Annotated in this window: 57 protein-coding genes, 1 other RNA gene and 1 pseudogene (2 of these 59 running past the window's edge); 50 read left to right on the top strand and 9 right to left on the bottom strand. The window is 44.4% G+C overall.

The features are described from left to right. The 4 genes in view from P343_RS20530 to yajC are tightly spaced (at most 21 nt apart) and all read left to right on the top strand, a layout consistent with a single transcriptional unit that may run on beyond the window. Nucleotides 1-2, top strand: partial view of a DUF2905 domain-containing protein gene (locus P343_RS20530; protein ID WP_023508568.1) — a 2-nt sliver only. It extends 199 nt beyond the left edge of the window; a 2-nt sliver of its 201-nt coding sequence is all that appears in the window; its start codon lies beyond the left edge, outside the window; its stop codon straddles the left edge of the window (only 2 of its three bases are visible, at nucleotides 1-2). Between the two features lie 18 nt (nucleotides 3-20). After that, nucleotides 21-1,067, top strand: a complete 1,047-nt coding sequence (queA, locus tag P343_RS20525; protein WP_023508567.1) for a tRNA preQ1(34) S-adenosylmethionine ribosyltransferase-isomerase QueA — start codon at nucleotides 21-23, stop codon at nucleotides 1,065-1,067. Beyond that, entirely contained in the window at nucleotides 1,064-2,209 is a 1,146-nt protein-coding gene (gene tgt, locus P343_RS20520; protein WP_023508566.1) for a tRNA guanosine(34) transglycosylase Tgt, read from the top strand. Before queA ends, tgt begins: the two co-directional genes overlap by 4 nt. 21 nt (nucleotides 2,210-2,230) lie before the next feature. Continuing rightward, a complete protein-coding gene (gene yajC, locus P343_RS20515; protein WP_023508565.1) occupies nucleotides 2,231-2,530 on the top strand; it encodes a preprotein translocase subunit YajC in 300 nt (99 codons plus the stop codon). A gap of 116 nt (nucleotides 2,531-2,646) precedes the next feature. Here yajC and P343_RS20510 read toward each other — a convergent pair whose 3' ends face one another. Beyond that, nucleotides 2,647-3,024, bottom strand: a complete 378-nt coding sequence (locus P343_RS20510; protein WP_023508564.1) for a TIGR04086 family membrane protein — start codon at nucleotides 3,022-3,024, stop codon at nucleotides 2,647-2,649. 220 nt (nucleotides 3,025-3,244) lie between these two features. On the opposite strand from P343_RS20510, the gene P343_RS20505 reads away from it, so the two are divergent. Beyond that, entirely contained in the window at nucleotides 3,245-3,781 is a 537-nt protein-coding gene (locus P343_RS20505; protein ID WP_023508563.1) for a YetF domain-containing protein, read from the top strand. Here the strand turns inward: P343_RS20505 and spoVB are convergent. Then, a complete protein-coding gene (gene spoVB, locus P343_RS20500) occupies nucleotides 3,778-5,331 on the bottom strand; it encodes a stage V sporulation protein B (RefSeq protein WP_023508562.1) in 1,554 nt (517 codons plus the stop codon). The genes P343_RS20505 and spoVB overlap by 4 nt on opposite strands. Before the next feature lie 219 nt (nucleotides 5,332-5,550). On the opposite strand from spoVB, the gene P343_RS20495 reads away from it, so the two are divergent. The 10 genes and pseudogenes from P343_RS20495 (at nucleotide 5,551) to ssrS (ending at nucleotide 18,591) form a co-directional block, all read left to right on the top strand. Next, a complete protein-coding gene (locus P343_RS20495; protein WP_023508561.1) occupies nucleotides 5,551-5,838 on the top strand; it encodes a post-transcriptional regulator in 288 nt (95 codons plus the stop codon). Between the two features lie 72 nt (nucleotides 5,839-5,910). Continuing rightward, nucleotides 5,911-8,152 (top strand): annotated as a pseudogene (gene secD / locus P343_RS20490) (protein translocase subunit SecD). Nucleotides 8,153-8,337: 185 nt separating this feature from the next. After that, complete coding sequence (locus P343_RS20485) at nucleotides 8,338-8,685, top strand: LapA family protein (RefSeq protein ID WP_023508560.1); 348 nt, start codon at nucleotides 8,338-8,340, stop codon at nucleotides 8,683-8,685. Between the two features lie 48 nt (nucleotides 8,686-8,733). Further along, nucleotides 8,734-11,067, top strand: coding sequence for a single-stranded-DNA-specific exonuclease RecJ (gene recJ / locus P343_RS20480; RefSeq protein WP_023508559.1), 2,334 nt, complete (start codon nucleotides 8,734-8,736; stop codon nucleotides 11,065-11,067). A gap of 74 nt (nucleotides 11,068-11,141) precedes the next feature. Further along, entirely contained in the window at nucleotides 11,142-11,654 is a 513-nt protein-coding gene (locus P343_RS20475) for an adenine phosphoribosyltransferase (RefSeq protein ID WP_023508558.1), read from the top strand. A gap of 291 nt (nucleotides 11,655-11,945) precedes the next feature. Next, nucleotides 11,946-14,123 (top strand): RelA/SpoT family protein, encoded by a 2,178-nt coding sequence (locus P343_RS20470; RefSeq protein WP_023508557.1) that lies wholly within the window; start codon nucleotides 11,946-11,948, stop codon nucleotides 14,121-14,123. A gap of 16 nt (nucleotides 14,124-14,139) precedes the next feature. Next, nucleotides 14,140-14,586, top strand: coding sequence for a D-aminoacyl-tRNA deacylase (gene dtd / locus P343_RS20465; protein WP_023508556.1), 447 nt, complete (start codon nucleotides 14,140-14,142; stop codon nucleotides 14,584-14,586). Nucleotides 14,587-15,270: 684 nt separating this feature from the next. Continuing rightward, complete coding sequence (hisS, locus tag P343_RS20460) at nucleotides 15,271-16,554, top strand: histidine--tRNA ligase (protein WP_023508555.1); 1,284 nt, start codon at nucleotides 15,271-15,273, stop codon at nucleotides 16,552-16,554. 2 nt (nucleotides 16,555-16,556) lie between these two features. Then, entirely contained in the window at nucleotides 16,557-18,329 is a 1,773-nt protein-coding gene (gene aspS / locus P343_RS20455; protein ID WP_023508554.1) for an aspartate--tRNA ligase, read from the top strand. A 76-nt stretch (nucleotides 18,330-18,405) separates the two neighbouring features. Beyond that, nucleotides 18,406-18,591: non-coding RNA, 6S RNA (gene ssrS, locus P343_RS36570), on the top strand. Between the two features lie 797 nt (nucleotides 18,592-19,388). Here the strand turns inward: ssrS and P343_RS20450 are convergent. The 3 genes from P343_RS20450 to P343_RS20440 form a co-directional block, all read right to left on the bottom strand. Continuing rightward, nucleotides 19,389-20,171: a prepilin peptidase gene (locus P343_RS20450; RefSeq protein ID WP_023508553.1), complete on the bottom strand. Its 783-nt coding sequence runs from the start codon at nucleotides 20,169-20,171 to the stop codon at nucleotides 19,389-19,391. A 376-nt stretch (nucleotides 20,172-20,547) separates the two neighbouring features. Next, nucleotides 20,548-21,243, bottom strand: a complete 696-nt coding sequence (locus tag P343_RS20445; RefSeq protein ID WP_023508552.1) for an RsfA family transcriptional regulator — start codon at nucleotides 21,241-21,243, stop codon at nucleotides 20,548-20,550. Nucleotides 21,244-21,371: 128 nt separating this feature from the next. Next, nucleotides 21,372-22,718: a replication-associated recombination protein A gene (locus P343_RS20440; protein WP_023508551.1), complete on the bottom strand. Its 1,347-nt coding sequence runs from the start codon at nucleotides 22,716-22,718 to the stop codon at nucleotides 21,372-21,374. Nucleotides 22,719-23,000: 282 nt separating this feature from the next. Here P343_RS20440 and cymR point away from each other — a divergent pair, with 282 nt between their 5' ends. From cymR to P343_RS37020, 23 genes are all read left to right on the top strand, one after another. Further along, nucleotides 23,001-23,423: a cysteine metabolism transcriptional regulator CymR gene (cymR, locus tag P343_RS20435; protein WP_023508550.1), complete on the top strand. Its 423-nt coding sequence runs from the start codon at nucleotides 23,001-23,003 to the stop codon at nucleotides 23,421-23,423. A 225-nt stretch (nucleotides 23,424-23,648) separates the two neighbouring features. Beyond that, a complete protein-coding gene (locus P343_RS20430; RefSeq protein WP_023508549.1) occupies nucleotides 23,649-24,815 on the top strand; it encodes a cysteine desulfurase family protein in 1,167 nt (388 codons plus the stop codon). Continuing rightward, nucleotides 24,812-25,948, top strand: coding sequence for a tRNA 2-thiouridine(34) synthase MnmA (mnmA, locus tag P343_RS20425; protein WP_023508548.1), 1,137 nt, complete (start codon nucleotides 24,812-24,814; stop codon nucleotides 25,946-25,948). Before P343_RS20430 ends, mnmA begins: the two co-directional genes overlap by 4 nt. A gap of 141 nt (nucleotides 25,949-26,089) precedes the next feature. Beyond that, nucleotides 26,090-26,746 (top strand): tetratricopeptide repeat protein, encoded by a 657-nt coding sequence (locus P343_RS20420; protein WP_023508547.1) that lies wholly within the window; start codon nucleotides 26,090-26,092, stop codon nucleotides 26,744-26,746. Nucleotides 26,747-26,791: 45 nt separating this feature from the next. Beyond that, nucleotides 26,792-29,128, top strand: a complete 2,337-nt coding sequence (gene recD2, locus P343_RS20415) for an SF1B family DNA helicase RecD2 (RefSeq protein WP_023508546.1) — start codon at nucleotides 26,792-26,794, stop codon at nucleotides 29,126-29,128. Between the two features lie 260 nt (nucleotides 29,129-29,388). Continuing rightward, nucleotides 29,389-29,586 (top strand): hypothetical protein, encoded by a 198-nt coding sequence (locus P343_RS20410; RefSeq protein ID WP_023508545.1) that lies wholly within the window; start codon nucleotides 29,389-29,391, stop codon nucleotides 29,584-29,586. A 174-nt stretch (nucleotides 29,587-29,760) separates the two neighbouring features. Next, entirely contained in the window at nucleotides 29,761-30,822 is a 1,062-nt protein-coding gene (locus P343_RS20405; RefSeq protein WP_023508544.1) for an AI-2E family transporter, read from the top strand. Nucleotides 30,823-31,166: 344 nt separating this feature from the next. Beyond that, nucleotides 31,167-33,809 (top strand): alanine--tRNA ligase, encoded by a 2,643-nt coding sequence (gene alaS / locus P343_RS20400; RefSeq protein ID WP_023508543.1) that lies wholly within the window; start codon nucleotides 31,167-31,169, stop codon nucleotides 33,807-33,809. 37 nt (nucleotides 33,810-33,846) lie between these two features. Then, nucleotides 33,847-34,113, top strand: a complete 267-nt coding sequence (locus P343_RS20395) for an IreB family regulatory phosphoprotein (protein ID WP_023508542.1) — start codon at nucleotides 33,847-33,849, stop codon at nucleotides 34,111-34,113. Continuing rightward, nucleotides 34,110-34,547 (top strand): Holliday junction resolvase RuvX, encoded by a 438-nt coding sequence (ruvX, locus tag P343_RS20390; RefSeq protein WP_023508541.1) that lies wholly within the window; start codon nucleotides 34,110-34,112, stop codon nucleotides 34,545-34,547. The genes P343_RS20395 and ruvX overlap by 4 nt, the downstream gene beginning before the upstream one ends. Next, nucleotides 34,540-34,860, top strand: coding sequence for a DUF1292 domain-containing protein (locus P343_RS20385; protein WP_023508540.1), 321 nt, complete (start codon nucleotides 34,540-34,542; stop codon nucleotides 34,858-34,860). The genes ruvX and P343_RS20385 overlap by 8 nt, the downstream gene beginning before the upstream one ends. Before the next feature lie 139 nt (nucleotides 34,861-34,999). Beyond that, a complete protein-coding gene (gene mltG, locus P343_RS20380; RefSeq protein WP_023508539.1) occupies nucleotides 35,000-36,088 on the top strand; it encodes an endolytic transglycosylase MltG in 1,089 nt (362 codons plus the stop codon). A 17-nt stretch (nucleotides 36,089-36,105) separates the two neighbouring features. Continuing rightward, nucleotides 36,106-36,810, top strand: coding sequence for an O-methyltransferase (locus P343_RS20375; protein ID WP_023508538.1), 705 nt, complete (start codon nucleotides 36,106-36,108; stop codon nucleotides 36,808-36,810). Between the two features lies 1 nt (nucleotide 36,811). After that, on the top strand, nucleotides 36,812-37,456 hold the full coding sequence (udk, locus tag P343_RS20370; RefSeq protein WP_023508537.1) for a uridine kinase: 645 nt from the start codon (nucleotides 36,812-36,814) through the stop codon (nucleotides 37,454-37,456). Nucleotides 37,457-37,520: 64 nt separating this feature from the next. Next, a complete protein-coding gene (gene greA / locus P343_RS20365) occupies nucleotides 37,521-37,991 on the top strand; it encodes a transcription elongation factor GreA (RefSeq protein WP_023508536.1) in 471 nt (156 codons plus the stop codon). Nucleotides 37,992-38,349: 358 nt separating this feature from the next. Then, nucleotides 38,350-38,910, top strand: coding sequence for a YrrS family protein (locus P343_RS20360; RefSeq protein ID WP_023508534.1), 561 nt, complete (start codon nucleotides 38,350-38,352; stop codon nucleotides 38,908-38,910). Between the two features lie 319 nt (nucleotides 38,911-39,229). Continuing rightward, the gene (locus P343_RS20355) at nucleotides 39,230-39,868 is read left to right on the top strand and encodes a class I SAM-dependent methyltransferase (RefSeq protein ID WP_023508533.1); all 639 of its coding nucleotides are present in this window, start codon (nucleotides 39,230-39,232) and stop codon (nucleotides 39,866-39,868) included. A 26-nt stretch (nucleotides 39,869-39,894) separates the two neighbouring features. After that, entirely contained in the window at nucleotides 39,895-40,593 is a 699-nt protein-coding gene (gene mtnN, locus P343_RS20350; protein WP_023508532.1) for a 5'-methylthioadenosine/S-adenosylhomocysteine nucleosidase, read from the top strand. After that, nucleotides 40,594-41,064 carry an S-ribosylhomocysteine lyase gene (locus tag P343_RS20345; RefSeq protein ID WP_023508531.1) on the top strand — a complete coding sequence of 157 codons (471 nt, stop codon included), beginning with the start codon at nucleotides 40,594-40,596 and terminating at the stop codon, nucleotides 41,062-41,064. 38 nt (nucleotides 41,065-41,102) lie between these two features. Beyond that, on the top strand, nucleotides 41,103-42,017 hold the full coding sequence (locus P343_RS20340) for a PLP-dependent cysteine synthase family protein (protein WP_023508530.1): 915 nt from the start codon (nucleotides 41,103-41,105) through the stop codon (nucleotides 42,015-42,017). Between the two features lie 41 nt (nucleotides 42,018-42,058). Beyond that, nucleotides 42,059-43,192, top strand: a complete 1,134-nt coding sequence (locus P343_RS20335) for a bifunctional cystathionine gamma-lyase/homocysteine desulfhydrase (protein ID WP_023508529.1) — start codon at nucleotides 42,059-42,061, stop codon at nucleotides 43,190-43,192. A 105-nt stretch (nucleotides 43,193-43,297) separates the two neighbouring features. Then, nucleotides 43,298-43,525 (top strand): YrhC family protein, encoded by a 228-nt coding sequence (locus tag P343_RS37715; protein ID WP_084297690.1) that lies wholly within the window; start codon nucleotides 43,298-43,300, stop codon nucleotides 43,523-43,525. 223 nt (nucleotides 43,526-43,748) lie between these two features. Next, nucleotides 43,749-43,901, top strand: coding sequence for a hypothetical protein (locus P343_RS37020; RefSeq protein WP_023508527.1), 153 nt, complete (start codon nucleotides 43,749-43,751; stop codon nucleotides 43,899-43,901). A gap of 120 nt (nucleotides 43,902-44,021) precedes the next feature. Here P343_RS37020 and P343_RS20325 read toward each other — a convergent pair whose 3' ends face one another. The 3 genes from P343_RS20325 to sda form a co-directional block, all read right to left on the bottom strand. Continuing rightward, entirely contained in the window at nucleotides 44,022-44,354 is a 333-nt protein-coding gene (locus tag P343_RS20325) for an acylphosphatase (RefSeq protein ID WP_023508525.1), read from the bottom strand. A 98-nt stretch (nucleotides 44,355-44,452) separates the two neighbouring features. Next, nucleotides 44,453-45,154: an RNA polymerase sporulation sigma factor SigK gene (gene sigK / locus P343_RS20320; protein WP_023508524.1), complete on the bottom strand. Its 702-nt coding sequence runs from the start codon at nucleotides 45,152-45,154 to the stop codon at nucleotides 44,453-44,455. A gap of 134 nt (nucleotides 45,155-45,288) precedes the next feature. Then, a complete protein-coding gene (gene sda, locus P343_RS36565; RefSeq protein WP_084297689.1) occupies nucleotides 45,289-45,429 on the bottom strand; it encodes a sporulation histidine kinase inhibitor Sda in 141 nt (46 codons plus the stop codon). Nucleotides 45,430-46,037: 608 nt separating this feature from the next. Between sda and P343_RS20315 the strand changes: the two genes are divergently transcribed. The 8 genes from P343_RS20315 (at nucleotide 46,038) to P343_RS20280 (ending at nucleotide 51,990) form a co-directional block, all read left to right on the top strand. Then, nucleotides 46,038-46,553 (top strand): YqeG family HAD IIIA-type phosphatase, encoded by a 516-nt coding sequence (locus P343_RS20315; RefSeq protein ID WP_023508523.1) that lies wholly within the window; start codon nucleotides 46,038-46,040, stop codon nucleotides 46,551-46,553. A gap of 3 nt (nucleotides 46,554-46,556) precedes the next feature. After that, a complete protein-coding gene (gene yqeH, locus P343_RS20310) occupies nucleotides 46,557-47,654 on the top strand; it encodes a ribosome biogenesis GTPase YqeH (protein ID WP_023508522.1) in 1,098 nt (365 codons plus the stop codon). Nucleotides 47,655-47,659: 5 nt separating this feature from the next. Further along, nucleotides 47,660-48,496, top strand: a complete 837-nt coding sequence (gene aroE / locus P343_RS20305; protein WP_023508521.1) for a shikimate dehydrogenase — start codon at nucleotides 47,660-47,662, stop codon at nucleotides 48,494-48,496. Between the two features lie 27 nt (nucleotides 48,497-48,523). Beyond that, nucleotides 48,524-48,820, top strand: coding sequence for a ribosome assembly RNA-binding protein YhbY (gene yhbY, locus P343_RS20300; RefSeq protein ID WP_023508520.1), 297 nt, complete (start codon nucleotides 48,524-48,526; stop codon nucleotides 48,818-48,820). Nucleotides 48,821-48,831: 11 nt separating this feature from the next. Next, nucleotides 48,832-49,413: a nicotinate-nucleotide adenylyltransferase gene (locus P343_RS20295; RefSeq protein ID WP_023508519.1), complete on the top strand. Its 582-nt coding sequence runs from the start codon at nucleotides 48,832-48,834 to the stop codon at nucleotides 49,411-49,413. Continuing rightward, the gene (gene yqeK, locus P343_RS20290) at nucleotides 49,403-49,975 is read left to right on the top strand and encodes a bis(5'-nucleosyl)-tetraphosphatase (symmetrical) YqeK (protein WP_023508518.1); all 573 of its coding nucleotides are present in this window, start codon (nucleotides 49,403-49,405) and stop codon (nucleotides 49,973-49,975) included. The genes P343_RS20295 and yqeK overlap by 11 nt, the downstream gene beginning before the upstream one ends. A 22-nt stretch (nucleotides 49,976-49,997) precedes the next feature. Further along, a complete protein-coding gene (rsfS, locus tag P343_RS20285) occupies nucleotides 49,998-50,351 on the top strand; it encodes a ribosome silencing factor (RefSeq protein WP_023508517.1) in 354 nt (117 codons plus the stop codon). Nucleotides 50,352-51,021: 670 nt separating this feature from the next. Beyond that, nucleotides 51,022-51,990, top strand: coding sequence for a DMT family transporter (locus tag P343_RS20280; RefSeq protein WP_023508515.1), 969 nt, complete (start codon nucleotides 51,022-51,024; stop codon nucleotides 51,988-51,990). Nucleotides 51,991-52,233: 243 nt separating this feature from the next. On the opposite strand, the gene comER is transcribed toward P343_RS20280, so the two are convergent. Continuing rightward, nucleotides 52,234-53,046 (bottom strand): late competence protein ComER, encoded by an 813-nt coding sequence (gene comER, locus P343_RS20275; RefSeq protein WP_422784798.1) that lies wholly within the window; start codon nucleotides 53,044-53,046, stop codon nucleotides 52,234-52,236. 122 nt (nucleotides 53,047-53,168) lie between these two features. On the opposite strand from comER, the gene P343_RS20270 reads away from it, so the two are divergent. From P343_RS20270 to holA, 4 genes are all read left to right on the top strand, one after another. Then, nucleotides 53,169-53,828 (top strand): helix-hairpin-helix domain-containing protein, encoded by a 660-nt coding sequence (locus P343_RS20270; RefSeq protein ID WP_023508513.1) that lies wholly within the window; start codon nucleotides 53,169-53,171, stop codon nucleotides 53,826-53,828. A 90-nt stretch (nucleotides 53,829-53,918) separates the two neighbouring features. Further along, entirely contained in the window at nucleotides 53,919-54,386 is a 468-nt protein-coding gene (locus tag P343_RS20265; RefSeq protein WP_023508512.1) for a ComE operon protein 2, read from the top strand. A gap of 160 nt (nucleotides 54,387-54,546) precedes the next feature. Beyond that, the gene (locus P343_RS20260; RefSeq protein ID WP_236620304.1) at nucleotides 54,547-56,778 is read left to right on the top strand and encodes a DNA internalization-related competence protein ComEC/Rec2; all 2,232 of its coding nucleotides are present in this window, start codon (nucleotides 54,547-54,549) and stop codon (nucleotides 56,776-56,778) included. Between the two features lie 275 nt (nucleotides 56,779-57,053). Further along, nucleotides 57,054-57,671, top strand: partial view of a DNA polymerase III subunit delta gene (gene holA, locus P343_RS20255; RefSeq protein ID WP_023508510.1) — the 5' portion only. It continues 411 nt past the right edge of the window; the window shows 618 of its 1,029 coding nt (coding positions 1-618); it begins with the start codon at nucleotides 57,054-57,056; its stop codon lies off the right edge, out of view.

The following is a 57,671-nucleotide window of genomic DNA, read 5'->3' as shown; positions in this document are numbered from 1 at the left end:
GAACGGAAGAGAGTGCTGAAATGGATGTAACAGATTTTGATTATGAATTACCTGAAGAATTGATTGCACAGACGCCACTGAAAGACCGAGCTGCGTCGCGTCTTATGGTTTTGAACCCAAACAAAGAGCGGATTGCGCACCATACGTTTAGTGAGATTATCGATTATTTAAATTCAGGAGACTGCCTTGTGTTGAATGATACGAAGGTGTTGCCTGCGCGTTTAATCGGCCACAAAGAAGAAACTGGGGCGAAGATTGAACTCTTGCTTTTGAAACAAAAAGAAGGAGATTCATGGGAATGTCTGGCAAAGCCGGCAAAACGCGTACATGAAGGCGCACGCATATCTTTTGGCGACGGTATGCTTGAAGCGGTCTGCACACAGGAACTTGATGAAGGGCGGAGAATGGTAACCTTTAACTATAAAGGTATCTTTTATGAAGTACTGGATGCACTGGGGAAAATGCCGCTGCCTCCTTATATCAAAGAACAACTGGATGATCCTGATTTGTATCAGACAGTGTACGCCAAGCATCGAGGCTCCGCTGCAGCACCGACGGCGGGTCTTCACTTTACAAAAGAGCTGCTCGCTGAAATCGAGAACAAAGGTGTGCATATTGTTTTTATCACGTTGCACGTTGGCTTAGGGACGTTCAGACCAGTGAAGGTGGACAAGATCGAGGAACACACGATGCATTCCGAATTCTATCAGATGTCCGCTCAGGCCGCCGATCAGCTGACCCAAGCCCGTAAAAATGGAAAACGAATTATCGCTTGCGGAACTACCGTTATTCGTACTTTGGAAACCATTACTGCAAAATTTGACGGCGCGTTTGAAGAAACTTCGGGCTGGACAGACATTTTTATTTATCCGGGATTTCGTTACCGCGCTATTGACGGAATGATCACGAACTTCCATCTACCGAAGTCCACGCTGATCATGCTGGTGAGCGCATTCGCAGGACACGACTTTATTTTGAACGCTTACCGTGAAGCTGTTAAGCAAAGATACCGATTCTTCAGTTTCGGTGACGCTATGTTTATTGAGGAAGGAATTAATCATTCATGAGCAATGCTGCAGTTACTTACGAATTAATCAAGACCGATAAACAAACAGGCGCGCGCCTTGGAAAACTCCATACTCCACACGGCACATTTGACACACCGATGTTCATGCCGGTCGGCACACAGGCGACCGTAAAGACAATGAGTCCGGAAGAACTGAAAGAAATGGGCGCCGGGGTGATCTTGAGCAATACGTACCATCTCTGGCTCAGACCTGGTGAAGAAATTGTTGAAGAAGCAGGTGGACTCCATAAATTTATGAATTGGGACCAGGGGATTTTAACGGATTCCGGCGGATTCCAGGTATTCAGCTTAAGCAAACTGCGTGACATTTCTGAAGAAGGTGTTCATTTCCGTAACCACTTGAATGGGGCAAAGTTGTTCCTAACTCCTGAAAAATCAATCGCGATTCAGAATGCACTTGGTTCTGACATCATGATGGCCTTTGACGAATGTCCGCCTTTCGATTCTTCCTTTGATTACATGAAAACATCCGTGGAGCGGACAAGTCGCTGGGCCGAACGCTGTCTTGCTGCGAATAGCCATCCGGATAGACAGGCGTTGTTCGGTATCGTGCAGGGCGGCGGATTTAAAGAGCTTCGTGAGCAATCAGCAAGAGACCTCACTTCACTTGATTTTCCTGGTTACGCGATCGGCGGGTTATCAGTCGGTGAGCCGAAGGATAAAATGAACGAGATGCTGAGCTACACAACACCGCTGCTGCCATCAGGAAAGCCTCGTTATTTGATGGGCGTTGGGTCGCCCGATTCTTTAATTGATGGAGCGATACGCGGGATTGATATGTTCGACTGCGTGCTCCCGACACGTATCGCGCGTAATGGAACATGCATGACCGAGCATGGACGGCTAGTGATTCGCAATGCGAAATATGCCCATGATTTTGGACCAATTGATGAATCATGTGACTGCAAAGTGTGCCGGACATACTCACGCGCTTACATTCGCCACCTAGTCAAGGCAAATGAAACTTTTGGATTTCGTTTAACCACTTACCATAACCTTTATTTTTTGATAAAATTAATGGAGCGTGTCCGATCTGCGATAAAAGAAGACCGGCTGCTAGAATTCAGAGAATCATTCTTTGAGTCCTATGGTTTTAACAAACCTGATGCAAAAAACTTTTGAGAATAGAAGGGAAGACTTTCATTGAATCTGACAACATTTTTACCGTTAATTGTTTTCGTGGCGATTTTTTATTTCTTGCTCATTCGCCCGCAACAAAAAAGGACGAAGGAAACTCGGGAAATGCAGTCATCGCTTTCAAAGGGTGACAAGGTGGTTACGGTCGGCGGCCTTCAGGGTACGATTGATTCGATCGATGATCAGGCCGCGGTACTTCGCTGCGGCGGTACTAAGCTGACATTCGAACGTAATGCGATTCGCGGTGTCCTGAAGAAGTCCGGTACTCCTGAAACTACAGAAGTAGCGGAAAAAAGCGAAAACTAAAGACAAAAAGGAAAACGGCCAATTTGGCCGTTTTTTTTTGTGGAAATGCAGATTACCACCGTAGTTAGCCGATTGCATTTGCATCCATCGCGCCTTAGCACACAGTGGCACCCTTTTCAATGCTTAAGTGCGAAGAGGTTAACACCAATCGCGCCACCAAGAGACGCAGCAGCGATGTTGGCCACAAAGAAAAGATACTGGTTCAGACTTGGGTGCTGATCAAGTCCGAGGTATTGGAAGAATAGACTGAACAGGCAATAAGCAAGTCCGGTGATCGCACCAATCAGCAGTCCTTTTTCCTTCATTTTAGATCCGGAAATCACGCCTCCGATAAATAAAGCGACGATGGATATGATGATAGGGAGAATTGATCCATTCGTTTCTGCGTATGATGTGAACCGCAGAAGTGAAGCGAGCAAAAAGGCGGATGCAAGCACAATGATGATTGCTGCGATCATTCCATAAGTAACGGCGCTCAGCCAATGTCGGGACATTTTATCACCTCCATTACTATTGAATTGGCTTTCACACAAATGTTTTCCAGTTTGTTGGTCTAGACAATCAAGGCTCGTGCGTAAATTCATGCGTTGCCCAAATCGTTTTATACTTCATCTTATTCGGACGAGTCCGGTTTCATGACACATGTCCCATTCATGAAATCCGCGGCTTTGTTCATAATAAACGTATGACAAAGATTTTGAGAGGAGGAGTGGTATGGAGACATCGGCGACGAGAGTAATCTTTTTGGCGTTACTTTTACTTTTTGGTTTCAGAAAGACAATGTCCGAAAAAATTGTGAATCAATCGTGTGCTGAATTTTTGCTTATAATCGCTGCTGCAGAATTATCAGTAGTCGCGGTTGTTCAGCCCGACAAACCGTTAATGCCGCTCCTAGTACCGCTACTGATACTCATTTTTGCCTTTAGATCAAGATTTTTGCTTTACCGATTTACCGCTAACTGGTCGACTCGCGACCATTTGATACAGTATCACAACGATACTGAGAAAAAATCGGAAATAACTGCTGTCCAGTATCGACCAAACAACGCTCCCCCTCGAATGGGCTTATCACTCATTGAAAACGGAAAAGTTCGCGGAGACAATCTGAAGCAGATCGGCAAAACGCAATTGTGGCTCAGGCAGGAATTACGAAAATTTGGTTATCGAAATATTCGCCAGGTGAACTATCTGACCATGGATTCGCTGGGAAATTTCTATATGGATTTAAATAAGTACATTGGCAAAAATTAGTTTAGCCATTTTCCGATCAGCGGAAGCTGACTCAGCTGTTCTTTCTGCAACAGTCCGAGGAAGGAAGCGAGCACCAGGTAGAAAGTGGTTATCAAAGTGATCAGAATAAGTGTTCTCGGAAGAAGTGAGAATGCCATGAAGCTCCTTTGAATAAGAATATGTGCAACTAAGCCGGAAAAAGCGATCAGGATCCCGGTTCGGATATAGTCTCGAATAATCAGCGAAAAGCCAATGGCTTTGAACATGACGGCAGCATGCAGCACTGTGACAAGAATGACGTTCATGCAGATGGCAAGTGCAGTTCCTTTGATCCCGAATTCAGGACGGCAAGTGAGCAGAAAAAGCATGATCGTTTTGACAATCGCCCCGATCAGTGTGTTGTACATTGCTGCTTTGGCTAGATCAAGCGCCTGGAGAACGGCATGCATTGGTGCTTGAAAATAAAAAATCATGAAAAACGGAGTCATGAGATAGAGAAACTGGGCGGATTCAGGTGACTCATAAATAATAGCCATTAAAGGCTTTGCAAAAAAATAGGTTACGACAACGGATAGGCCTCCGGTGAGCATGGCGATACGCAGTGCCTGGTTTAATCGGTAATGGATTAGGTTAAAAGATTTACGAGCATAAGCTTCGCTGACCGCCGGTACAAGCGATACATGGAGTGCATGGGTAATGAAACTCGGGAGCAAGAGCAGCGTCATCGCGTAACCGGTAAGCTGGCCATAAAGTTGTGTGGATGCCGTGATGGAATAGCCCGCAATAACCAGAGCATGAGAAACAATCATCGGTTCGAAAAAATTGCTGAGCGATGCAATCAGCCGGCTACCCATAGTAGGAAGACCAATCCGGAGCAGATCCCTAAGTGTTTCACGCGTCCCTTTTAGTGAATTTTTCTTTGTGCCTTTTAGTTTGATGCCCTCTCCACGTCTGAACACGTGAAGCATGTAAAGCAGAGAGGCACATTCTCCTGCTGATCCGGCAATCATTGCTCCGGCTGCAGCAAACGCGACACCATAAGGCATTAAGAGATTTGCCAATGTGGCAACGAGCGAAATGCGCACGATCTGCTCAACAATCCCCGAATACGCGTAAGGCTTCATGTTACGAACACCTTGAAAATAGCCGCGTAACACGGAACTCACAGCGACAATCGGAATAACTGGTGTAATGGCAAGAAGAGGATAGACGACTCGCGTATCAGCAAACAGATATTTAGCTGAAATAGGAATGATAAGAAGCATGGCTGTAGTTAGAATGATACTGATAAATCCTACAATGGTCAGCGACCATGCAAGCACTAGCTTAATCTTTCGGTAGTTGCCGAAGGTCTGAGCTTCAGCAACCAGCTTGGAGATCGCCACCGGCAATCCGAGTTCAGTCAGAGTCACAACAAGAAGCATGGCAGGGAACGCCATCATAAACAAGCCGACGCCTTCATCACCGATGACGCGCGCAAGTACCATGCCGTTAATCATGCCGAGAATTCGTGTGATTAATCCCGCAGCCATTAATATAAAAGAACCTTTTAAAAAAGATTGTCGTGTCATCGTTTGTCCGCCTTTTTACTGAATAAATATGAAATCAATCATGTACGGTTTACCGCGATTGTGCAGGTGTCTTGCCGCGGGCTTAATGGAGTATATGCATCGAACAGGGCCAAGCATGACAAGCTGTCTCTATTTTCTTCAAAGCCCAATAGTCTATTGAATTTGTGTTTCGTATTCTTTCACAAATATGCTATTATAGGCATTATGGGAGGAATCGAAATGCCGGATGAAAGAAATGATATGGAAAAGTGGCGGACGATCATAGAGCCGTTTCTGCAAAGCAAATTGAATGAATTTCAACTGCTTGGTCTTAATCACTTGAAAATGGACGAATTCTGGCAATTCGTGAAAGAGTCTCTAGAAAAAAAGAAAGAAGAAAAGCCCGAACGAATACATGAAGTGGTTGCTGCTGTCATGGCGCTGACAGTGAACGATTACATGAATAAATTGCGCGTGGATCTGTTCAAAGACAGCTCGAACACTATTGACCAGTCGATCTTCAGATAAATGCATTTCGCACCGGGAGATGCTTTCGTTGCAGACGAGAGCCGGATTAAGAGAAGGGAGCAAGCTTAGACAATGGTAAAAAAAGGACCGATATTTTCCTTTTTTGCACTTTTAATTGTGCTGGGAATCATCATTGGTTTTGCAGTAAATCCCATCATACATAATGTGAAATTGGGACTTGACTTGAAAGGTGGTTTTGAAGTTCTTTATCAGGTCAAACCGCTGAAAGCAGGCCAAAAAATCGATAGTGACACGATGAGCAACGCCGTTGCTGCGATTAACAAGCGTATTAACGTATTAGGCGTAAGCGAACCAAATATTTCGATTGAGAACGGACACCGGATTCGCGTTCAGTTACCAGGGGTCAAAAATGAAAAACGTGCCCGTCAACTGCTGTCGACAACAGCGAAGCTTGAATTTCGTGATTATAAAGACAGGTTGATGTTGGACGGATCAGATCTGAAGCCAGGGAAGGCGAAAGTGGCATTCGACCAAATGAATAAGCCAATGGTTACCTTGCAGCTGAAGGATCCGGCCAAATTTGCTAGCGTGACAAAGAAAATTGCGAGTTACTATCCCAACAATCAACTTGTGATTTGGATGGATTACAAGAAGGGTGACTCATACCAAAAAGAAGTCGGGAAAAAGAATCATAAATATATTTCCAACCCGGGCGTGGAACAGCAATTAAACACTTCGGATGTTCAGATCTCTGGAAATTTCACGATGCAGGAAGCAACCACGTTGAAGGATCTGCTGAACTCAGGTTCATTACCGGTTCGAATGAATGAAATTTACTCGACGTCTGTCGGGGCTCAATTTGGACAAGACTCCATGAAAGAAACCATTTATGCCGGAGCGCTTGCGGTAGCAGCCATTATGCTGTTCATGCTTTTCTTCTATCGCTTGGGTGGCCTCATTGCCGACCTTACACTCGTACTTTACATGGCTATTGTAATGGGCGTGTTTGTCGGGTTGCAGGCAGTTCTTACCCTGCCGGGTATTGCTGCGATGATCCTTGGTATTGGGATGGCAGTTGATGCTAACATTATCACGCTTGAACGTATTAAAGATGAATTGCGAAGCGGTAAGTCGGTGCTTTCGGCATTCAAGGCAGGAAATCATCGCGCCTTGCCGACCGTTGTCGACGCCAACTTGACCACAATTATTGCAGCTGCTGTGCTCTTTGTGCTTGGAGTGAGCGCAGTGAAAGGGTTCGCCGTAATGCTACTGATCAGCAACGTGGTCACGTTCTTGACCTCCATTTATGGCGCACGTTTGCTTCTCGGACTTCTGGTCCACAGCCGTGCTCTTAACAATCATCCATGGCTGCTTGGCGTGAAGAGGAGGGATATCCGTGGAAATGAATGAAAAAATGAATTATAAACATTACAATAAATTTTATGACCACTTCGATTTTATGAAATACAGAAATGTGTTCTTTGTCATTTCATCTGTTCTGATTCTGCTTGGCATCATCTCACTTTTTGTCTTTAAGCTGAACTTGGGTATTGATTTCTCAAGTGGGACACGTGTGGATGTACAGAGCAAACAACCGATTTCCATTACAAAGGTTGATCAGGCATTTCGAGCAATGAATTATAGTCCTGAACGCCCGGTCGTATCAGGAACGCATAAGAATATCGCTACTGTGCGTATTAACGAAGAATTGAATCAGCACCAAATCGCAGCAGTTAAGAGCAAGATCAAAGATCAGTTTGGAATCGAACCAAACGTTAGCACGGTATCACCGCAAGTCGGACGTGATCTGGCGAAGAACGGTTTGTTCGCGTTGATTCTTGCATCAATTTTTATCATCATTTATGTCTGGATACGATTTGAATTCCTTCAGGGGCTCACTGCAGTACTTGCTTTGATTCATGATGCCTTTTTCATTGTGACGGTCTTCAGCTTGTTCCATATTGAGGTCGACATTTTATTCATTTCTGCTGTTTTGACAATTGTCGGTTATTCCATTAATGACACGATCGTAACGTTTGACCGAGTACGTGAAAACATTAAGTTAAGTAGGAAAAGGTTGTCTACCATCGAGGAATTTAGTGAAATCGTCAACTTGAGTATTCGCGAGACTCTGACTCGTTCGATTAACACTGTGTTAACGGTACTGTTACCGGTTATTCTCCTGCTCATCTTCGGCAGTGAATCGATTCGTACCTTTACCATTGCCCTATTTGTCGGTTTGATTTGTGGTGTCTATTCATCGATCTGCATTGCTTGTCCTCTATGGGCTGTATTGAAGGTTCGTTATCTTGATAAGCGTAAGAAAAAGAGAACCGTTCAGACTGAGGCATAAGAGGGTGTTCAAAAAGTCCGGGAAAAATTGCTGTCGAATCTCTACGTCAACTTGTTTCTCCGCTCCTCACGTATTGTTTGCATACGCTCTGGTGCTCGAAACGGCGTTTCCTTGACCTTCTCGGCCCTTTTTGTCCTCCTTTTTGAACAGACTTTTTAAGAATATTTAAAGATGGGGGCCGTCAAATGAAAAAACAGTGGAGAATACTTCTCGTACTTATTTTCACATTAATCATTGTTCTCTTTTCAATTGCTAATGTGGAAACTGTAGGCTTCAGCTTTCTGTTTGGCGTTGTCAGGCTGCCGCTTATTCTTGTAATTATCGGATCTGTTCTGATCGGCGCTCTACTGATCGGCTCGTTCACATATTCCGCTATTTATAGGCAGCGGCGCAGGATCAAGCAACTGGAACGTGAACTCCGCAGAATGATTGAACTTCATCCGGAAGATTCGGACAAGTTAAAGGTGGAAGGTATCGATGAAGGTGCGGAGATCCGTGAAACACGGACCGCTGAACGGCGGTCGAGAAAATAAAATCCGGCCTAAGCGAGAATCCGGTCGTTGAAGGAGGCGCAAAGGCGGATGCTGGAATCGAAAAATCATTGGATTGTAAAAAAAGTTGATGAAGAAAAGGTGCAGCGGCTCTCAGAGTCGCTGCATATTTCTGTGATCACTGCGCGGCTGCTTGTTGCACGCGGCATTGAGGATGCTGTGCCTGCCGAACGCTTTTTGCATTGCAGTGAGACTGAATTCTATGATTCTACGAAAATGAAGGGCATGAACGAAGCGTCTGCTAGAATTCGAGAAGCGGTGAGCAATAATGAGCCTATTCGTGTCTTCGGTGACTATGATGCGGACGGCGTCACATCCACCGCAATTCTTGTCCGCGCATTGCGGGCTATCGGTGCCCAAGTGTCCAGCTATATTCCGAATCGGTTTAAGAATGGCTATGGACCGAACGTAGAAGCCGTTGAGCAGGCAAAAAAAGATGGTGTCCGGTTAATCATAACAGTGGATTCCGGCATTGCTGCCCGCGAACCTGCTGAACGAGCAGGTTTGCTTGGAATTGATTACATTGTTACAGACCACCATGAACCACCAGAATTATTGCCAGAAGCGTATGCTATTCTGAATCCCAAGCAAATGGATTGCTCCTACCCTTTTAAAGGTCTGTCAGGAGCAGGTGTTGCACTGAAACTCGCTCAGAAAATATGCTCCCCAGAGAACTTTGATGAAAACTGGGTGGCTTTAGCTGCAGTTGGCACCATTGCTGACCTCGTACCGTTGGTCGATGAGAATCGCTTAATCGCCACGAGAGGTTTAATAAAAATCAATGAGGGATCCTTGGCCGGCATTAACGCACTAAAAGCGAAAGCATCAGGCACCGGTCCAGTTGACAGTGATGTGATCGGTTTTCAGATGGCTCCCAGGCTCAACGCCGCAGGTCGTATGGATGATGCACAGATTGCACTAGACTTGCTTCTCTCAGACGATCCGGATGAATCAGCAATGGCTGCCGAACAGCTCGAATCGCTTAATCAGGAACGCAGGTCGATCGTGGACCGAATCGCCAAAGAGGCTGATGAGCAAGCAGCCGGTTATGTCCGTCGAGGAGATAAAGCGCTTGTTCTTACCGGAAAAAATTGGCATCAAGGCGTGATCGGTATTGCGGCTTCGAAAATTGTCGGCAAATATTATCGGCCGGTGATTATTCTGAGCGTGGATGAGGAGACAGGAGTGGCGAAGGGATCAGGACGCAGCATTGATGGGTTTGATCTTTATCAAGGACTCCAGGACAGTTCAGATCATCTCATTCAGTTTGGCGGTCATAAAATGGCAGCCGGATTGACGCTGGCAAGCTCAAATATTGATGCATTCAGAGACGCTTTTAATGCTGTCGCGGATCGATCGCTTAATGCTCAAGATCTTATACCGCGTATGGTTTGTGACGGTGTGTCATCCGTTGATGAGATTTCGGTTGAACTGATTGACGAATTGTCTCGTTTAGCGCCGTTCGGCACGGATAATCCGCGTCCAATTTTTCAAATCGAAAAAGCGCCATTGTCGAAGTTCGGCGCTGTTGGCCGTGACAGCAGCCATTTAAAACTGACGTTTAAAGGTCAGGACAAGGAGCTGGACGCAATCGGATTCGGCTTTGGAGAATGGCTAAATCTGATTTCGCCGATTGATCATGTAGCGGCCGTTGGCGAACTTACCATAAATGAATGGAATGGATTCAGAAAACCGCAATTGCTGATCAGAGATCTGCGCGTGGAAGATATTCAAGTGTATGACTGGCGATCATTAAAAGCAATTCGTGAAAAAATAGATCAAGTTGCTGAAAATTCGGTGACGCTTCTTGCTTTTCATCAGGAAACCATTGAACATTTTCAGTTTGGCGGCGCAATCACCAATTATGAGCCGGGGGTGGTCATACACGACCATGCGCTAGTTCTTCTTGATCTTCCTGATGAAGAAAGCCAGCTCGCGCGATTGATTGAAGAAAATGCCCATGTGAACCAGTTTTACTGTGTTTTTTACCACGCAAATGATCATTATTTTTCTGCTTTTCCTGCACGTGAACATTTTGTATGGTATTATGCGCTGATCCGCCAAAGACATTCATTTGACTTGAATGCGATGATAAGACAGATTGCGGGTTATAAAGGCTGGTCTGAACACTCAATTTCATTGATGACACAGGTGTTTTTTGAACTTGGTTTTGTTAAAATAGAGAAGGGCGTTTTGACAGAAATCCCGTCACCGGTTAAAGCACCCCTGACGGCATCTGAGACCTATCAGAGGGAAAAAGATCAGCGTGAGCTGGAAGCTCGTTTCTGTTACTCGCCAATTGCTGAAATTAAAGCATGGATGCTCAAGTATTTGGAGAAAGAGCCCGTATCAAGTGATGAATAAAAGAAAATAGATGATTTATAGTGAGTCATAGATAAAGATTGGAATCAATTAGTGAAACGGAGCGAAAACGAATCATGGATTATAAAAAATATATTATGTCAGTCATGGATTTCCCAACAACAGGCATTAATTTCAGAGACATTACCTCTTTACTGGAGGAGGGACCTGTCTATCAGTCTGCCATTAATGAATTAGCCGCATTCGCAAAGAGTAAAAATGCGGAAGTTGTTGTCGGACCGGAAGCACGCGGATTTGTGATCGGAGGACCGATCGCGTATTCCCTTGGTATCGGTTTTGTTCCCGTACGTAAACCTGGAAAACTTCCTCGTGAAGTAGAAACGGTTTCCTACGAAAAAGAATACGGAATTGATACCCTATGTATCCATAAAGATTCAATTAAGCCGGGACAGCGTGTCATTATAACCGATGATTTACTCGCGACAGGCGGCACCATTGAAGCGACCATTAATCTGGTAAAACAGTTGGGCGGTGTTGTTGCTGGCGTCGTATTCCTTATTGAATTGACAGGTCTTAAAGGAAGCGAAATACTTAAAGATTACGATGTGCTGTCACTGATCAAGTATTAAGTGGTTTCGTCGGAGTGCCTGAAAGCAGGGCACTCTCTTTTTCTCTAATGAACAAGACGCATTGCAGGTTTTATGGACACACGGAATGGGTAAACTGAACGGTAAACACTTTACAATAACTGCACTTTCTCTGATAATATTCATTATAGGTTCCGATTGCTTGGGTCAAAAGTAATCGAAGAATCGGTACCCGACTTTATAATTATTTATCTGAAATTACTCAATTTTATTGTTTAAAAGATTCTGATCGCAAAAGCCCGGAAAGAGGCTGCGCATACAGGTGATGATATGATGACGATGGAAGAACTTATTCAACAAGCATCTACCTATTTAGATGAAAAAGATATCGCCTTGCTTCGCGAAGCATACGAATTTGCGGACAATGCTCATAAGGGACAATTCCGCAAATCAGGCGAACCTTATATAATGCATCCGATCGAAGTAGCCGGTATTCTGGTTCAATTGAAAATGGATGTGATTACGATTGTCAGTGGATTCCTACACGACGTTGTGGAGGATACCCCAATCACACTCGAAGATATCCGGGCAAAATTCGGAGACAATGTCACCGAATTGGTTGATGGTGTGACTAAACTAAGACATTTTGAATATACGTCGAAAGAAGATCAGCAAGCGGAAAATCATCGCAAAATGTTCGTTGCGATGGCGCGCGATCTGAGATGCGTCATTGTCAAATTGGCAGACCGTCTGCACAATATGCGAACATTGAAGTTTATGAGCCAAGAGAAGCAGGTTCAAAAGGCTAATGAGACCTTGGAGATCTTCGCTCCTCTGGCGAATCGTTTGGGTATTTCTGCGATTAAATGGGAGCTTGAAGATATTTCACTCCGTTATCTGAAACCGCAGCAATATTACAAGATTGTCAACCTCATGAAGCAAAAAAGAGATGAGCGTGAAGCGTATATTGCACAGGTCGTCGAAGACCTGAGAGAATATGTTAAGTCCGTACATATTGAGGCTGAAGTATCTGGCCGGCCGAAACATATTTATAGTATCTATCGCAAAATGGTCAATCAACATAAACAATTTAATGAAATCTATGATCTGTTCGCTGTCCGGATCATCGTAAAGAGTATTAAAGATTGCTATGCCATTCTTGGTATTATTCATACGCACTGGAAGCCGATGCCGGGACGTTTTAAGGATTATATCGCGATGCCTAAGGCCAATATGTATCAATCTCTTCACACAACCGTGATCGGTCCTAAGGGTGACCCGCTTGAGGTGCAAATTCGTACTGAGGAAATGCATGATGTTGCTGAATACGGTATCGCTGCGCACTGGGCTTATAAAGAGGGCAAGGTCAAGAACATTAACAACAAGTTTGAGGACAAGCTCACCTGGTTCCGAGAAATTCTGGAATATCAGAATGAAACGGATGATGCCAAGGAATTCATGGAATCGTTGAAGATGGACCTGTTTTCCGACACGGTATTTGTGTTTACGCCGAAAGGTGATGTAATCGAGTTACCGGTTGGTTCAGTGCCGATTGACTTCGCTTACCGGATTCATACGGAAATTGGTCATAAGACAGTGGGTGCCAAGGTCAACGGGAAAATGGTGCCGCTTGATTATAAGTTGAAAACCGGTGATATTGTCGATGTGATGACATCCAAGCATTCCTACGGACCAAGCCGCGACTGGTTGAAGATTGCGCAAAGCTCTGCTTTCAAAAACAAAATCAGGCAATGGTTTAAGCGCCAGCAGCGTCAGGAAAACGTGGCAAAAGGCCGAGAAATGCTTGAGAAAGAATTGCGCAGTCAGAACTTGAGCCTTAAGGACAATTTGACTGAGGAAAAAATTAACAATGTTGCGAAGAAATTTAACTTTTCTCATGAAAATGAACTGTTCGCAGCAATCGGATACAGCGGCATTACCGCAAAACAAGTTGTCACGAGACTGACTGAGGACGACCGAAAGACTCCGGAAACCACTGAATCCGAGGAACGAATGAAGCAGCTGTCAGAGACAAAGCCAGCTCCGACTCAGCATCGTAAGACATCGCTTGGTGTCAGAGTCAAAGGGGTCGACAATTTGCTTGTTCGGCTTGCGCGCTGCTGCAACCCTGTTCCTGGTGACGCCATTGTTGGTTATATTACTCGAGGCAGAGGCGTAACAATTCATCGGGTGGACTGCCCTAATATTAAGAATGAAGAAGAGCAGCGCCTCATGAAGGTTGAATGGGAGAACAGCGAATCAAAATCAAAAGAGTATAATGTCGATATTGAAGTCACTGCCTATGATCGCAATGGCCTCTTGAACGAAGTACTCCAGTGTGTTTCCGATTCCCACACTGCGATTAACGGTATATCCGGACGGGCAGATAAAAATAAAGTGGCCACGATTCACATGACGATCGCCATCACCAACATCGATCACCTCTATCGCGTGGTAGAGAAAATCAAGCGGATCCCGGATATTTACTCGGTGCGCCGTGTGATGCAATAGAAAAGGATGAACACGAATGAGAGTTGTTTTGCAACGCGTGAAGCATGCACAGGTAGATATTGAGGGGAAAACCGTCGGCCGAATAGAGCAAGGATTGCTTTTGCTCGTCGGTATTAAGGCAGGGGATACAGAAGACGACATTCAATATGCTGCAGAAAAAATTTCAGGATTGCGCATTTTTGAAGATAATGGCGGAAAGATGAACCGTTCGGTCATTGATGCAGACGGTGCGATTCTATCCGTTTCGCAATTCACTTTGTATGGTGACACATCAAAGGGCAGAAGGCCCAGTTTTATTGAAGCGGCACGGCCTGAAATTGCAGAACCGCTGTACCAAGTGTTCAATGAGAAGCTAAGAGCGCATGGTCTCCATGTTGAAACAGGTGTCTTTGGTGCAGATATGGCAGTTTCTTTGGTGAATGATGGTCCGGTTACAATCATTGTAGAAAGCAAAAATCACTAATAGAGGATGTTCAAAAAGTCCGGGAAAAATTGCGGTCGAATCTCAGCGTCAACTTGTTTCTCCACTCCTCACGTATTTTTCACATACGCTCCGGTGCTCGAAACTGCGTTTCCTTGACCTTCTCGGCCCTTTTTGTCCTCCTTTTTGAACAGAGTCTGATAATCAAATTGTAAAAATGACGGAATAATTGGTTTCACATTTTTTCGCTAAACCTTGACAATTTCTTTGAAGATACGTAGTATAGAAGAACGAACAAAGCCAGTGATGGAGAGGTTTTCGGATAATCAGCCGAAAGAGAAGACGCGCCTTGGGCTGAAAGCGCGTCGGCATTGATTTCTGTAAACAGACACTCCGGAGGCGTTTTTCTGAACAGGCATGATTTTTGAATCAGCTATCATTAGGAAAAACCGTTTACCGGGCGTTAACCGGTTTTCAGAGTAAGCGTCTGTTAAGATGCTTTAAATGAGGGTGGCACCACGAATGTTAATTCGTCCCTTGTCTGTCGGCTCGCCGATGGACAAGGGCTTTTATTTTTTTTTCTGGAATCATTCATCATTCATGAACAGAGAGAAATTAAGGATGGACAGATGATTCGAACGTTGGAAAGTCACAAAGATTTCTGTCTTTGCGCGAGCTTCCAGTGGATTGGAATCGTCCTGAAAACAGCTGAAGGAGGAACAGAAAGTGCAAATTCAAATTCCCCGCGGAACCTATGATGTCTTGCCTGTAGATGCATTTGCATGGCAAAAGATTGAAAAGACAGCGAGAGAAGTCTGCGCGTTGTTTAATTACAAAGAAATGCGGACACCGATTTTTGAATCAACCAATTTATTTCAGCGCGGTGTTGGTGACACAACTGATATTGTACAGAAGGAAATGTATAACTTTAAAGACCGAGGCGGCCGAGACCTTACCCTGAGGCCGGAAGGCACGGCATCATTTGTCCGCGCTTATGTCGAACACAAACTGTTCGGTCTACCTAGCCAACCGCAGAAATTGTACTATATTGGACCGATGTTTCGTTATGAGCGACCACAGGCGGGAAGAATGCGTCAATTTACACAGTTTGGTGCTGAGGCACTTGGATCGGCTGATCCGTCCATTGATGCAGAAGTGATCGCCTTGGCGATGACTTTTTACCAAAAGCTTGGTTTGAAGAGCTTAAATCTTGTATTAAACAGTTTAGGTGATCCAGAAAGCCGCGCCGCACATCGTGATGCGCTGATCGCTCACTTCAAGCCGTCGATCGGCGAGTTTTGTGAGGACTGCCAGAACAGACTGGAGAAAAATCCTCTTCGCATCCTGGATTGCAAGGAAGATCACGATCACCCGCTAATGGCGACTGCACCGTCGATCATTGATTATCTGAATGAGGAATCCCGTGAGTATTTCGCTAAGGTAAAGGCGATCTTGGATGAAATGGGCATCGCGTATGAACTTGATCCGACCCTCGTTCGCGGGCTTGATTATTATAATCACACAACCTTCGAAATCATGGGCGCAAGCAAGGGCGCGATTACGACGCTTATGGGCGGCGGCCGTTACAATGGACTGGTCAGCGAGCTTGGTGGTCCGGAAACACCAGGTATCGGTTTTGCACTCAGTATTGAGAGGCTTCTGCTCGCACTTGAAGTTGAGGGTGTTCAGCTCAGTGCTGCCCCGTCGCTTGACTGCTTTATTGTCGCGATCGGTGAAAAAGCTGAAAACAAGGCACCTGTACTCCTCAATCAGCTTCGCCAGTCCGGCTTGTACGCGGACAAAGATTACATGGAGCGAAAAGTGAAGGGACAGTTCAAACAGGCTGACCGAGATCACGCCAAATTTGTTGTTGTAATTGGTGACGAAGAACTTGAAGCTCAGAAAGCAGTTGTCAAGAATATGGCGGACGGTACTCAGGAAGACGTTGCCTTTGCTTCACTGACGGATTATCTCAAGGAAAAATTAACTACTATTGATGGGGTGAAATAAAAATGTATCGCAATGCGAACTGCGGTGAATTAAATGAAACATCCGCCGGCAAAACCGTCACGCTGGCCGGCTGGGTACAAAAGAGACGGGACTTGGGCGGAGTTATCTTTATCGACCTGCGTGACCGTACGGGCATCGTCCAGATTGTATTCAATCCTCAGGTCAATCAAGAAGCATGGAACAAGGCAGATAAACTGCGCAGTGAATACTGCGTCACCGTAACAGGCGAAGTCGTTAATCGTGCTCCTGAAGCCGTCAATGAGAAGATTAAAACAGGAATGATTGAAGTGATGATCAGCGAGATCACACTGCTTAACAAGTCGAAAACACCTCCGTTTCCAATTGAAGACGGTATCGAAGCTTCCGAAGATATTCGCTTGAAATATCGCTATTTGGATCTCAGGCGCCCTGAGATGCTTGAAACATTCAAAATGCGCAATAAGATCACACATACCTTGAGATCTTTTCTTGATGAAAAAGGTTTTCTTGATATGGAAACACCAATTCTGACTAAAAGTTCACCTGAAGGTGCGCGAGACTATCTCGTGCCAAGTCGGGTCCACCCAGGAGCATTTTACGCGCTTCCTCAGTCTCCTCAATTGTTCAAGCAGCTGTTGATGGCTTCGGGTATTGAAAAATATTACCAGATTGCCCGCTGTTTCCGCGATGAAGATTTGCGTGCTGACAGGCAGCCGGAATTTACTCAGGTCGATATTGAAATGTCCTTCTTTGAAGTCGAAGCCTTCCAGAATATGATTGAGGAAATGCTCGTACGTGTGATGAAGGAAGTCAAAGGCATTGATATTCAGCGTCCGTTCCAACGACTCTCATATGCGGAAGCGATTAATCTATACGGCAGTGATAAACCGGATACCCGTTTCGGCATGACCCTGATCAATCTGACAGATATCGCAGCAGACAGCACATTGAAGGTGTTCAAGGAAGTTCAGGAGAAAGGCGGACTTGTCAAAGCAATCAATGCTAAGGGCGTTGCCGCGCAGTTCTCACGCAAGCAAGTGGACGAAGATCTGAAGGCAATTGTTACACCATATGGAGCCAAAGGACTTGCTTGGCTGAAGGTTGAAGAAGGCGGCATGAAAGGTCCGATTGCCAAATTCTTTGATGAAGCATTGACAGCCCGCATTATTGAACGTACGAACGCGGAACCTGGCGACTTGCTGCTTTTTGTCGCCGACAAGAAGAAAATTGTTGCCGACAGCCTTGGTGCACTGCGTCTCCATCTTGGCAAGACGCTCGGCCTGATTGACGAATCGGCATTCAACTTCCTATGGGTCACACACTTCCCGCTGCTCTCGTACAGCGAAGAAGAGCATCGTTACGTGGCAGAGCACCATCCATTCACAATGCCGGTGCTGGAAGACCTCGAACATATCGAAAGCGATCCGGGCAGCGTTCGCGCACAATCCTATGACATGGTGCTGAACGGATTTGAACTTGGAAGCGGCTCCGAACGAATTTGCAACCATGAGATGCAGGCAAAAATGTTCAAGGTGCTTGGTTTCACCAAAGAACGTGCTGAGGAACAATTCGGCTACCTGATGGAGGCATTTGAGTATGGTACTCCGCCACATGGCGGTATGGCGCTCGGAATCGACCGCATTGTCATGCTCCTTGCCGGACGTTCAAGCCTGCGTGATACGATCGCCTTCCCTAAGACTGCGAGCGCATCCGACCTGCTTACTCACGCGCCTAGCGAAGTCAGTCTGGCACAGCTGAGCGAACTGCATCTTGATGTTGCAACGATTCTGAAGTAAGATCCCAGTAACATCCAGATGAGATATACTTGATAAGCGCTTTCAGTTATGCTAAAATAAACACATAAGTTAAGAAAAGATCCTGAAGTGTTAGTCGAACGTCGTTATGTTTTGACCGAACATGTTTTGATAGGGAGTCCGAAGTTTTCACTCGGAGCGCATGCCCGCGCAAGGGACCCGCAAACTGTGGAACAGGGCACCCACCTGCTTATAAGTGCGGGTTTCAAAGCTGCGGCTTCGCAACGGCACGTTCGGGATTTTTTTGTTTTATTATTGAAAATAACTATTTGTTAAAGGCCTGTTAAAGTTTAACAGCCGATAAAATAAGAATTCAAAAAGTTAATAAATCAATGTTTTGGGAAGATAAAAAGGGCTGCCTCATAGTCGAAAAATCGACTGATGAGACAGCTTCTTTTTTTGTTTGTTATAAAGCTTAAAAATTGGATGAAATTAGCTAATGTTTGAGTTTCCAATTTGATACTTGAATTAATTAAGGGAATAGATGCTACTAGAAATAGATTAAAAATACCTACTAGGAATAATTGAAGCTGCTGAGTACTGGTATAGCTAATCGATTTAGATGTCTCCGATAACTACATACAATGAACCAGTACAATTATTAAGATAGGCGTTAAACGGCGTGTAAAGATAAACTATATTGAAAAAAGAAAAGTTCATACCTAATTATGTGATAATGGAACTAGATCAAAGATGAAAAATTTGGCAAAGAGGCATTAATTATTTCGCAAGAAAAAGTCGTGAAGGCACGAAAATTGAATTTTAAAGCGTAACAAAATAGGCGGATGAGCATAACAATTCCAACTATATAAGTGAATTTGGTGTAAGTAAAGAAGAGCCTTATGAATCGAGAGTTCGTTGGACAAGAGAAGTTCGCAAGCAGGTCAAAAAAGTATGCATTTAGATGGGGGCTACTGGGAACTTGCCTCTTTCCTTGGAATATATACTGTTAAAGATAAATAGTGGGAGCAACAGATGCTTCATATGTTACCCCCTAAGAAAGGTTGAGGTTAGAAATTTTTGATGTGACGATACCAAACCTTAATTAGACAGATAGTAATCGGAGAACCCTAGCATGGCCTTCCAATAATAGATAAACAGAAGGTCACCAAAGAATAGAGCAGAAATCAATCCGATAGCAATGAAAGGGACGAAAGGGATCGGTTGCTTTTTCTTTAATAGCTTTAGAATACGTGCAGTTCCACATATCAATGCGCCGAAAAGAAATGCTAAAAAGAGGCCAATCATGAGTTGCTTTGTTCCAAGCAGGATACCAACAATGGTAAGAAGTTTGATATCCCCTCCTCCAATTCCACCTTTACTTATTAATGCAAAAATGGTCAACAACATACAAATTAAGGTACTTGCAAGTATAGAATCCCACCATGGATTTAGGGGGAAAACCATTCTGAAAAGAACAAAAATGATGAAGAATGAGAGGATTAACTGATTTGGAATAATCATTTTGTTTAAATCGGTGAGCAAAGTAATCATTATAAGAGCGATTAGTAGCCATTGTGCGATTAAATCTTCGAGAGTTGTGGCATGCAGAAAGGTACTGAGAAACAAAATTCCTGTACTTGCTTCAACAATTGGGTAGATTAATGAAATTCTATGGTGACATTTTCGGCATTTTCCTTTAAGAAGAAGATAAGAAATAATAGGGATTAAATCATAGGATCGAATGACTTGCATGCAGTGTGGACAGTGTGAACGAGGGAAAAGTATGGATCTGTTATTGAGAATGCGATAACCTACAACATTGAAGAAAGATCCTAAAACAACTCCGAACAAAGCTACATAGGTATCGATTAGAATGGACATTGTTCGCCTACTTTCGTAGAGATAGATTTTCATATGATTAAGAAAGGTGATATGAAGGAAATACGAGGATGAAAATGAAGAATATATCAATATTAGTACAGTACAAAAAAATTTGGAATGAAAATGTTTAGAAATATTTGTCTAATTTCCGACAAAGTCCGAGAAGTAAAAAATCCCTTTTTCAAAGAGTTGAATTAGGGCTATTTTTGAGTTTAATGGTGTAGCTTGATGTGAGGGATTGAGTCTAGCAAATTGTGGAAAGAACGGAGGAGTTGTTTCTCAGATTTTAAGCGGTGATGCATTTTGAAAGGCAAAAATACAGCCCCAGGCAACGACCCCGGGGCTGTATGTATTCAGGCTAAAGCCTGCGAATAGTTTATTTTGCGATTTTTTCCAAGTTGCCGTTCTGATCCATCTTGAAGGTCGGACCTGAGGTTGCTTCCTGATCTTTGAAAGCGACCATGCGGCGCGCACGATCCATGATACCGATCAGCGCTTGGTAATCGTCTTCAACCGTTTGTTGGCGGTTGGTCAGAGATTCAACTTCGCGTTCAAGGTCTTCGACTTTCTTTTGAAGACGGCTGTTTTCTTCTTTGAGATGATTATTTTCTTTTTCAAGCCGACCGTTTGTCGCGCTACCATTCTGAAGTGTTTGCAGGTAGCGAATCACATCTGTCAGGTTAAGGCCGCCATGATCAGCAGGGGCGGCTTCGGCAATTGCCGGCAACGGCAAAGCTTCCTGATCCTCAATGATGAGTTCAGAAGGATCTGTAAGATGCGCGGTTTCCATTACAGGAAATGCTGCGGCTGTCGGCCGTACAACTCGTTCACGCTGCTCGGCGCGTTTCTTCTGCTTTCGCTGTTTCTTCGCGATTTCAATCGCTTGCTCATATTTTCTACGGACGATTGCGTTCCAGCGGAAACCGCATGCCGCTCCGGTCCGGTTCAGACGGTCGCCTACCTCTTCAAAGGCGTCAAGTTGTGTACTTCCTTCTCTGATGTGGCGCAGGACGGTTTCTGCGAGCAGAAGATCGTCTTCATGCGACCAGGCATCTTGTCTCACTTTTGTCATGGTATACGCTCCTTCTTGCATTCTTGCTGATTTGTAAAAAGGATTGACAACTTGCGAGATTTTTATACGCGCCATCAGATTTTGAGATATGAAGATGCGGGAACAATGAAAAGGAAGTAAAAAGAAAGCTATTTTTTCTTTTTCTCATCTTGATCCCTCTGCGCAAAATAATCGAGCCGCTTCTGTACCGTTCGCTCATAGCCGCGCGTAGAAGGGTGGTAGAATGTCTTGTGGCGCAGATGCTCGGGCAAGTAGTCTTGCGGCACGTACCCGCCTTCAAAGTCGTGAGGGTAAAGATAATCTTTTCCATGACCGAGCTGGGCTGCTCCTTTATAATGAGCGTCGCGAAGGTGGATTGGGACTTCGCCGCTTGTCTCTTTTTTTACTGCGGTGAGTGCTTGATCGATACCGACAACGGCAGCGTTGCTTTTCGGTGCGGTGGCAACGTAAAGTGCGGCCTCTGCAAGTGGAATACGCGCTTCCGGAAGGCCGATAAATGTAACGGCGGTGACGGCAGCGTTGGCAACGAGAATTGCGTTCGGATCGGCAAGTCCGACATCTTCTGCAGCATGAATGAATATGCGCCTGGCGATAAATTTCGGATCTTCGCCGGCAGCGATCATTTTTGCCAACCAGTAGAGCGTGGCATCAGGATCCGAGCCGCGCATGCTTTTAATAAAAGCAGAGACGGTGTCGTAATGGTTGTCTCCTTTTTTATCATATTGAAGCACTTTTTCCTGAATCGACTCCTCGGCGACGCTGCGGTCGATATGAATAACCCCATCCTTATCCGGATTGGTGGTTAGTACGGCGAGTTCCAACGCGTGAAGTGCTGTCCGGCTGTCTCCGTTCGCAACGTTGACCAGATGGTCGAGAGCTTTGGCATCAGCGATAATGTTCACGTCACCATAACCTCTTTTTTTATCAGCAAGTGCGTTTTCAAGAATTTGGCGGATATCTTCATTAGATAATGGAACAAAACGAAACAGTCGGGATCGGGAAAGTAAGGCAGCATTGATCTCGAACATCGGACTTTCGGTTGTTGCTCCAATCAAGATAATTGTCCCTTTTTCTACAGATGGGAGCAGCGCATCTTGTTGCCCTTTATTGAAGCGATGAATTTCATCGATGAACAAAATAGTTTTCTGTCGATCAAATTTAAGACGTTCTTCTGCCGCAAAGATAATCTTACGCAAATCCCCGACTCCTGAGGTCACCGCGTTCAATTGTTCATAGTAGGCTGAAGTAGATTTCGCGATGATATGGGCAAGGGTTGTTTTGCCTGTTCCTGGTGGTCCAAAGAAAATCATCGGCGTCAATTTGTCGGCTTGAATGGCGCGGCGGAGTAATCTTCCTTTTCCAACAATCTGTTCTTGTCCGACAAACTCGTCTAGTGTTTGTGGACGCATCCGGTCGGCTAAAGGTCTTCCATTTAAATTGGATTGGTCATCGGTTTGAAAATCGAAAAGATCCATCCCGATCATCCTCTCATTTTTCTATATTTTGTATGAATGATCCTTCATCACGTGCAACTCAAAGTGATTTCGTCTATAATGATTAAAGGTCTGAACATAGTTTACCATAGTTTGGCACCCGTTTTTGCATGTTGCTGCTTGAAACAGTCGATCAGAGCGGTTTACGGGTGTATGACCAAGCATGAATTAGAATCATGATTTTGGGAACAAATGAATGAATATAAATTATAGTAAAGTCCCTTGTTGATTGTGATTATGGGCTAATGAAAAGGTGTGAACGTTATGAAAATCTCAACGAAAGGCCGCTATGGTCTGACTATTATGATGGCGCTTGCGAAAAATAAAGGGCGCGGGCCGCTTTCGCTGAAGGCGATTGCTAATGAACATAATCTCTCGGAACATTATTTGGAACAGCTGATTGCTCCACTGCGTAATGCAGGCCTTGTCAGCAGCATTCGCGGTGCATATGGCGGCTATGTACTTTCTAAAATGCCGAGTGAAATTACTGCTGCGGATGTGATCCGTGTCCTTGAAGGACCGATTCAACCGGTAGAAGTGATGGAAGATGATGACCCGGCGAAGCGGGAACTGTGGGTGAAAATTAGGGATGCGGTCCGAGATGTACTACAAGGCACAACCCTTGACGACTTAATTCATTATGAATCGGATCCGCAAGTTCAGGATCCGGATATGTTCTATATTTAAAGAAAAGCCGGTCGATGGGCAAGCCTTTGGTGCAGACAGTATTTTCACAGAATATGTTGGCTTCAACATTGCTTACAGAATGTGAGCGTATTTAGTTGATGTTCGAATTTATTGCGCTTATACTATAATCCTTAAAAATGTAATTCTTTTCTATAGTATAAAGGCACTGGGGTGATCTCGGTTAGCCGGGCAGTTTTTAGTGGAAATTTAAAGGAGTGATCAGGCGTGGATCCGATCTATCTCGATCATGCCGCAACGACACCTATTGACCCGGAAGTCCTACAGGTCATGGTGGAAACATATCAAACAGTGGTCGGCAATCCGTCGAGTATTCATTCGTTCGGGAGACAGGCGCGTAAAATTGTTGACGATTCGCGTCATGTGATCGCGAAATACATTGGTGCAAGGAGCCGGGAAATTGTATTTACAAGCGGCGGCACCGAAGGCGATAATATTGCGATTCTCGGAACAGTATTTGCCAACAGCCATAAAGGCAAACATATTATCACATCTAAAATTGAGCATCATGGTGTGCTCAAGACATGTGAATATCTGGAAAGTCAAGGGTTCGAAATTGATTACTTGGATGTTGACCGGACAGGCAGAATCTCGCTTGATGAATTGAAGAGTAAGTTAAGAGACGATACGATTCTCGTGAGCATTATGTTTGGCAATAATGAGGTGGGCACTATTCAGCCGATCCGTGAAATTGCGCATCTATTGGCGGATCATCAAGCCTATTTTCATACGGACGTTGTTCAGGCCTTTGGCACCGTTGATATGGATGTTAAGGATACACCAATTGACCTACTGTCGATGGCCGGCCATAAAATCGGCGGACCAAAGGGCATTGGTTTTATTTATATTCGTGATGGAATCTCACTCCAACCGTACACCCATGGCGGCGACCAAGAGCGGAAACGTCGGGCAGGAACGGAAAATGTCCCGGAGATCGCGGGGCTTGCGCGAGCGGTTGAAAAAGTAGGGGAACATCTTCATGAACGGATTCAGGAGAATCTAAAAGCACGCCGGATCATTTTGGAGACTCTTGATGCTGAGCATGTGGATTACAAAGTGAACGGCAGTCCTGAACACTATCTGCCGCAAGTGTTGAACCTTTATTTTCCTGGAACACGCGTTGAGACCTTGCTTACGAAACTTGACTTGGCCGGCGTCGCTGTATCAAGCGGATCTGCCTGCACAGCGGGTTCCATCGAACCGTCACATGTTTTAACGGCGATGTTTGGAAAAGGAGCCCCTGAGACGGGCAGTTCGATCAGAATTAGTTTTGGCGAAAGCATGGATGAAGAAAGACTGCAGGAAGCAGGTAAAATTATTGCGGGATCTGTTCATGATCTCGTGTCATTAGGAAAGGCGGGTGAATCGATTTGACCAACAAATCCCCCGGTCAGACGAGAGTAGTTATCGGCATGTCTGGAGGTGTTGATTCTTCTGTTGCCGCACTGTTGCTGAAGCAAAAGGGCTACGATGTTGTCGGGATTTTCATGAAAAACTGGGATGATACCGATGAAAATGGCGTCTGCACAGCGACAGAGGATTATGAAGATGTTGTTCGCGTCTCCAATCAAATCGGCATTCCTTATTACGCGGTGAATTTTGAAAAGCAATACTGGGATCGCGTCTTTACGTATTTCCTGGATGAATATAAATTAGGCCGGACGCCAAATCCGGATGTCATGTGCAATAAAGAAATCAAGTTCAAAGCATTCCTTGATCATGCTATGGCGCTTGGCGCCGATTATGTGGCTACAGGGCATTATGCGCGCGTGGAGAAGCGTGACGGAAGAGTCGCAATGATTCGCGCCGTGGATGAGAACAAGGATCAGACTTATTTTCTGAATCAGCTTTCACAGGAGCAGATTTCAAAGGTAATGTTCCCACTTGGGGATCTTGAAAAGCCGGAAGTGCGCGAGATCGCCCGTGAGCATCATCTGGCAACGGCGGAAAAGAAAGACAGCACCGGTATCTGTTTTATTGGTGAACGTAATTTCAAACAGTTTCTAAGCACCTATCTTCCTGCAAATCGCGGTGAAATCCGGACGATTGATGGTGAACTCAAAGGTTATCATGACGGCCTGATGTATTATACAAACGGTCAGCGTCAGGGCCTCGGCATTGGCGGTCCAGGCGGTCCTTGGTTTGTCTGCGGCAAGGATTTGAAGCAGAACATTCTCTACGTGGCGCCTGGCGCGGATCATCCGGCTTTATATTCACAAGGACTTATTGCCGACAATGTAAACTGGATTACCGGAGCGCCTAAGGAACGCGTATTCCACTGCACAGCTAAGTTCCGATACAGACAAAAGGATCGCCCAGTAACGGTTCACGTGCTAGAAGATGGACGGCTGGAAGTTGTCTTTGACGAGTTAGAATGGGCAGTCACCCCGGGACAGTCGGTAGTGTTTTATGATTATGATGTCTGCCTTGGCGGTGGAACCATTTCCACCATTTTGAATCAAGGAACAGATGCAACACTTGATTTTACAGACTCGGCTTCGCTATGAAGCCCGAGTCTTTTTCCGCTTTAGGAAGAGCAATCGCAATGATAAACGATGAATTTTGGAAAAAGATCGATTAATGCAGAACTAATCGTTTAAACTTGAGCAGTGTACAGAACAATGAACTTTGATTTGGGAGTGTAAAGAGTGGATCACACCATGGAGCAAGTCCAGCGATTGATTGCTGAAAAAAAATATGAGCAGGCGGCAGCCACTCTTGATAAAGCCATATCTGAACATCCTGATGACCCCGCCGGTTATACCAATTTTGGCAATTTGCTCATCGCAATGGGCGAGAGCAGCCGATCATTAGCTTTTTTTGAAAAAGCATTGTCCATTAATCCTGCTTACGCATCTGCTGTTTTCGGCTATGGAAACGCGCTGTTCGAGCTTGGGCAACATAAAGAGGCATTGACTCGATTCTCAGATGCGCAGAAATTTGGCTTGGATAATGGCGATCTTTTCTATATGATTGGGCGGTCTGCGCTTGAACTTGGCCATAGCGGCCAAGCACTCGCGGCTTTTCAGCGTGCCGTTGAACTGAATACAAAAGATGTTGAAGCCCGCTTCCAATATGCGCTCGTACTAGCACGACTTGGCGACTTGGATACCGCTGAAAAACAATTTAAGACTGTGATCGATGCTGATCCTTCACATGCAGATTCTTTTTACAATCTTGGCGTCATTGCGACATTCAGAGATAATAAAGACAAGGCGCACGGATTCTTCGAAAAGGCGCTGGAACTGAATCCCCGCCACATGCTCGCCGCTAATGGGCTGAGCACCTTAAACAAAGGAAAGTAAGGCAAAAATTAATTTGAACATCTCATAGAAAGGACGACGGGAAAGATGGAACAAACCAGCCTTGACCTATTTTCGGAGCATACGCCATCAATTAAGGGCGAACCGGTCCGGATCGTTTTCCAGAACAGCGATAATGGCTATACGGTCATGATTGTGAAAATTGATGAGACGAATGAACCGATCAGTGAAAAAGAGATCACAATGGTTGGCTTCTTTCCCGCTATCCATCTGTATGAAACGTATCAGTTTGCAGGCAGGTTGAAGACTCATCCAAGATACGGGCAGCAGTATGATGTGGAAAATTACCGGAAGCTTCTCCCTAAATCCCGCTCTGGAGTTGTGAACTATTTGTCCGGGGATTTATTTCCGGGAATCGGTAAGAAGACTGCGGAAGCGATTGTTCGTGCACTTGGCGAAAATGCGATATCTGAAATATTAAATGATCCTGCTTGTTTAAAAACTGTACCGAAGCTTGATGAGGAAAAAGGCTCGATGATTGCTGATACGCTGCTGAAAAATGAGGGGCTGGAAAAAATATTAATCGGGCTCTCAGACTTTGGTTTTGGTTCACAATTAGCGATGAAAATCTACCAGGCGTACGGAAATGAAAGTTTGGATGTGATTCAGGAGAATCCCTATCAATTGATTCAAGATATTGAAGGTATCGGTTTTCAGCGTGCCGATGAGCTTGCTGCGGGACTGGGTATTTCCGGCAATCATCCGCATCGTATTCAGGCTGCTTTTCTCTATTGGCTCAATGAGCGGGCAATGAATGATGGACATGTGTTTATGCCGGAACAAGTATCGGTCATCGAAGTTCAGAAGCTACTTTCGTCTTCGGAAGAAATCAGTGATGATAATCTTGAACACGAATTGGATATCCTGGAAGAGGATGGAAAATTAGTGCGGGATGAAGATCATCTGTATCTGCCTGAACTCTATTATGCGGAAAAAGGTATTGTGACCGGTATTCAGAAACTGGTAGAGCAAGAGCATGCTGAGGAATTCTCGGAAAGTGAATTCCTGGAGGCGCTGGGAAAAGTTGAGGACAAGTTGTCCATGCAGTATGCGGACAGCCAGCAGCGTGCCATTCGGGAGGCGATCCAGTCGCCGATCATGATTCTAACCGGTGGTCCAGGTACTGGGAAGACAACAGTTATCCGCGGTATTGTGGAAGTCTATGCAGAACTGAACGGCTATTCGCTTGAGCCGAAGGACTATGACAGTGAACACCCGTATCCGATTCTGCTTGTCGCTCCGACCGGACGCGCGGCAAAACGAATGAAGGAATCCACTGGACTTCCAGCTGTTACGATTCACCGTTTGCTTGGTTGGAATGGCGGAGCAGGGTATGCGCATGATGAAGACGATCCTGTAGAAGGGAAGCTGCTCATTGTCGACGAAATGTCGATGGTCGATATATGGCTCGCCAACCAGCTGCTCAAGTCGCTTCCAGATGATATGAAAGTTGTCATCGTGGGCGATGAGGATCAGCTGCCGTCCGTTGGACCAGGACAAGTACTAAGTGATCTGATCCAGTCAGGGGCTGTACCGGTGATTCGATTGACCGATATTTTTCGCCAGGCTCAGGGTTCTTCAATCATCGAACTCGCACATCAGATCAAAGAAGGCAAGTTGTCAGATGTAACCGAACCGAAAAATGATCGCAGATTTTTTCGTTGTCATCAGAATCAGGTGATCGAGGTAATCGGAAAGGTTGCTGCCGGAGCTGAGAAAAAAGGCTACCATCCCAAAGATATTCAGGTGCTTGCGCCTATTTATCGTGGAAATGCCGGTATCGAGCGGATTAATGAGTCGCTGCAGGAATTATTTAATCCACCGGATGAGCAGAAGCGCGAGCTTACTTATGGTGATCATCTGTTTCGCGTGCATGACAAGGTACTTCAGCTCGTCAATAATCCGGACGAACAAGTATTTAACGGCGACATTGGTGAAATTACAGCCATTTTCAGAGCGAAAGAAACGACTGATAAAGAAGAGACTGTGATTGTCTCTTTTGACAATATAGAAGTAAAATACTTGAAGCATGACTTAAATCAGCTCACTCTTGCGTACTGCTGCTCTATCCACAAAGCACAGGGTAGCGAATTTCCGATAGTGATCCTGCCAATTGTCAAAGGCTATCATCGAATGCTGAAACGAAATCTAATCTATACCGCTGTGACCCGAAGCAAAGACTCTCTTGTCCTGTGCGGCGATGAGGAAGCCTTTAATCAGGCAGTGAATCGTAATGACGTCGATCAGCGCAACTCTAGTCTGACGAAAAAGATCCGCGAGCGTCTTCATCTTGATAATGAGCATGCGAACAAAGGTCAGGATTCAGATCATCTAGTGGAAGTGATCGATAAAGCAAGTGAATAATCGAAGAGCAATTATTGATCCAAAACAAGTGAAATTTGCCCTTATTCATTCTGAACCCTCTTCAAAAATCAGGTGTGTTCTCTTCGAATGATGTGCTTCTACCCCGCGGTTTATAATACAGAGCTTCAAACTTAAGCTGAGAAAATTCACCTTTTTCTCGGTTTTTTAATTTCAAGGTATATTTTATTGTGATTTTGGACATTGATGCGAGTAGCTAAAAAAGAGCGGTATGCTCTGACTGAATTTTGAGGTGAAAACAAATGAAATGTCCAAATTGCTCAAGTACTAATATTGGTAAAATTGGTGTTAACCAATTTTATTGCTGGGATTGCTTTATCGAGCTTGCTCTGGAGGATGGAAAATTGTCGTTAAATCAGGTGGAAGAAGACGGGAGTTTGACACTTCTAGATGATTTGTTTCAGTCGTCTGAACTTGAAGCGAAAGCAAATGGCTTTTAAGCGATGCTTATCGTTCCTATTTTGAATCTCTGTTAAGTGACTTGTGAGAAAATGGCGAGAAGGCTCATTAGTTGAACTCGAATTTTTTCTGGCTGCTGGCTTTCTAAAACGTGTTTTCGTTCCACCTTGATGTTTTGCTTAATTTTTGGCAAAACTAGGCTTGGAGGGATGAATATGCGGAAATGGTCCGCCTTGCAGTGGATGAAAGGGCTATCGATAGCGCTGTTGCTTTTTTTGAATGGCTACCTGTTCTACAGGCTGCTGCCGTTAATCGGTGTCGTACTGCATTTTCTTACAAAGGTTGCAGTTCCGTTTATTGCAGCCGCCATTATCGCGTACTTGCTTCATCCGCTGGTTGGACGCTGCCAGAGGTTGGGTTTGCCGAGAACAGTTGCGATCCTTGGCATTTATGCCGTGTTCTTCGGAGTGATCGGCTTCACCATTTACAAAGGCGGACCCATTTTGATCCACGAACTGCGGAGCTTGGACGACAACTTCTCAAATTATGAAAAACTTTATCAGACGAATCTGGCACGTCTTTATGACACAACGCCCGAGGTTGTGCATGATCAGGTGAATGAAGCGGTAGCACGGATACGGCACAGTCTTACATTGACTGCAGAACACGCGATGGACTGGTGTTCCGGTGTTGTTCAATCCTTTTTCACATTGTTGCTTATTCCATTTCTGTCTTTTTATATATTAAAAGATGCGCATGTGATAAGAAAAAATGTTTTGCTGGTTGTACCGAAGAAATGGAGAAAGCAAACGGCGGATCTTTTTGCTGAGATGGATCGCTCGATCGGCATGTACATCCGTGGCCAATTGACGGTCTGTGCGATTCTGGCTGTCATGGCTTCCATCGGACTTTGGTTTCTAAAAGTTCCGTATCCGATCGTTTTCGGGTTGTTCATTGGATCGACGGATCTCATTCCGTATTTTGGTCCTTTCATTGGTGCCGCTCCTGCTGTCCTTGTCGCGGCGACGAAATCCTTCTATGCGATGGCCGGAGTGGTTCTAATGATCATACTGATCCAATTTCTTGAAGGAAGCGTTGTTGAACCGTGGGTTGTTGGTAAAAGTGCGGAGATTCATCCTTTATATATTATGCTTGCAATTGGTGTTGGAGGTGAACTAGCAGGTATTGTGGGCATGCTGCTCGCTATCCCTTGCTTCATCATCATTCGCACCTGTTTGCGACACTTGAACAAGCGGTTCAGGATCATTGACAAATAAGGGGAAACTCAACTATAATAGCGGCAGAATAATGAAACTGAGACGAAAAGAATAGCGACAGCGCAATCAGCCGATTGACCGTTTGAACGATACGTTAGGGTTCGGGAACGGGCTATTCCGGACCCCTGCACAAACGGCTGTGGCGGTCCGCATGGTAAGATACCGGCGGATTGGAAGGGCCAAGTGCTGTGATACATATGCCGCGGTGTTTCTTTTCATTTGCGGCGCAGATTATGCTTGAAAGCTTTCGTCCTTTCTGGTGATGGGGGATGAGAGCTTTTTTCGTTGAGCGCCATCATGGTTTACATAGGTGAGTTGGAACAAATCGAGTGGAGGTTCTTGTGATGAAACAGTTAAGTTCATCTGAAGTCAGGCAAATGTTTTTAGATTTTTTCAAAGGGAAGGGACATTCAGTCGAGCCGAGCGCGTCGCTGATTCCGGTAGATGACCCGTCATTGCTTTGGATTAACAGTGGCGTTGCAACCTTGAAGAAATACTTTGACGGACGTGTGGTTCCGAAAAACCCCCGGATTTGCAATGCACAAAAAGCAATTCGTACGAACGATATTGAGAACGTGGGTTATACAGCTCGACACCATACATTCTTTGAGATGTTAGGTAATTTTTCAGTCGGTGATTATTTCAAGGAAGAAGCAATCACCTGGGCGTGGGAATTCCTGACGAGTCCGGATTGGATTGACTTTGATCCGGACAAACTGTCCGTTACCATTTATCCTGATGACGAAGATGCATACAAGCTCTGGCATGAGAAGATTGGGCTTCCTGAAGATCGGATTATCAAGCTTGAACATAACTTTTGGGACATCGGTGAAGGGCCAAGTGGACCAAATACCGAAATTTTCTATGACCGCGGTGAAGAATTCGGTAATGATCCCGATGATCCTGAGCTTTATCCTGGCGGTGAGAACGAGCGTTATCTGGAAGTCTGGAATCTTGTGTTCTCACAATTTAACCATAATCCTGATGGCAGCCATACGCCGCTCCCCAAAAAGAATATTGATACAGGGATGGGTCTGGAACGCATGGTCAGCGTAATCCAGAATGCGGAAACCAATTTTGATACCGACCTTTTCCTGCCAATCATTCATAAAATTGAAGAACTATCCGGAGCGAAATATCAGGTCGGAAAGAAGAATACGGCATTTAAGGTCATTGCCGATCATGCGCGTACGGTAACTTTTGCGATTGCTGATGGTGCACTTCCTTCCAATGAAGGGCGCGGCTATGTGCTTCGCCGCTTGATTCGCCGGGCCGTTCGCTATGCGATGGATCTTGGTCTCAATAAACCATTTCTATTTGAATTGGTGCCTGTTGTCGCATCAATAATGAGAGATTATTACAAAGAAGTTGAGGACAAAAGCGCATTTGTCCAGAAAGTAATTCGCGGCGAGGAAGAGCGCTTCCAGGAAACGATTCATGAAGGTGTTTCCATCCTGAAACAGCAGATTGAAGAAGCGAAGAAGCAGGGTAAGAAGGAACTTTCTGGGGAAAATGTGTTCAAACTTTATGATACATTTGGGTTCCCGGTTGAACTAACCGAAGAATACGCTAATCAGGCAGGGCTTGCTATTGACCAGAGTGGCTTTGAACGGGAACTCGAGGCGCAGCGCGACCGTGCAAGATCTGCACGCAAAGATCAGAAGTCGATGCAGGTTCAAAGCGGCACGCTCAGCAACATCACGGATTCAAGTGAATTTGTCGGCTATGACCAGTTTGTCGTTGATGATGTCAAAGTGATTGCGCTTGTTAAAGATAATGAATTGGTGGACAGTGCTTCAGAGGGTGACAAGGTTCAGCTGATTCTGGACCGGACACCTTTCTATGCCGAAATGGGCGGGCAGGTTGCCGACATAGGCTCGCTATCTAATGAGCATGTTCAGCTTGAAGTGATTGATGTCCAGAAAGCGCCTAATGGGCAAAATCTGCATACCTGCCTAGTAAAGAACGGCCAGGTGAAGGTTGGCGACGGGCTGAAGGCAGTGATTGACCAGCAGTCACGTCTTTCTATTCAGAAGAACCACACGGCGACACACTTGCTTGATCAGGCGTTGAAGGATGTGCTTGGCTCACATATAAGCCAGGCAGGTTCTTATGTTGCAGCTGATCGGCTGCGATTCGACTTCTCCCATTTTGGACAGGTCACTGAAGATGAACTGCAGCAAGTCGAGCAATTGATCAATGAGAAAATCTGGGATCAGCTGCCGGTGACAACGAAGGAGATGCCGATCGACGATGCCAAAAAGCTTGGAGCGATTGCATTGTTTGGTGAGAAATACGGAAAAATTGTCCGTGTTGTCAATGCCGGCGATTACAGCTTAGAGCTTTGCGGCGGTTGCCACGTGAAGAATACGGCTGAACTCGGCTTGTTCACGATCATTTCCGAAGGCGGTATCGGTGCCGGAACCCGCCGTATCGAAGCGCTGACCGGACAAAAAGCTTTTGAAAAGATGAATCAAGACAAACTTCAGATGAAAGGCATTGCCGCGTCGTTGAAAGTAACGCCGGATCAGCTTCCGGAACGTATTGATGCCCTTCTGCAACAGATTAAAAATCTTGAAAAAGAGAACACCGCTTTAATGAGTAAACTCGGAAATGCAAAAACGGGTGAACTTAAGCAATCGGTACAGAAGAGTGGGGACGTTTCTTATATTGCAGAGAAAGTTGATTCAATGGATATGAACCAGCTCAGGTCAATGGCTGATGAACTTAAGAATCAGCTTCAGTCGGTGATTGTCGTGCTTGCGTCTGTTGAAGATGGAAAAGTTCACTTAGTTGCCGGTGTAACAAAAGACCTTATACAAAAAGGTTTCCATGCTGGAAAGCTGGTTAAGGAAGTTGCAACGATTTGCGGCGGAGGCGGAGGCGGTCGCCCAGATATGGCACAAGCCGGTGGCAAGCATCCGGAAAAAGTTCGTGATGCGCTGGCTGCGGTCTCCGATCTGATTGGCAAAGCGGCTGTCCGCTGATTCTGAGCGACAAGCAATTCAGAATTCCTTCTGGGGGATGAGGATTATGGATAAGACGATGAAATTCAATTTTGGCGATCAAGGGGATCATAATCCACGCGAAGTGCTGTTTCAGGTCTATGACGCGCTTGATGAGAAAGGGTACAATCCGATCAACCAGATCGTTGGTTATCTATTGTCAGGTGATCCGGCTTATATCCCGAGACATAAAGATGCAAGAAAATTAATCCGCAGGTTAGAGCGTGATGAAATCATTGAAGAACTTGTCACTGCATACCTCAAACAGAAATGGGATAAAGAATGAGAATTATGGGATTGGATTTTGGTACCGTGACCGTTGGTGTTGCGATCAGCGATCCACTTGGCTGGACGGCTCAAGGTATTGAAACGGTGCATTATGTCGAACATAAGAAGAATCTGCTTTTTGACCGAATTGGCGAATTAATTCAAGAATATGGCGTCGAATCGGTGGTTGTCGGTCTTCCGCGAGATTTAATCGGAACAGAATCCGAACGCGCACTTGCATCTCGGTCCTTCGCAAAGAGTGTACGCCGCAAATTCAAAATACCGGTTGAACTTTGGGATGAGCGGCTCACGACAATGGCCGCGGAACGTATTCTGATCGCCGCCGATGTCAGCCGCAAAAAACGGAAGCAAGTCATTGATAAAGAAGCTGCAGTACTCATACTGCAAAGCTATCTTGATAAAAAAAGAATGGAGTCAAAAAACGATGAGTGAACACGAACACAATCATTATCCGATCTTTTTACCTGATTCTGAGGAAAAAGAACGCATTGTAATCCCGGAAGAAAATGGTGATGAAAATCTCTTTGATGTCTTGTTCTATTTCGATGTTCCAGAAACAGACAAATCTTATGTTGTCGTTGTGCCTGCGGAACAAGAAGCAGAAGAAGATGAAGAGCAGGAAGTATTTGCTTTCAGATATGAAGGAAATGACGATGACTTCAAGCTGTTCCCAATTGAAACAGACGAGGAATGGGATATTGTCGAAGAAATGATCAACACATTCAGCGATGAAGTTGAAGAATGATTCAGCCCCATGAGACGGGGCTTTTTCATTGCCCAATTAGTTAATGAAAACTGGGCAAAACGTGTCGATTTGTGAAAAAAATGGATATTTTTTAGTGTATAATGGGTGAGGTACTCTTTGAAGGGAGCGGCTCATTTTCATGTTTATCAAAAAACACTGGCGATTGTTTGCCATTATCACAATCCTGCTGATTGGAATAATCGCAGGTTCAGCCTGGGGGTTTAATCGATATTATGCCAGCTTGCTGACACCGGTTGATAAAGGCAGCCATCGCACAATTACGGTTACTGTCCCACCCGGGGCATCGGTTCGCGATATTAGCCATATTCTTGAGAAAAAAGGCCTGGTCCGGAAAGCCTGGGCTTTTGAGTTTTACGCGAGATGGAACCATCTGAATACCTATCGTTCAGGTACCTACGTGTTCAACCGAACTATGTCTGTCGGCATGCTGATCAATGATCTGAAAAAAGGGGCACATCATGAACTTATTCTAGTTGTGGATGTTCGCCAAGGTATGTGGGTCAGTGAAATTGCCCAGCAAATGGCTGAAGTATCAAAGCTGGATGAAAAAGATATTCTCCAGAAATTAAGTAATCATGCGTACATCAAGGCCCATTATATGAAAAAATATCCGTTTCTGACTAATGAAATTTTCACGAGGGGGATCAAGTATCCTTTAGAGGGCTATCTTGCCCCTGGTATTTATCGGTTTAAGGCAGATAAAAAAAATCCGCTGACGATTGACCGAATGGTTGATCAGATGCTTGATCAGACGAAAGAAACGATTGCGAACGATTCATCGGAAATTGATGCAAGTTCACTCGGGTCGGTGCACAAAATTCTAACCCTTGCCTCCTTGATCGAGCAGGAAGCGCCAGATAGCAGAAATCGTCAGAAAATAGCCGGTGTTTTTTTTAACCGCCTAAAATTAAATATGAGACTACAGACTGATCCTTCAGTGGCTTACGGCCTGCAAAGAAGAATCCGTGATTATACACAAAAAGATTTACGAACCGATACACCGTATAACACCTATACACGTTCAGGTTTGACTGTGGGACCCATCGGAGCGCCGGCACAGAATGCAATCCAGGCAGTTTTGAACCCGGTCAAATCAAACAATCTCTTTTTTTACGCACGGCCTAATGGAAAAGTCTATTATTCAAAAACATACACAGATCATCAGAAAATTGTTGCTAAGTATCGACATGAATGGGCTGAAAAGTAATAAGCAGGCTAACTAAAATGCTTGGATTTACAGAAAGGAAGAGAACGTTGGTCGATTTTAAAGAGCTGTCGGCATATGCCGCTGCTTTTACCAGCTCTGAAAACGAGCTGCTCCGGCAGATGGAACAAAAAGCAGCGGATATCTATATTCCCATCATGCAACCTTCAGCGATGGCTTTTCTGCAGCAAATCATCCGCTGGACGGGAGCTCGAAAAATCCTTGAGTTGGGCACGGCAATTGGATACTCCTCGATTAGAATGGCTCTTGCAGCAGGAAAAGAAGCAAAAATTATCACGGTCGAACGTGACCAAGCGATGATTGAGGAAGCTGCGAACAATATTAAAATGCTTAATCTTCAAAGTGTGATCCACATTGTGGAAGGAGACGCAACTGAAGATCTTCAGGAGGTTCAGGATTCTGCACCTTATGATCTAATTTTAATCGATGCCGCAAAGGCACAATATGAACACTTATTTCAGAAATGTACCGATGTTCTTGCGGAAAAAGGAATTATCGTAACTGATAATGTCTTTTTTCATGGATTAGTCTGTAATATTGAGGGTGTGAAAAAGAAACAGCTGAACCGACTCGTTAAGAAGGTTGATGAGTACAATCATTTTCTTGCTGAACAGAAAGATTTCGATACGATTTTTCTGACGGTTGGGGACGGAATGGCTGTGAGCACAAAAAAGGAATATACTGCATGCGGGGGGAATTGTTAATATGAAAAGGAGCAAGCCAATTGTCATTGGGGTTGCTGGAGGTTCTGGATCCGGAAAAACAACCGTTACTCGGGAAATTTATCGGAGTTTTTCTGATAAATCTATTACTGTTATCCAGCAGGATGCTTACTATAAGGCTCAAGATGACAAACCCTTTGAGGAGCGTCTGTTGACGAATTATGATCATCCACTTGCATTTGACACAGACTTGTTAATTTCCCATATTCAGGAACTGCTTCAGTTCCATCCCATAAAAAAACCAGTGTATGACTATACAGTACATACAAGATCTGCTAAAATTGTACCCGTCGAACCAAAAGATGTAATCATTTTGGAAGGTATTCTGATTCTTGAAGATGAGCGCCTTCGCAATCTGATGGATATCAAGGTTTTCGTTGACACAGATTCTGATCTTCGCATCATTCGCCGCCTGCTTCGTGATACTGAGGAACGGGGCAGGAGCGTTGAATCGGTGATCAACCAGTATCTGACAGCCGTTCGGCCGATGCATCTTCAATTTGTCGAGCCGACAAAACGCTATGCGGATATTATTATTCCTGAAGGCGGGAAAAATTCCGTGGCGATTGATCTGATGGCGACGAAAATCCGAACGGTTCTAGAAGGCAAGGACAGTCAGGTTTTATAATGAATGACATTCGCAATGCAAAAAAAACAGTTTACGATAAATTTAGTCAGGAGAGTGGCACACAATGGCAGAAAAACTTCACTATATGACAGCCGAAGGAAAAGCAAAACTCGAACATGAATTAGAATATTTGAAAACAGAAAAACGAAAAGAAGTTGTTGAGAGAATAAAGATCGCTCGTGGATTTGGTGACCTCTCCGAAAACTCAGAATATGACGCAGCCAAGGATGAACAGGCATTTGTTGAAGCACGCATCCAGCAGCTGGAGCTTATGATCCGCAATTCTGTAATTATTGAAGACGATGAAACCACAGATGTCGTTAAAATTGGTAAATCAGTCACTTTTAAAGAATTGCCGGATGGCGAAGAAGAAACATATCAGATTGTCGGCAGTGCAGAATCCGATCCGTTTAAGGGAAAGATTTCAAATGATTCACCAATGGCAAAAGGTCTGATTGGGTTATCAGTTGGTGAAGAAGTCAGTGTCAGCACGCCTGGCGGTGACATCCGCGTCAAAATCTTAAAGGTTGAATAAATATTTGGCCTTGGCTTTGCCGCTGATTATCTTTTCCTGATGAATACCAACACTGCGCAAAATCTGTACGGGCATCGTTGATCCAAGCAGTTTTGCGCTGTTTTTATAGGAATAGTCCGCTTGAATATGCATAGGTTTATCAGTGATTATATGAGACAGGTTTATAGTGGACAGCCATGATGTGCTTCATTGCTGCGAACCATTTATTTGAGTATGTATAGGTTTTGGCAAATCAGCTCTGATTAAACCTGCCTGGAAGAAATAGGTTTTCAAGGTTATTAAAGTCTAAAGTGGCCTTTATTTTGCCATTTGCCATAAATCTGAACTTATTGTTGTTTGTCAAAAAGGAGGATGTCCAATGAGAAACCAGAGAGGGAGTGGCTATTCGTCTCGCGTCGAGCAACGGAAGAGCAAGGCGGACCGTATGCTGAGCTGGACGATTGGCATTGTCTCACTGTTAATTCTTGCAGTGGGTTGTATCATTCTCATTTCCGTTTTCAATACATCGCCATCATCAAATAAAACGGCGTCGCAGTCACATGCAGCTTCAAGCACAAGCGGTCAGTCGAAAGAGAGCAAGTCATCGGATCAATCATCATCGGATTCCGGAACGAGTCAGGCATCGAATGACAACGAGAGCAGCTCAGATACGTCGAGTTCAGACTCTCAAGAGTCAGATCAGAATCACCAGGCATCTTATGAGATGGGATCTGAAGATTGGAACGCGCAGGTGCACGCGATTGCCCAAGCGACAGGTATTGACGAAGCAAATATGACTATTCGCTGGCTCGGAAACGGCGGATCGCCAAACAGCTCACTAGCGCGTGTCTCACCAAAAAACAATCAAAGTGCGATCTATGTTGTTCATTTAATTTATAAAGATGGACACTGGCAAGCGGATAACGTAAAAAATCCTTAAAGTCAATGAAGTCTATGAGGAAATGAGTCGCCTTGGGCGGCTTTTTTTCATTTAGACGACATGTCAATTGAGATGAAGCAATACATTAATAGATGGACGCCCATCACGGCGAATCTTTCCAAAACAAGATCGCTCGCGATGGAGCAAGGTTTTCGTGAGTGAAAAGATGCAATCGTTTTCCTCAGTGGACTGCTTTAGCCAAAGGTTATCTATTGATTATTAAAAGGATGTGTGATAAATTTAGTGACATTAAAGCCACTATTCCATACTAATATTATATGAATTTAAGGTTATTAAAACGGTATGGGAGGAAAAACGTATGGGACGGGAATTTATTGACACTTTTGAAAAGTGGGCAGACGTTTATGACCAATCTGTTTCTGGAAGCGACTTGGAGTACCAGGAGGTCTTCAGAGACTATAAATATATTCTTCAGACAGTAGCGAGCCACGCGAAAGGCGAGGTACTCGAATTTGGCGTGGGGACAGGTAATTTGACAAAAGAATTAGTGAAGCAAGGACTGAATGTGATCGGTATTGAACCGTCGGAAAAAATGCGACTGAAAGCAAAAGTGAAAATTCCGGAACTTCAATTGTATGACGGAGATTTTCTCGATTTTCCGCTGCCGGATCATCAAATCGATTCGATCGTCAGCTCCTTCGCGTTCCACCATCTAACCGATGAAGAAAAAGAACAGGCGATTGAGAATTATGGCCGCCTTCTTCCGATTAATGGTAGAATAGTTTTTGCGGATACACTATTTGACAGTGAAATCGAAAAGAAAAAGGTGCATCGTTGGGCGAAAGTGCATGGCTACTCTCATTTGCTGAAAGACCTTCGCACGGAGTATTACCCAATTCGTCAGACGCTTTATACGGCCTTCCGCAAACATCACTTTGTGCCGTATTTTAAGCAGATGAACCGATTTGCTTGGCTGATTGTTGCCGAAAAAAATTGAACGATGCGTTTCAGGAGGAAGAAGTTGTGACATTAGGAATTATCGGAGCAATGGAAGAAGAAGTTGATTTGCTCAGGAAACAAATGACCGGAGTCGAAGAAAGTGAAATTGCCGGCTGCCGTTTCTATACAGGAGAACTTCAAGGTGCAGCCGTTGTGTTGTTGCAGTCCGGCATCGGTAAAGTAAGTGCGGCAATCGGGACAACACTATTAATTGATCACTTCCACCCGGAATTTGTGATTAACACCGGATCAGCGGGAGGAACTGATCCATCATTAAATATTGGCGATGTAGTGATCTCATCGGCGGTCGTTCATCATGATGCAGATGCAACTGCATTTGGCTACGTTCCGGGACAGATTCCGGGCATGCCGCCAGCTTTCCTGCCGGATCAAAAGTTGGCAAAGGAGGCTGTAGAAGCCGCAAAAGCCGTATTAACAGGACATCAGATTGTCGATGGGTGGATTGGAACCGGCGATTCGTTCATGGCGGATGCAAAGCGTATCCAAGGATTGAAGGATACCTTTCCAGAGATAAAAGCTGTTGAAATGGAGGCAGCTGCGATTGCACAAGTGTGCCATCAATTTGGCGTGCCATTCCTAATTGTCCGATCACTATCAGACATTGCTGGGAAAGAATCCAATATTTCGTTTGATCAATTCTTACCAACAGCAGCCAAGCACTCAGCTGAATTTATTCTTTCACTCATAAAGGAGATGGCTTAAGTGACAGAACGCAGAAAGATGAACGTTGAAAGCTTTAATTTGGATCATACAAAGGTGAAAGCGCCGTATGTTCGCCTCGTTGGTGTAACGAAAGCGCCGCACGGCGATGAAATTTATAAATATGATGTTCGTTTTTGCCAACCGAATGAGGAGCATATGGAGATGCCCGCACTACATTCTCTTGAACATTTAATGGCAGAAAATATTCGTAATCATATTGATAATATATTCGATGTCGGACCGATGGGCTGCCAGACAGGCTTCTATGTGTCGATCATCGATAACAGCAGTTATGATGCAATTCTTCAGGCTCTTGAACTAACGCTCACCGATGTCTTGAACGCAACTGAAGTTCCAGCTGCAAACTGTTACCAATGCGGCTGGGCGGCAAGCCACGATCTTGTCGGCGCAAAGAAAATTGCGGAAAAAATGTTGGCGCACAAGGCAGAGTGGAAAGAGATTTATGCATAAACCAGACCTTGTGCCCGAATTACAGGGAGTGAAAGGTTGTGACTTTATATCAGAACGTCCACGAATTAGTTGGACGTACGCCGCTCGTGGCGCTACATGCGTTTCCGCTTCCAGCGGGTGTGCAGGTGTACGCAAAATGCGAGTATTTTAATCCAGGTGGAAGTGTCAAAGATCGGTTGGGCGAAAAACTGATCCGGCAAGCGATGGCATCTGGAAAATTGAAGCCCGGCGGCACACTGATTGAGCCGACCGCCGGTAACACCGGGATTGGCCTTGCGCTCGCTGCGGTAGGTAAGGGTATACATGTGATCTTCTGCGTGCCTGAAAAATTCAGTATGGAAAAACAAATTCTGATGAGAGCATTGGGTGCACAGGTTGTGAACACGCCTACTGATCAGGGCATGGCGGGTGCAGTCGCCAAAGCCCGACAATTAGAGAGGGAGATCAAAGGCGGCTATTGCCCGAACCAGTTTGCAAATCCGGATAATCCCAATGCCTATTTTGAAACCTTAGGTCCTGAGATTTGGGAAGACCTGAATGGAAAGGTGGATGTTCTTGTCGCTGGTGCTGGTACCGGCGGGACATTCACAGGTACTGCTGAGTATTTGAAGAAGAAAAATCCAAATGTGAAAACGGTAGTTGTTGAACCTGTTGGATCAATATTGAACGGCGGGAAACCTGCATCGCATAGAACAGAAGGAATTGGAATGGAGTTTATTCCTTCTTTTGTGAAAACCAAGTATTTTGATGCAATTTATACAATTAGCGATCAGGACGCTTTCCGACGGTTAAAAGAAGCTGCTGAGAAAGAAGGCTTGCTAATAGGCAGTTCTTCCGGATCCGCTTTGCACGCAGCTTTGCTCGAATCTGAAAAATCAGCGCCTGGTACGAATATCGTTGTCATTTTTCCAGACTCTAGCGAACGCTATCTCAGCGAGCATATTTATGACTGAACACATAGTGTAACAAGAAGAAAAAACAGGGAGGGCTCATAGTGAGACCGAAAACACAAGTTATTCACGCAGGAATTTTTGGAGATGAATACACAGGCAGTGTGTCTGTTCCCATTTATCAGACGAGCACTTATAAACAAGAAGCTGTTGGTAAAACCAAAGGTTACGACTATTCACGTACGGCCAATCCGACACGCCGCGCCTTGGAAGTGCTGATTCAAGAATTAGAACACGGAAAGGCAGGATTTGCGTTCGGCTCGGGAATGGCGGCAATCTCTTCAGTCCTGATGCTGCTGAACAGTGGCGATCACGTGGTGATCACAGATGATGTCTATGGAGGAACATTCCGTGTCGTGGATAAAGTGTTTAAGAGACTCGGAATCTCCGCAACCTTTGTTGACACAAGCGATCCAAATCAGATCACACAAGCGATTACAAAACAAACCAAAGCTGTATATTTGGAAACGCCAACGAATCCACTATTGAAGGTGACGGATATTCGCAAAGCGGCACAGATTGCCCACCAGCATCAGTTGCTGTTAATCGTCGATAACACATTTGCGACACCGTACTGGCAACATCCACTAGACCTCGGCGCTGACATTGTCCTTCACAGCGCAACGAAGTATATCGGCGGCCACAGCGATGTCGTTGCCGGCTTGGTTGCCGTTGCTTCCGATGATCTGGCTGAGAAAATCGGCTTTATTCAGAATTCAGTAGGCGCCGTACCAGGACCTCAAGATGCCTGGCTGCTTGTCCGTGGAATCAAAACTTTGGGTCTGCGCATGGAGCAGATCGAAAAGAACGCAAATAAGATTGCTGAATACCTTCAGGCACATCCGAAAGTGAAGAAAGTCTATTATCCAGGACTTGCAAGTCACCCAGGTCATGCCCTTGCGGAAAAACAAGCGGGTGGATTCGGCGGAATGATTTCCTTTGATGCGGGGGATGAAGAGACTGTTAATAAGATTCTTGCAAAGACACGTTATTTTACACTGGCAGAGAGTTTGGGCGCAGTAGAGAGCTTGATCTCGGTACCGGCTAAAATGACTCATGCTTCCATTCCGAAGCCGCGCAGGGAGGAACTTGGCATTACTGACGGATTAATCCGCCTGTCCGTAGGTATTGAGGATGTTGAAGATTTAATCGAAGATTTAGATCAAGCATTAAGTTAACGAGTAGATCATGGCACTGCCGGAACGGGCAGTGTTCTTTTTTTGTCAGAAACTACCTGACTTCCTTACTTTCATCTCATGTTATATTAATCTAGTGACGGAGGGATGATGATGGAAGAACAACAGAAAATCATTTTTGAAAAAATTATCGATTGCCGTAGAATTGGCATGTTATGCCTATTCTTAAGTACATTTCTTTATACAGGAACACTGATTCCGAAGTTTGGTGAGATCCAATGGAAACTTGAAACTCTTTCCGGTTCCAGTTTCATTTTTTTAGTGCTTTCATTCTTTTTTTATTGGCGATCATCAAAGCTCAAAGAAAAGTTATAATCGAGGTAATTCGAGTTAATTAATGTTCGAACATTTCATGTAACGAAAAACCGCTGAACGATTTATTAAAGAATCGTTCAGCGGTTTTTTATTTTTCGGGATGAAAAAGATTCAGACTTGGGAAGGAGACGAAAACCGTTCATCAGTCTGTCGCTGCCGTGCACGTCTAAATTTAAAATTATTGATGTAAAGAGCAAATGAGAAATGCTTAGGGGGAGTAAAAATGATCTGTTTTCACATTAAAAAGCTGGCTGTAACCTTAGAATGGAAATCAACAGCAGTTAATAGGGTTTTAGAAGTCAAGCGTGAGCAGTATCAGAAAAGTGTTCATGAAGCAATTCTTGATCAACAGTGTTCAAGGGGTTTTTATGTGTAAATTAACCGATTTATTTGTGAAGAAAATTGGACCCCAGCCCCGAAAAAAAGCTGATGTCCAATTTTCAGTGTGCCCACAACGAAGCGTTATCGCTTTCAGTTTGCTTGTGGGAACATTAATTTAAATAGAGTTTTTTATCTCGAACAATTTGTAATTTTTCGGTTCTGAATATTCATATATATCCACGTGTTTAATCCGTGAGAAGGGACTTCCTTTTTTTATCGTTTTGACGAATTGCTTAATATCGGTTTCTTCACCTTCGGCAGCGATTTCCACACTGCCATCTTCACGATTGCGCACCCAACCGGAAATTCGGTATACATTAGCTTGTTGCCATGTGAAATATCGGAAACCAACAGTTTGCACTCTACCCTCGACAACTAAGTGAAGGCTTATTATTCTCTCCGGCTCGCCCATTAGGTTCAAGCCTTTTCTTTTGTCTGATTCGTTCATAATAATGCCTCGATTCTCATCCTTATTCTGAACTTCTCTAAAATAAGTGTACCATTGAACAACCTGATAGGGTATGAGAATGCTTATTTTCAAAAGTTTTATTTGTTTGGTCTTCGGTAAATTTCATTGAACAGCTTCATCAAGGCACGTTTTTCAATACGCGAGACATAACTTCTGGAGATAGACAATTTTTTTGCGATTTCCCGTTGTGTCAATTCGTTTTGATTGTCCAGTCCGAAACGGTCGATGATGACTTCTTTTTCGCGAGGATCCAAGACATGCAACGCGCCATATATCTTTTTTGTTTCAAGGTTTAACGAAATTTCATCGACGATATCCTTATTTGTTGATTTAAGGATATCAATCAAAGATATGGTATTTCCCTCTTTATCTTGACCGATTGGATCATTTAAAGAGACATCCTTACGGGTTTTCTTTAGGCCGCGTAAATGCATCAATATTTCATTTTCTATACAGCGAGCCGCATAGGTCGCGAGTTTTGTTCCTTTTCCGGTAGAATAGCTCTTAATTGCTTTAATAAGTCCAATGGTTCCGATTGAGATTAAATCATCCGTGTCTTCCTTTGTATTCTCAAACTTCTTTACAATGTGGGCGACGAGCCGTAAGTTGTGTTCGATCAGTTTATTACGGGCATCTTCGTTCCCCTCAGCCATCAATGTCAGGCATCTTGCTTCCTCATCCTCTGAAAGAGGCTGAGGAAAAGCATTGTTTTTTACGTAAGATACAAGCAGCCACACATTTTTGAACAAATACGCGAGTCCACCGACAATCGACAGCATGACCGACCACTCCTCCGGGAGATCTGATTTTGCTTTGCTGTCTTTTAATGTATGGGCATTTGTCCTGTCCCGTGTCTGTCCTATTCGAAAAGAATCGTGGCAGTTTGCAGGTTATCTGGTTCCTTGTTAGGTAATTAGCTTGTTTGACGCATCTTGTTGCACAGGCTTCTTCTTTCTATCTCTTTCTCGATGAGCTTGATAAAGTCTTCGCTTAAATGATATTCCTTGGCTTTAGTGTAAGATTCAATAAGTAGATCATCCGAAAGTGTCTCCATTCTCAACCGTTTCCGGTCTCTCAGCTCCTTTAATCGCGTGAAAAATCAATCCGTATGAACTGCTCAATTATCCTTATACGGATTAATCTACAGTATGGTTTGTTAGATTAGAATTAACTCAAGAATCTGGTAATTTTGCAATCGGCGGCCTGAAAAAGTCTATTGTCAACCGTTACCAATTTTCAGCTCCTTCGTAAGCGATCTAGGAAATGAAGTAGTGAAAAGATAGGTCATAAGCACGAGCGAATTTCTGCTACGTACAAAATACCGCCGGTTTTTCCAATAAGTACACTCTATCATGTTCAAAGATTTTGAACAATTCGTGTTTTATCCACAACAAAAGTGGATAAACTGTGCATTTCGTGTGGGTAATTTGCGATAAAGCAGGATTTTATTGGAGAAAGATGTGGACAAGTTTATCCACATAATTTAACCTGTCAAGTTTTGTCGAAATATTTAGGAACTATTTGTACATGCTTGTACATAGTATTACCATTTATTGTGTTTTTTTAGAGATTTAAAGGGTGAACCGGATAAAAGAGATTTAGGGGTTGGTAAAAACGTCAACATGTGGGAAAATGAGATCAGAATATGAGGTGGCTAATTCAGTGTTGAAAAAATTTTTACCTGATGAACATGTAGAAAATATATTAGATATTCAGCCGGAAATGCTGAAAAAGAGAGGAATCAAGGGACTGGTCACGGATCTTGACAATACGCTAGTGGCCTGGAATGAGCCCAATATTACACCGCAATTGGTTGCATGGTTTTCTTCGTTAAAAAAAGCGGGCATTTCGGTCATGATCATGTCGAACAATAGTGAGAAACGGGTCAAGCTTTTTTCACATCCGGCGGATATTCCGTATATCTTCCGGGCGCGAAAACCGCTTCCTTTTGCTTTTAAACGTGCAATGCGGATAATGAACGTGAAAAAAGATGAACTGGTTGTTGTCGGCGATCAGCTCATGACGGATGTCTGGGGAGGTAATCAGGTTGGGGCACACACCATATTAGTTGCACCAATTGCTTCAACGGATGGATGGGCAACAAAGCTTAATCGTCACCTAGAGCGTTTTATACTTTCACTTATGAGGCGCAAAGGATGGCTGAAATGGGAGGAATAATTCATGGATGAACGATTTTGCGCGGGATGCGGCGTTAAGATACAAACAAGTGATGAACATGCCCTGGGTTATGCGCCAAAAAGTGCGCTTCAACATGACCCGGTTGTCTGCCAGCGGTGTTTCCGTCTGACCCATTATAATGAGATCCAAGAGGTTTCGCTAACCGGCGATGATTTTCTCAATATGCTCTCGCAAATTGCTGAAAAGGACGCACTCGTTGTCTATCTCGTTGATCTCTTTGACATTGCCGGAAGCTGGGTTCCAGGTTTGCAGCGTTTTGTCGGAAATAATCCAATCTTGCTCGTGGGCAATAAAAAGGATTTATTCCCTAAATCAACGAATGAGCATAAATTAATCAGCTGGATACAGCGTGCTGCTCGTGAACAAGGTCTTAAACCTGTGGATATTTTCCTGATGAGCGCCGGCAAAAACCATGGACTAGATGAAGTTGCTGCACAAATCGATTATTATCGGCAAGGTCGGGATGTGTATGTTGTCGGTGCAACAAATGTTGGGAAATCAACGTTTATTAACCATCTGATCCAGCAGTCGGGTTCAGAATCGGTTATCACCACTTCAAGATTTCCGGGAACCACTCTTGATTTTATTGAGATACCGCTGGATGACGGTTGCAATTTGTATGATACACCTGGAGTGGTCAATGCTCATCAAGTGGCACATTTTATCGAAACACGTGATTACAAGAAGGTTATGCCTGCCAAAGAAATCAAACCCAAGGTCTTTCAGCTTAATGAAAATCAGACACTGTTTCTAGGAGGACTTGCTCGAGTTGACTACATCGGCCCATCGAAACGGTCGTTAATTGCCTATGTCGCAAGTTCATTACTGATTCACCGGACGAAGACCGACCAGGCGGATGATTTATATGCTCGTCAACTCGGTCATTTGCTGGCGCCGCCAAGTGAAGGGACCATTCTTCCGAAAATGGAACGGTATGATTTCCGCACCGAAGAAAATGACTCGGATGTTGTCTTTTCCGGTTTAGGCTGGATTACAATCAAGGGCAAAGGGGCTAGAGTTTCAGCGTATGCGCCGAAAGGCATAGGTGTTTCTCTGCGTCCGTCAATCATAAAGGGGTAACTGAAATGGAAAAACGGTATGGCCTTATTGGTGAGCCAATTGAGCACAGCCTGTCACCAGCCATGCACAATTTTTGGTTCAAGGAATCAGGAGTATCAGGAGATTACAAGGCGTATTCCGTACCAATGCAAGAACTTGCCGAAACCGTAGAACGATTAAAAGCAATTGGAATTCATGGCTTTAATGTCACTTTTCCGCACAAAACTGCAATCATGCCATTACTTGATGAAGTCAGCACTTTGGCAGAAACGATTGGTGCTGTGAATACTGTTGTTCAATCTAATGGGCGGTTAATCGGGTATAATACAGATGGTATGGGCTTTCTCGAAGGTCTGAAGGCTCATTTCCCAATGCTTGCTACTCAAAAACCATCAGTTCTGATCATCGGCGCCGGTGGAGCGGCACGTTCGGTTGCTTTAGTGCTTGCGCAGGCAATCTGTTCTAGAATTGATATTTGTAACCGCACATTCGAACGGGCACTGATACTGAGTGAGTCTTGCAAGAAATTTTGCACATCTCAGGCATTAAATTTTGCCCAAGCTGAGAAACAGATTGACCAGTATCAGATCATTATCAATACGACGTCATTGGGTTTATACCCAGAGACAGATCACCAGGTTATCAAGATTGATGGAGCCGCTTCGAATACACTGTTCGTTGATCTCATCTACCGTCCGAATCGGACGGCCTTTCTAAATGATGCGGAGCGGCTAGGATATCGCGTGATGAATGGTCTTCCGATGCTGGTCTGCCAAGGCGCTCTCGCCTTTCAAAAATGGACGGGGGTATACCCCGACACAAAAAAAATGGAAGACTACTTGATTCGCACATTTCTGTCTTGAGTTGAACATGAAGGAGTTAAGAGCATTATGCTAAGTAATAATCAGAAAAAGTATTTAAAAAAACTGGCGCATCCACTGAAACCTGTCTTTCAGGTTGGAAAAACGGGTGTGCATGACCAGTTCATTGACGAGATTGATCATGTACTCGAAAAACGTGAACTGATTAAAGTTCAATTTTTACAGAACACATTCGAGGATCCGGTTGCGGCGGGTGAAGAAATTAGTGAACGCACCGGTTCTGAACTTGTGCAAGTGATTGGTCATACAGCAATCTTTTACAGGCCGTCTAAAGAGCACAGACGAATTGAATGTCCAAAAAAGTAGGTTAAAGTTCTATGACTAAAAGAATTGGCATTTTTGGCGGCACTTTTGATCCGCCGCACCTTATGCATCTTCTGATTGCAGAGGAGGCTTTGGAAGCCTGTGAACTGGATCAGGTATGGTTTTTGCCAAGTTATCAGCCGCCGCATGTACAAGGGAAAAAGGCGCATACAAGCGCCGAACAGCGTGCGAAGATGGTTCAATTAGCGATTGAAAGCAATGATCGATTCGCAGTCAATTTTGCGGAAATAGAACGCAAAGGCAAGTCATATACAGTTGACACCTTTCGTGAATTAAAAGAGATGTATCCGGATGATCACTTTTATTTCATTCTCGGCGCAGATATGGTTGATGATCTTCCAACATGGCATCAGATCGAAGAACTTTGCAAATTGACTTCATTCATTGCTTTTAAGCGTCCCGGCTATCCGGAATCACATCCGGATATTGCGGATGTGCGGTATATCGACATGCCGAAGGTTGATCTGTCCTCAAGTTTTCTGCGCGAGCGGCTGAAGCTTGGGCGTTCATGCCGCTACTTTCTTAGCGACGCAGTCATAAATTACATAAAGGAGCGACGACTTTATGAAGATTGAAGAAGCAGAGAAGGCAATAAAGGCTATTCTCCCGGAAAAAAGATACCGGCATTCAGTCGGTGTATCGGAAACGGCAGGCATGCTTGCGGAGCAGTATGGCGGAGACAAAGATCGGGCAAAACTTGCAGGGATGCTTCATGATATCGTCAAATATTTTTCTGACGATGAATTGAAGACGATGATACTGCGCAAACCAGGGACATGGGGCGACTGTCTTGATTATTCGGATAAACTTTGGCACGCGCCTGCCGGAGCGATCTACATTGAAGAAAATTTCGGTATTGTCGATTCGGATATCCTGAATGCGGTTATCTATCACACAACCGGGCGCAAGCAGATGACACTTCTTGAGAAGATTATTTTCTTGGCCGATTATATTGAACCTGGCCGTGATTTCCCAGGCGTTGATGAGGTAAGGGAAGCTGCCAAGCAGGATCTCAATCAGGCTGTTTTTCTGGAATTGCAAAAAACAATTACTCATCTTTTGTCAAAAAGCCAAAGCGTCTATCCGAAGACATTTGAAGCATATAATGATCTCGTACAACAGCTTAAGAACAAATAAGAAAAATCAATGAGGTGACTGAATGAACAGTGAGGAATGGGTTAAGTATCTCGCAGAAGCAGCGGACGACAAAAAAGCTCAGGATCTTGTGATGCTGAAAATGCAAGGAATCTCAATCATGGCAGATTATTTTATCATTTGCCACGGCGATTCAGAAAAACAAGTACAGGCTATCTCAATGGCGTTGCGAAAAGCGGCGGAAGAAAAAGGGCTGACGATCCACAGAATGGAAGGCTATGACCAGGCACGCTGGGTCCTGATTGACTTAGGCGATGTGGTCGCTCATGTCTTCCACAAAGACGAACGAGATTATTATCAATTGGAAAAATTATGGGGAGATGCCCCATTATATACATTAGAAAAAAAGCCTCTTTAAATAGGGGAGTTCAAAAAGTCCGGGAAAGGGTAAGAAGGATCTTCTGCTAATTACATGCACGTCCTGTGCATAACGCAGAAGTCACCGCATCCTGCGGAAGTNTCCGGGAAAGGGTAAGAAGGATCTTCTGCTAATTACATGCACGTCCTGTGCATAACGCAGAAGTCACCGCATCCTGCGGAAGTTCTCTTCGTCAACTTGTTTCTCTGCTCCTCACGTATTAGAGGGGATCTTCGACTAATTACACTCACGTCCTGTGAGTAACGTCGAAGTCACTATCCTGTAGAAGTACGTCCGGTGCTCGAAACTGCCCTTCCTTGATCTTCGACGCACAGGACGTGCTAGTGTCAGGCATGCCACAGGACGTGGCGTTTTGCCTGACCTCGGCCCTTTTTGTCCTCCTTTTTGAACAGACTCTTAAAGTCGGCTATGTTTACACTAAGTTGATAAACGATTTTCACAGCATGTTCGGGTTCATACCTTTTGATGGTTATCTCAAGCGTGCAAAGCTTATGGAATCCGTATCCGATTCCAAAAATCAACAGAGTAATGTGAATTGCTGATTAAGTGTGGAGATGTTTTTCTCTCCACATTTTCTTTTATTAGATTTAGACTTAATTTACTGACAATTCACTTATTGATCTGCACTTAATGTGAGGAGGGAACGTATTTGAAAGCGATTGTGCTTGGTGTGTTTGCGGCCTTTTTCTTTGCCGCGGCCTTTATTTTTAACCGCTCGATGGAATTATCCGGGGGAAGCTGGATTTGGAGCGGATCATTGCGCTACTTTTTTATGCTCCCGTTCCTTGCTTTAATTGTGTTTGTGAGAGGGAATCTCATGCCTCTTCTACGTGCGATGAAGAAGGATTGGCGGCGTTGGGTTCTGTGGAGTTCTGTTGGTTTCGGGTTGTTCTACGCTCCATTATGTTACGCCTCCAGCTTTGCCCCGGGTTGGCTGATTGCAGGTACCTGGCAATTCACGATCGTCGCCGGTTCACTGCTAGCTCCGTTGTTCTACGTAACGGTTCCGTCGATAAATGGAGAGATGAGAATAAGAGGAAGGATACCGGTTAAAGGGCTCATGTTGTCTCTAATCATCTTATTTGGGATTGCACTGCTTCAAGTCGAGCAGACAAGCAGTCTTTCGATTCGCTATGCATTATTAGCTGTCGTTCCAGTGGTGATCGCCGCTTTTGCTTATCCACTGGGAAATAGGAAGATGATGGATGTTTGCGGGGGACAACTGGATACTTATCAGCGGGTATTCGGCATGACACTGGCGAGTATGCCTTTTTGGCTCATCTTGGCGGTTTACGGACTATTCACGGCAGGGAAACCAAGCCAGACACAGGTTACGCAGTCGTTCATCGTTGCTATCAGTTCCGGTGTCATTGCAACAATTCTTTTTTTCTCGGCGACGGATCAAGTGCGTGGCAATATGCAGAAACTGGCAGCTGTTGAAGCAACGCAATCGATGGAAGTGCTCTTTACCGTGCTCGGTGAGCTGGTACTTTTATCCGCGCCATTGCCTTCACTACTTTCATGGACCGGTATGCTGGTCATCATGGTGGGTATGGTTTTACATAGTTTTATGTCTCGAACTGAAGACCTGCCAATGGAGAAACAAGAACAGGCGTGAAGAGATAAAAAGGAATGATCCGGTACAATTCGCTAAAGAAGCGAGATCGTATGGATCATTTTTTTTATGCAAAAAGAATTTCTTAAGGACTATCGTATAAGTGTCACTAAGACTCGGCTATCGCTAGAGGTTTGACGAAGCAAAGTTTTCTAATAAAAAATTCTATATTGAAGCAGGATTATAGTAAGTATTGTCGAAAATAAATATATACCCTTTCATTCATGTTGCCGTTTCGTCTTTTGTTTAATCTCCATTGAATTCAGTGTTTACCACATGACGATCCTCTATGAATTTTTTCTGTGTTTCAGTAAACAGCTTTTCAAACACGTCACTGATCTCTTGCTCTAAGACAGCTAAACCGACTCCTGTCACTCCGCCTTTCACCGTAACTTTTTTTTGTAATTCTTCAAGTGTGTAGATGTGTTCTTCAAATATTTTCCCCAATCCCGCCACCATTTCCGTTGTTAATTGCGTCGCCTGTTTTTTTGAAATAGAGGTGCTGCTTACTGCTCCATCAATCATCCTTTGAAGCAAGTAAGATAAAAATGCAGGACCGCAGCTGGAAATATCCGACGCGACACGTACATTTTCTTCATCGATCTCAATTGGATGCGAAAATTGTGAAAGAATGGCCCACAACTTGCTCTTTTGGACATCGGTCACGCTGGATCCAAACGTTACAAGTGTGCTGCCTGAAAGACTCTGATTTACAATGCTCGGGATCACGCGGGCTACCTGGCATGGAATCAGGCTTTCAAGCTGGGTCACACTGATCGGGCTTGTGATTGAGATGGCCAGCTGTTTCGGATGCCACCTGCCGCGCAAAGTTTGCAGAAGTGGGTGAAACTCCGCTGGTTTTACGCAGAGAAAGACGATGTCCGCATGCTGGAGAATTTCGTTCGGTGATGAATAGACCGATAGCAGGCGATACTTTTTTGCCAGTTCAAGTGCTTTCTGTTTCGTCCGGTTTGTGACGGAAATGAACCTCGGTCTTGTTGCCTTGCTTCTCACTAAAGCATCGACAATTAGCGAGCCCATATTTCCTGTTCCGATCACGCCGATCCTCATTGCACTTCACCTCAATCTCGTTCTCTATCCTTTTTGGACTCTATGTCATAAGTGCCAAGATTATGTATGGCATAACTGTATGCTTCTGTAACTTGAAAAGGGGGTATCCGATGAAAATTCTGTGGATGAAATACAAATTACTTATCAGTGCTGTTCTGATCATTGCGGTTATCATACTCTGGATGTTCTATCAGCATCAATCGACGATTAAGAATACGGTGGAAATACAAAAATCTAATCAATTCGTCTCAAAACAAGACCAAACGCCATCTGAAAATGCCGGCGATAAAATTGTTGAGCAGGATAACGGAGCGTCGATGGATCTGGTCATCGATATCAAGGGTGCAGTGCGGAATCCGGGAATTTATCATGTACATTCTTCTGATCGAGTGATTGATGGAATTGCACTGGCTGGTGGACTAACAAAAAAGGCGGATCGCAACAAAATAAACCTTGCGCAGAAAGTGGCAGATGAGATGGTGATTTATGTACCTGAGAAAGGCGATAAGAGTGTGGGGGAAATTGTCGGTCAGGGAGGAATTACTGGTACCTCGCAAGGGCAGAGCGGTCCCGAACAAAAAGTCAATGTGAACACCGCTGATGAACAGGGCATGCAAAACCTGCCGGGTATCGGACCTGCAAAAGCGAAGGCGATTATCCAATACAGAGAGGAGCATGGCCCATTTAAAAGTCTTGATGAACTGACCAATGTTTCGGGTATCGGTGACAAATCTTTGGAAAAAATTAAGCCGGCAGCTTCACTTCAATGACTCTCTCACAGGAAAAAATCAGTAAGCGAAAGGGAGGTGTATTCTGATACAATAGGGACAGGTTTACTCAGATCAGGAGGAAATAAGAACATGAAAAGATTATCTTGGGATCAATATTTTATGGCACAGAGTCATTTACTTGCTTCAAGAAGCACATGCACGAGGCTTGTTGTCGGCGCAACCATCGTCCGTGACAAACGGATCATCGCAGGGGGATATAATGGATCTATTGCAGGCGGCCCGCATTGTACGGATGAAGGATGTTATATAGTCGACGGCCACTGCGTACGAACAATTCATGCGGAGATGAATGCAATCCTTCAATGTGCGAAATTTGGTGAGCCGACCGACGGCGCGGAAATTTATGTTACACATTATCCTTGCATCCAATGCTGCAAAGCGATCATTCAGGCAGGCATTAAAAGTGTCTATTTCGCTAAGGACTATAAGAATGACCCATATGCCGAAGAGCTTTATAAAGCGGCAAAGGTGAATGTGAAGAAGGTACCTTTTGATAATTTTTTTGAACTTAAAATGATGGGAAACGTAACGCAATGATTGAATAGGAGGCGAACACACATGTGCCTAGTGCATAATTGGCTATGTCGCTGCATTAAAGGTGCCGGCTGATATGCCTTTTTCCGGCAGATGGCATCTTTTTGCTTTGTGCGGTTGTTTCGCAGCCTGGGCCAGCTTGGGTGAGCATTCGTGGGTACCGATGATGTTGATACTCATCTATGGGCTGTTTCTTGTAATTAGAAAGAACTATGCGCTACTCATCGCGATATTCTTAGTGTTTATTGTCATTAAAATAGACCTTATGTTTTTTCAATTGAATCAGTCAGTCTTATCCGGAAAAGAGAAAATATTGTATGGACGTATTGCTGATCTTCCTCAGTTTGACGGCAATATGCTCAAGTTCCAGCTAAAAACGAGCGAGAGCGAGTCGGTCCTTACCTATGTGAAATTGCATTCAAAAGCAGAAAAGGATAAGCTGATTCGAGAATTGAAACCAGGAATGGTGTGCCGCGTTTCAGGCAAGCTTGAAAAACCTTCTCAGCCGTCCAATTTTCATGCATTTAATCAGCGTCTTTATTTGTCTCGGCATCATATTTACTGGCAATTCAAAGCCAGTCATTCGCCTTCCTATGCAAAAGCTGTACTTACGCCTTACAGCATGCTTCAACGCATCCGCGAGAACCAGATCAGATTCATCTCCACGAATTTTTCATCTTCAAGCGCTGAAATGATGAATGCTCTGCTCTTTGGAGACGACAGCGGTATGAATGATGATCTTACTTCTGCATACAGAATGTTTGGTCTGGTACATCTGCTCGTTGTTTCAGGTATGCATGTCGTGGTTGTCTTCGGAACACTTTTTTATCTGCTCAGGCGTGCAGGTGTAATTCGAGAATTTGCTCTGATTCTTTTGATCTTGCTCATTCCAGTTTATGTGGTCTTGACAGGAGCAGAGGCATCCATTATTCGATCGGGACTTACTGCAATCATTGTGCTGCTATTTGAGCTGTTTCGAAAACGACGCCTTCCTGTTTCCGATCCAATCAGCCTCGCATGCCTTCTAATGGTTGCTTATGATCCTAACCTTGTGTTTGATCTTGGGTTCCAGCTTTCATTTGTTGTCACCTTTATCGTTCTGATTGCGGGTCCTTTGGTTATCCATTCCTATCAATCCTCGATTGTTCGTACGATTACTCTCACACTTATTTGCGAACTCGCTACCTTTCCCATTACTGTTTTGAACTTCTACCAGCTTTCACTTGCAGGTATTCTGCTTAGTATCTTTTTTGTTCCTTTCATCACTGTCATTATCTTCCCTCTTTGTACGGCTGCTTTTATCAGCTCGCTGTTTTTCATGCCTCTAGCTGATTTCTTGTCTTTTGTGACGGATCTGCTGCTTTACATCCCCCACTATGTCCTGCTCTACCTGTACAATCACCCTCCGCTTCAACTTAATTACGGTGCTCTGACCGGATGGGAAACCAGTGGTTCAATTTTGATGGTCGCGGCGGCTTTTGTGACATGGGAATCACAAAAGGGGGTCAAAGCGATAGTCGTGTTGTTTGCTCCATTTTTGCTTATGTATGTGTGGGTCTATGCCGCAGATTATGCCAATCCATATGGATCCGTAACATTTCTAGACGTTGGGCAAGGAGACAGCATCCTGATTCAGCTGCCGCACAAACAAGGCACTTTGCTTATTGATACTGGCGGGACAATACCTTACAGACAGGAAAAGTGGGAGCGCCGGAAAAAGCCGTTCGAAGTCGGAAGAGACGTTGTCCTGCATGAATTAATGGCTTTGCGTATTAATCAACTCGATGCGATGGTGCTTACACATAGGGATTTTGATCATATTGGAGGTATGAAAGGTATTGCTGGAAAAATTGTGATTAATAAATTGCTGATCAGCCCTTATCATGATCCTGACAAAACAGATCGGGCACTTTTTAGAAAAATGATAAATGAAGGAACACGATTGTCGCTTGTGCATGCAAGCATGGTGATTAAAATTGGTGACGCAAGTTTCCACGTGCTTTCTCCGAATGAACGATCACGTGAAAGCAACGATAATTCGATAGTACTGCAAGTGGAACTTGGCGGGAAAAGCTGGATGTTTTCTGGTGATTTAAGTCAGAATGGAGAAAAATCAGTGATGAAAAGATACCCGTATATTCGAGCCGACGTACTTAAATTAGGTCATCACGGTAGTCGCACATCAACATCGGAACTCTGGCTTGATCAGTTGCGACCCGCAATAGGCATTATTTCATGCGGGAAGAATAACCGTTATGGACATCCGCATCAGGAAGTGGTGCAAGCATTGCAGAAACGTAACATCCGCAGCTTACGCACAGATCAGGAAGGGGCGATCTCTTTTTCATTTGACCAAGATCATATTGTCAGTATTAAAAGTGCGCTGTCGCCATGAATTAAATAAATTTCCAACATTTATCGCTTTCTGTCAAGAGTTGTCACCCATACTTTTCTGGATCATAGGATAACATAGAGAGAGTAATGTATATCGCCTGACCAGCGTTGTCCTAGGCTTCGTCAGTCGGGTGTTCATATATATATCAGAGAGCGGCGACTTAGCCGCTTTCTTTTTTGGCTTGTCATCGGGACGAGCGGACGGTAAAGTAAATGTATATATTAGAACGAACCCAGGAGAAGGGAACATTCGTTAAGATAAAGGATGAAAAAATAATGGCAGCACCCAAATCAGCCAATTTATCAATAAGCAAACCGCTCGCACCTATATACTTGCTATTCGGTACCCAGGATTATCTCATCCAAATGATGAAGAAAAATATTACGGATGAAACGTTAAGCGAGGAAGAGCGGGATTTCAATTATTCAAGATACGATATGACAGAGGCACCCCTAGAATATGCCATTGAAGACGCTGAAACGGTTCCTTTCTTTGGCGAAAAGAAGGTAGTCGTTCTGGACAATGCGTACTTTTTGACTGCCGAAAAAGCAAAGACAAAAATCGAGCAGAAGGTTGAAAGGCTCGAGCAATATGCAGAGCATCCTGCTGAAGACACGGTGCTCCTGATTGCTGCACCTTATGAAAAACTTGATCGCCGTAAAAAAATTGTTAAGCGTCTTGAGAAGACTGCAGCTGTTTACGAACTTTCTCATTTAACTGACACAACACTGTTTAACATTCTTGAAAATGTGGCTACTCAATATGGCGCCCGATACACGAAGGACGGACATGAGCAACTGATTGCGGCGATTGGTCCGCATCTCGGGCAGCTTGCGAATGAGGTTGGCAAATGTGCGCTCTATTGCGGAACTGATCGACCAATTGACGCTCAA

It is taken from the genome of Sporolactobacillus laevolacticus DSM 442 (assembly GCF_000497245.1).
Taxonomy (GTDB): Bacteria; Bacillota; Bacilli; order Bacillales; family Sporolactobacillaceae; genus Sporolactobacillus; species Sporolactobacillus laevolacticus.
The sequence above is the reverse complement of the archived record's forward strand: the minus strand, read 5'-3'. Positions and strand labels throughout refer to the sequence as shown.

Excerpts from the sequence above, each read along its gene's own strand:
- P343_RS37715 (WP_084297690.1), top strand. The coding sequence starts at position 43,298 with ATGATGATGGAAGAACAACAGAAAATCATTTTTGAAAAAATTATCGAT.
- P343_RS20295 (WP_023508519.1), top strand. The coding sequence starts at position 48,832 with ATGACTAAAAGAATTGGCATTTTTGGCGGCACTTTTGATCCGCCGCAC.
- sda (WP_084297689.1), bottom strand. The coding sequence starts at position 45,429 with ATGGAGACACTTTCGGATGATCTACTTATTGAATCTTACACTAAAGCC.
- alaS (WP_023508543.1), top strand. The coding sequence starts at position 31,167 with ATGAAACAGTTAAGTTCATCTGAAGTCAGGCAAATGTTTTTAGATTTT.
- greA (WP_023508536.1), top strand. The coding sequence starts at position 37,521 with ATGGCAGAAAAACTTCACTATATGACAGCCGAAGGAAAAGCAAAACTC.
- yqeK (WP_023508518.1), top strand. The coding sequence starts at position 49,403 with ATGAAGATTGAAGAAGCAGAGAAGGCAATAAAGGCTATTCTCCCGGAA.
- P343_RS20440 (WP_023508551.1), bottom strand. The coding sequence starts at position 22,718 with ATGGATCTTTTCGATTTTCAAACCGATGACCAATCCAATTTAAATGGA.
- recD2 (WP_023508546.1), top strand. The coding sequence starts at position 26,792 with ATGGAACAAACCAGCCTTGACCTATTTTCGGAGCATACGCCATCAATT.
- P343_RS20410 (WP_023508545.1), top strand. The coding sequence starts at position 29,389 with ATGAAATGTCCAAATTGCTCAAGTACTAATATTGGTAAAATTGGTGTT.
- P343_RS20325 (WP_023508525.1), bottom strand. The coding sequence starts at position 44,354 with ATGAACGAATCAGACAAAAGAAAAGGCTTGAACCTAATGGGCGAGCCG.
- queA (WP_023508567.1), top strand. The coding sequence starts at position 21 with ATGGATGTAACAGATTTTGATTATGAATTACCTGAAGAATTGATTGCA.
- P343_RS20265 (WP_023508512.1), top strand. The coding sequence starts at position 53,919 with ATGAAAAGATTATCTTGGGATCAATATTTTATGGCACAGAGTCATTTA.
- ruvX (WP_023508541.1), top strand. The coding sequence starts at position 34,110 with ATGAGAATTATGGGATTGGATTTTGGTACCGTGACCGTTGGTGTTGCG.
- P343_RS20505 (WP_023508563.1), top strand. The coding sequence starts at position 3,245 with ATGGAGACATCGGCGACGAGAGTAATCTTTTTGGCGTTACTTTTACTT.
- P343_RS20445 (WP_023508552.1), bottom strand. The coding sequence starts at position 21,243 with ATGACAAAAGTGAGACAAGATGCCTGGTCGCATGAAGACGATCTTCTG.
- P343_RS20395 (WP_023508542.1), top strand. The coding sequence starts at position 33,847 with ATGAGGATTATGGATAAGACGATGAAATTCAATTTTGGCGATCAAGGG.
- cymR (WP_023508550.1), top strand. The coding sequence starts at position 23,001 with ATGAAAATCTCAACGAAAGGCCGCTATGGTCTGACTATTATGATGGCG.
- mltG (WP_023508539.1), top strand. The coding sequence starts at position 35,000 with ATGTTTATCAAAAAACACTGGCGATTGTTTGCCATTATCACAATCCTG.
- spoVB (WP_023508562.1), bottom strand. The coding sequence starts at position 5,331 with ATGACACGACAATCTTTTTTAAAAGGTTCTTTTATATTAATGGCTGCG.
- P343_RS20375 (WP_023508538.1), top strand. The coding sequence starts at position 36,106 with ATGCTTGGATTTACAGAAAGGAAGAGAACGTTGGTCGATTTTAAAGAG.
- P343_RS20495 (WP_023508561.1), top strand. The coding sequence starts at position 5,551 with ATGCCGGATGAAAGAAATGATATGGAAAAGTGGCGGACGATCATAGAG.
- yhbY (WP_023508520.1), top strand. The coding sequence starts at position 48,524 with ATGCTAAGTAATAATCAGAAAAAGTATTTAAAAAAACTGGCGCATCCA.
- P343_RS20450 (WP_023508553.1), bottom strand. The coding sequence starts at position 20,171 with ATGTCCATTCTAATCGATACCTATGTAGCTTTGTTCGGAGTTGTTTTA.
- P343_RS37020 (WP_023508527.1), top strand. The coding sequence starts at position 43,749 with ATGATCTGTTTTCACATTAAAAAGCTGGCTGTAACCTTAGAATGGAAA.
- P343_RS20385 (WP_023508540.1), top strand. The coding sequence starts at position 34,540 with ATGAGTGAACACGAACACAATCATTATCCGATCTTTTTACCTGATTCT.
- aroE (WP_023508521.1), top strand. The coding sequence starts at position 47,660 with ATGGAAAAACGGTATGGCCTTATTGGTGAGCCAATTGAGCACAGCCTG.
- P343_RS20260 (WP_236620304.1), top strand. The coding sequence starts at position 54,547 with ATGATGTTGATACTCATCTATGGGCTGTTTCTTGTAATTAGAAAGAAC.
- aspS (WP_023508554.1), top strand. The coding sequence starts at position 16,557 with ATGTATCGCAATGCGAACTGCGGTGAATTAAATGAAACATCCGCCGGC.
- rsfS (WP_023508517.1), top strand. The coding sequence starts at position 49,998 with ATGAACAGTGAGGAATGGGTTAAGTATCTCGCAGAAGCAGCGGACGAC.
- P343_RS20475 (WP_023508558.1), top strand. The coding sequence starts at position 11,142 with ATGGATTATAAAAAATATATTATGTCAGTCATGGATTTCCCAACAACA.
- udk (WP_023508537.1), top strand. The coding sequence starts at position 36,812 with ATGAAAAGGAGCAAGCCAATTGTCATTGGGGTTGCTGGAGGTTCTGGA.
- P343_RS20355 (WP_023508533.1), top strand. The coding sequence starts at position 39,230 with ATGGGACGGGAATTTATTGACACTTTTGAAAAGTGGGCAGACGTTTAT.
- recJ (WP_023508559.1), top strand. The coding sequence starts at position 8,734 with ATGCTGGAATCGAAAAATCATTGGATTGTAAAAAAAGTTGATGAAGAA.
- P343_RS20510 (WP_023508564.1), bottom strand. The coding sequence starts at position 3,024 with ATGTCCCGACATTGGCTGAGCGCCGTTACTTATGGAATGATCGCAGCA.
- P343_RS20360 (WP_023508534.1), top strand. The coding sequence starts at position 38,350 with ATGAGAAACCAGAGAGGGAGTGGCTATTCGTCTCGCGTCGAGCAACGG.
- sigK (WP_023508524.1), bottom strand. The coding sequence starts at position 45,154 with ATGCTGTCGATTGTCGGTGGACTCGCGTATTTGTTCAAAAATGTGTGG.
- tgt (WP_023508566.1), top strand. The coding sequence starts at position 1,064 with ATGAGCAATGCTGCAGTTACTTACGAATTAATCAAGACCGATAAACAA.
- P343_RS20470 (WP_023508557.1), top strand. The coding sequence starts at position 11,946 with ATGACGATGGAAGAACTTATTCAACAAGCATCTACCTATTTAGATGAA.
- P343_RS20270 (WP_023508513.1), top strand. The coding sequence starts at position 53,169 with ATGAAAATTCTGTGGATGAAATACAAATTACTTATCAGTGCTGTTCTG.
- P343_RS20485 (WP_023508560.1), top strand. The coding sequence starts at position 8,338 with ATGAAAAAACAGTGGAGAATACTTCTCGTACTTATTTTCACATTAATC.
- yqeH (WP_023508522.1), top strand. The coding sequence starts at position 46,557 with ATGGATGAACGATTTTGCGCGGGATGCGGCGTTAAGATACAAACAAGT.
- dtd (WP_023508556.1), top strand. The coding sequence starts at position 14,140 with ATGAGAGTTGTTTTGCAACGCGTGAAGCATGCACAGGTAGATATTGAG.
- P343_RS20405 (WP_023508544.1), top strand. The coding sequence starts at position 29,761 with ATGCGGAAATGGTCCGCCTTGCAGTGGATGAAAGGGCTATCGATAGCG.